43 protein-coding genes and 2 pseudogenes are annotated in these 46,998 nt (G+C 39.3%); 23 read left to right on the top strand and 22 right to left on the bottom strand.

What is annotated here, in order from left to right:
* Nucleotides 1-285: 285 nt before the first annotated feature.
* From H4J63_RS09770 to H4J63_RS09760, 3 genes are all read right to left on the bottom strand, one after another.
* Nucleotides 286-1,215: a hypothetical protein gene (locus H4J63_RS09770; RefSeq protein ID WP_182196239.1), complete on the bottom strand. Its 930-nt coding sequence runs from the start codon at nt 1,213-1,215 to the stop codon at nt 286-288.
* Nucleotides 1,216-1,677: 462 nt separating this feature from the next.
* Complete coding sequence (locus tag H4J63_RS09765; protein WP_182196237.1) at nt 1,678-3,054, bottom strand: NAD-dependent succinate-semialdehyde dehydrogenase; 1,377 nt, start codon at nt 3,052-3,054, stop codon at nt 1,678-1,680.
* Between the two features lie 217 nt (nt 3,055-3,271).
* Complete coding sequence (locus H4J63_RS09760) at nt 3,272-3,787, bottom strand: NUDIX hydrolase (protein ID WP_002958085.1); 516 nt, start codon at nt 3,785-3,787, stop codon at nt 3,272-3,274.
* A gap of 234 nt (nt 3,788-4,021) precedes the next feature.
* Between H4J63_RS09760 and H4J63_RS09755 the strand changes: the two genes are divergently transcribed.
* The 6 genes from H4J63_RS09755 to H4J63_RS09730 all read left to right on the top strand — a co-directional run bounded on the left by H4J63_RS09755 (nt 4,022) and on the right by H4J63_RS09730 (nt 10,368).
* Nucleotides 4,022-5,362 (top strand): sigma-54 dependent transcriptional regulator, encoded by a 1,341-nt coding sequence (locus H4J63_RS09755; RefSeq protein WP_182196234.1) that lies wholly within the window; start codon nt 4,022-4,024, stop codon nt 5,360-5,362.
* A gap of 14 nt (nt 5,363-5,376) precedes the next feature.
* A complete protein-coding gene (locus H4J63_RS09750) occupies nt 5,377-5,586 on the top strand; it encodes a histidine kinase dimerization/phospho-acceptor domain-containing protein (RefSeq protein WP_002958087.1) in 210 nt (69 codons plus the stop codon).
* A gap of 38 nt (nt 5,587-5,624) precedes the next feature.
* Nucleotides 5,625-7,109, top strand: a complete 1,485-nt coding sequence (locus H4J63_RS09745) for an ATP-binding protein (RefSeq protein ID WP_024604346.1) — start codon at nt 5,625-5,627, stop codon at nt 7,107-7,109.
* A complete protein-coding gene (locus H4J63_RS09740; RefSeq protein ID WP_039485075.1) occupies nt 7,110-7,571 on the top strand; it encodes a response regulator in 462 nt (153 codons plus the stop codon).
* 10 nt (nt 7,572-7,581) lie between these two features.
* Nucleotides 7,582-9,549, top strand: coding sequence for a hybrid sensor histidine kinase/response regulator (locus H4J63_RS09735; RefSeq protein ID WP_182196231.1), 1,968 nt, complete (start codon nt 7,582-7,584; stop codon nt 9,547-9,549).
* A gap of 198 nt (nt 9,550-9,747) precedes the next feature.
* Complete coding sequence (locus H4J63_RS09730) at nt 9,748-10,368, top strand: fumarylacetoacetate hydrolase family protein (RefSeq protein ID WP_010553134.1); 621 nt, start codon at nt 9,748-9,750, stop codon at nt 10,366-10,368.
* Here the strand turns inward: H4J63_RS09730 and H4J63_RS09725 are convergent.
* From H4J63_RS09725 to H4J63_RS09715, 3 genes are all read right to left on the bottom strand, one after another.
* Nucleotides 10,319-11,242: an ABC transporter substrate-binding protein gene (locus H4J63_RS09725; RefSeq protein WP_024604347.1), complete on the bottom strand. Its 924-nt coding sequence runs from the start codon at nt 11,240-11,242 to the stop codon at nt 10,319-10,321. The two genes, H4J63_RS09730 and H4J63_RS09725, sit on opposite strands and share 50 nt — an antisense overlap.
* A gap of 116 nt (nt 11,243-11,358) precedes the next feature.
* Nucleotides 11,359-12,411 (bottom strand): aldo/keto reductase, encoded by a 1,053-nt coding sequence (locus H4J63_RS09720; protein ID WP_024604348.1) that lies wholly within the window; start codon nt 12,409-12,411, stop codon nt 11,359-11,361.
* 9 nt (nt 12,412-12,420) lie between these two features.
* Complete coding sequence (locus H4J63_RS09715) at nt 12,421-12,855, bottom strand: thioesterase family protein (protein ID WP_010553137.1); 435 nt, start codon at nt 12,853-12,855, stop codon at nt 12,421-12,423.
* A gap of 679 nt (nt 12,856-13,534) precedes the next feature.
* Between H4J63_RS09715 and dinB the strand changes: the two genes are divergently transcribed.
* Both dinB and H4J63_RS09705 read left to right on the top strand, forming a co-directional pair.
* Nucleotides 13,535-14,587: a DNA polymerase IV gene (gene dinB / locus H4J63_RS09710; RefSeq protein WP_033011491.1), complete on the top strand. Its 1,053-nt coding sequence runs from the start codon at nt 13,535-13,537 to the stop codon at nt 14,585-14,587.
* A gap of 129 nt (nt 14,588-14,716) precedes the next feature.
* Entirely contained in the window at nt 14,717-16,237 is a 1,521-nt protein-coding gene (locus H4J63_RS09705) for a leucyl aminopeptidase family protein (protein ID WP_182196229.1), read from the top strand.
* A gap of 72 nt (nt 16,238-16,309) precedes the next feature.
* Here the strand turns inward: H4J63_RS09705 and H4J63_RS09700 are convergent, their stop codons facing one another.
* Complete coding sequence (locus H4J63_RS09700; protein ID WP_182196226.1) at nt 16,310-17,947, bottom strand: methyl-accepting chemotaxis protein; 1,638 nt, start codon at nt 17,945-17,947, stop codon at nt 16,310-16,312.
* 142 nt (nt 17,948-18,089) lie between these two features.
* Nucleotides 18,090-20,315, bottom strand: coding sequence for a S9 family peptidase (locus H4J63_RS09695; RefSeq protein WP_182196222.1), 2,226 nt, complete (start codon nt 20,313-20,315; stop codon nt 18,090-18,092).
* A gap of 111 nt (nt 20,316-20,426) precedes the next feature.
* Here H4J63_RS09695 and H4J63_RS09690 point away from each other — a divergent pair, with 111 nt between their 5' ends.
* Nucleotides 20,427-20,825: an HIT domain-containing protein gene (locus H4J63_RS09690; protein ID WP_024604352.1), complete on the top strand. Its 399-nt coding sequence runs from the start codon at nt 20,427-20,429 to the stop codon at nt 20,823-20,825.
* Between the two features lie 203 nt (nt 20,826-21,028).
* Nucleotides 21,029-21,562, top strand: coding sequence for a fused DSP-PTPase phosphatase/NAD kinase-like protein (locus H4J63_RS09685; protein WP_024604353.1), 534 nt, complete (start codon nt 21,029-21,031; stop codon nt 21,560-21,562).
* 55 nt (nt 21,563-21,617) lie between these two features.
* On the opposite strand, the gene H4J63_RS09680 is transcribed toward H4J63_RS09685, so the two are convergent.
* A complete protein-coding gene (locus H4J63_RS09680) occupies nt 21,618-23,318 on the bottom strand; it encodes a dipeptidyl-peptidase 3 family protein (RefSeq protein ID WP_024604354.1) in 1,701 nt (566 codons plus the stop codon).
* Between the two features lie 294 nt (nt 23,319-23,612).
* Here H4J63_RS09680 and H4J63_RS09675 point away from each other — a divergent pair, with 294 nt between their 5' ends.
* Nucleotides 23,613-24,452 carry an HDOD domain-containing protein gene (locus tag H4J63_RS09675; RefSeq protein WP_024604355.1) on the top strand — a complete coding sequence of 280 codons (840 nt, stop codon included), beginning with the start codon at nt 23,613-23,615 and terminating at the stop codon, nt 24,450-24,452.
* Between the two features lie 54 nt (nt 24,453-24,506).
* On the opposite strand, the gene H4J63_RS09670 is transcribed toward H4J63_RS09675, so the two are convergent.
* From H4J63_RS09670 to H4J63_RS09645, 6 genes are all read right to left on the bottom strand, one after another.
* A complete protein-coding gene (locus tag H4J63_RS09670; protein WP_024604356.1) occupies nt 24,507-25,184 on the bottom strand; it encodes a FlgO family outer membrane protein in 678 nt (225 codons plus the stop codon).
* A 103-nt stretch (nt 25,185-25,287) separates the two neighbouring features.
* Nucleotides 25,288-26,964, bottom strand: coding sequence for an amidohydrolase (locus H4J63_RS09665; protein ID WP_024604357.1), 1,677 nt, complete (start codon nt 26,962-26,964; stop codon nt 25,288-25,290).
* A 132-nt stretch (nt 26,965-27,096) separates the two neighbouring features.
* Complete coding sequence (locus H4J63_RS09660) at nt 27,097-27,333, bottom strand: EF-hand domain-containing protein (RefSeq protein WP_182196219.1); 237 nt, start codon at nt 27,331-27,333, stop codon at nt 27,097-27,099.
* A gap of 9 nt (nt 27,334-27,342) precedes the next feature.
* The gene (locus H4J63_RS09655; RefSeq protein WP_024598658.1) at nt 27,343-27,579 is read right to left on the bottom strand and encodes a calcium dependent protein; all 237 of its coding nucleotides are present in this window, start codon (nt 27,577-27,579) and stop codon (nt 27,343-27,345) included.
* Between the two features lie 186 nt (nt 27,580-27,765).
* Nucleotides 27,766-27,993: a hypothetical protein gene (locus H4J63_RS09650; protein ID WP_182196216.1), complete on the bottom strand. Its 228-nt coding sequence runs from the start codon at nt 27,991-27,993 to the stop codon at nt 27,766-27,768.
* Nucleotides 27,994-28,017: 24 nt separating this feature from the next.
* Complete coding sequence (locus H4J63_RS09645) at nt 28,018-28,251, bottom strand: EF-hand domain-containing protein (RefSeq protein WP_002961641.1); 234 nt, start codon at nt 28,249-28,251, stop codon at nt 28,018-28,020.
* A 329-nt stretch (nt 28,252-28,580) separates the two neighbouring features.
* Between H4J63_RS09645 and H4J63_RS09640 the strand changes: the two genes are divergently transcribed.
* From H4J63_RS09640 to H4J63_RS09625, 4 genes are read left to right on the top strand one after another with little or no spacing between them, the layout of a single operon-like run.
* On the top strand, nt 28,581-30,038 hold the full coding sequence (locus H4J63_RS09640) for a sensor histidine kinase KdpD (protein ID WP_182196214.1): 1,458 nt from the start codon (nt 28,581-28,583) through the stop codon (nt 30,036-30,038).
* A 1-nt stretch (nt 30,039) separates the two neighbouring features.
* Nucleotides 30,040-30,585, top strand: a complete 546-nt coding sequence (locus tag H4J63_RS09635) for a hypothetical protein (protein WP_024598655.1) — start codon at nt 30,040-30,042, stop codon at nt 30,583-30,585.
* A gap of 2 nt (nt 30,586-30,587) precedes the next feature.
* Nucleotides 30,588-31,937, top strand: coding sequence for a sigma 54-interacting transcriptional regulator (locus tag H4J63_RS09630; RefSeq protein WP_182196211.1), 1,350 nt, complete (start codon nt 30,588-30,590; stop codon nt 31,935-31,937).
* A gap of 8 nt (nt 31,938-31,945) precedes the next feature.
* Nucleotides 31,946-32,446: a DUF1543 domain-containing protein gene (locus H4J63_RS09625; protein WP_182196208.1), complete on the top strand. Its 501-nt coding sequence runs from the start codon at nt 31,946-31,948 to the stop codon at nt 32,444-32,446.
* A gap of 30 nt (nt 32,447-32,476) precedes the next feature.
* Here the strand turns inward: H4J63_RS09625 and H4J63_RS09620 are convergent, their stop codons facing one another.
* The gene (locus H4J63_RS09620) at nt 32,477-32,704 is read right to left on the bottom strand and encodes a hypothetical protein (RefSeq protein ID WP_182196206.1); all 228 of its coding nucleotides are present in this window, start codon (nt 32,702-32,704) and stop codon (nt 32,477-32,479) included.
* 132 nt (nt 32,705-32,836) lie between these two features.
* On the opposite strand from H4J63_RS09620, the gene H4J63_RS09615 reads away from it, so the two are divergent.
* Nucleotides 32,837-34,087 (top strand): multifunctional CCA addition/repair protein, encoded by a 1,251-nt coding sequence (locus H4J63_RS09615; RefSeq protein WP_182196203.1) that lies wholly within the window; start codon nt 32,837-32,839, stop codon nt 34,085-34,087.
* Nucleotides 34,088-34,092: 5 nt separating this feature from the next.
* Here H4J63_RS09615 and H4J63_RS09610 read toward each other — a convergent pair whose 3' ends face one another.
* The 3 genes from H4J63_RS09610 to pdsR form a co-directional block, all read right to left on the bottom strand.
* Entirely contained in the window at nt 34,093-34,257 is a 165-nt protein-coding gene (locus H4J63_RS09610; RefSeq protein WP_182196201.1) for a hypothetical protein, read from the bottom strand.
* Nucleotides 34,258-34,538: 281 nt separating this feature from the next.
* Nucleotides 34,539-36,677, bottom strand: a complete 2,139-nt coding sequence (gene pdsS, locus H4J63_RS09605) for a proteobacterial dedicated sortase system histidine kinase (RefSeq protein WP_182196198.1) — start codon at nt 36,675-36,677, stop codon at nt 34,539-34,541.
* On the bottom strand, nt 36,677-37,366 hold the full coding sequence (pdsR, locus tag H4J63_RS09600) for a proteobacterial dedicated sortase system response regulator (RefSeq protein ID WP_182196195.1): 690 nt from the start codon (nt 37,364-37,366) through the stop codon (nt 36,677-36,679). The genes pdsS and pdsR overlap by 1 nt, the downstream gene beginning before the upstream one ends.
* A gap of 204 nt (nt 37,367-37,570) precedes the next feature.
* Here pdsR and pdsO point away from each other — a divergent pair, with 204 nt between their 5' ends.
* The 3 genes from pdsO to H4J63_RS09585 are packed head-to-tail and all read left to right on the top strand — an operon-like array spanning nt 37,571 to nt 40,963.
* On the top strand, nt 37,571-38,302 hold the full coding sequence (gene pdsO, locus H4J63_RS09595) for a sortase-associated OmpA-like protein PdsO (RefSeq protein WP_182196193.1): 732 nt from the start codon (nt 37,571-37,573) through the stop codon (nt 38,300-38,302).
* A gap of 46 nt (nt 38,303-38,348) precedes the next feature.
* A complete protein-coding gene (locus H4J63_RS09590; protein ID WP_182196190.1) occupies nt 38,349-40,361 on the top strand; it encodes a marine proteobacterial sortase target protein in 2,013 nt (670 codons plus the stop codon).
* Nucleotides 40,358-40,963, top strand: a complete 606-nt coding sequence (locus H4J63_RS09585; RefSeq protein ID WP_182196187.1) for a class GN sortase — start codon at nt 40,358-40,360, stop codon at nt 40,961-40,963. Before H4J63_RS09590 ends, H4J63_RS09585 begins: the two co-directional genes overlap by 4 nt.
* Here the strand turns inward: H4J63_RS09585 and H4J63_RS09580 are convergent.
* A complete protein-coding gene (locus H4J63_RS09580; RefSeq protein ID WP_024598646.1) occupies nt 40,858-41,817 on the bottom strand; it encodes a DMT family transporter in 960 nt (319 codons plus the stop codon). The two genes, H4J63_RS09585 and H4J63_RS09580, sit on opposite strands and share 106 nt — an antisense overlap.
* A 119-nt stretch (nt 41,818-41,936) precedes the next feature.
* Between H4J63_RS09580 and proB the strand changes: the two genes are divergently transcribed.
* From proB to gltX, 4 genes are all read left to right on the top strand, one after another.
* Nucleotides 41,937-43,040 carry a glutamate 5-kinase gene (proB, locus tag H4J63_RS09575; protein WP_182196185.1) on the top strand — a complete coding sequence of 368 codons (1,104 nt, stop codon included), beginning with the start codon at nt 41,937-41,939 and terminating at the stop codon, nt 43,038-43,040.
* Nucleotides 43,041-43,142: 102 nt separating this feature from the next.
* On the top strand, nt 43,143-44,102 hold the full coding sequence (locus tag H4J63_RS09570; protein ID WP_182196183.1) for a GGDEF domain-containing protein: 960 nt from the start codon (nt 43,143-43,145) through the stop codon (nt 44,100-44,102).
* A 72-nt stretch (nt 44,103-44,174) separates the two neighbouring features.
* On the top strand, nt 44,175-44,534 hold the full coding sequence (locus H4J63_RS09565; protein WP_182196181.1) for a glutaredoxin domain-containing protein: 360 nt from the start codon (nt 44,175-44,177) through the stop codon (nt 44,532-44,534).
* 39 nt (nt 44,535-44,573) lie between these two features.
* Nucleotides 44,574-46,058: a glutamate--tRNA ligase gene (gene gltX / locus H4J63_RS09560; protein WP_138585877.1), complete on the top strand. Its 1,485-nt coding sequence runs from the start codon at nt 44,574-44,576 to the stop codon at nt 46,056-46,058.
* A gap of 67 nt (nt 46,059-46,125) precedes the next feature.
* Here the strand turns inward: gltX and H4J63_RS09555 are convergent.
* A pseudogene (locus tag H4J63_RS09555) lies at nt 46,126-46,425 on the bottom strand (tyrosine-type recombinase/integrase); the annotation flags it as partial.
* A gap of 163 nt (nt 46,426-46,588) precedes the next feature.
* Nucleotides 46,589-46,998, bottom strand: a pseudogene (locus tag H4J63_RS09550) (tyrosine-type recombinase/integrase); the annotation flags it as partial.

The following is a 46,998-nucleotide window of genomic DNA, read 5'->3' as shown; positions in this document are numbered from 1 at the left end:
ATGTCCCGTCTGTTAACATTAATCTTGGCATGTAGGTTCGGTGTAAAGTTTTCTGGCGAATTCAATTATACCTTATCTTCATGCTGTTTGTTTTTCATACCACAAAGATCAACACGCCCTAGTCAAACACTTAATTAATATTTTCTTCTTTTAAGTTATAGAAACGTCTGCTAGTTCTATTTAAGGAGAGCGTGGCTAGTAGTAATTGGAAAAACAAAATAAATCGCTTTGTTTTCTTGAATATTTAGAAAGTAATTTAGTAAAAGCGCCCTGAGAACATTAAATTTAGCTCTTTTTGGCTGAAAATGAATCAAACGTAACGTTTGAATGGTTAATGTTAAAGCAATTCTTCTTTTGAAGATAATTCACAACATCAAACCACTCAGTATCTACATTATGCTTTACTATTCCCTTGGAAATAATTTGGCCATAGCATTTATTGAATCCACTAAAATTAAAGTAGTTATTAGTAAGCGCATTAATATTATTTCTAGCTAGCTCTACCGCATCGCTAATTAGTTTTCTATTAAGTGTATGTTTCTGCCCAATAGCATAAACATAACCATCTATAATTTCTTTTAAATCAATAGTATCGCTTTCATTTAATATCTCTTTTGGAACACCGAAATTTATTAATTCATCATATTCATAGAATATTTCAAAACATATAAAAAAGCCTTCGGCGTTATTAATGTTATTAGTTCTAAATTTGTTAATTGGCAATGCACTGTGTTGGCTATAACCCCTTAATTTACAAGCGATACGGTAAAGGTTGTTATTTTCAAAAATACTCTTACGCTGTTCTCTAACTTTTTGAATTACTGCTTCATCTTTAGTGATGTCGTAAGCAAGTGTTTTGGGAGGGTTATTGTTTTTACTCTTTTTTTTATTTTTGTTAGGCTCTTCAAAGTAATGCCAATCCAAATATAATTTACCCAAGTTTAGAAGGTTAAATGCTAGGCGGTTCAATGAGCTTCTTATTTCGTGGTTTACATTATAGTCTAGTAGCATGCTTGTTGCTGTTCTCATATTCCAATAGTTTAGCTTATTTTTAAAATCCCAATGAGCTTCTATTACCTGGTCGTAGAGTGTTTCAACTTTCAAAGTGTTAGAAAGAACTTTTCTGGACTTTAAAAAATCTTCAACAATATTTTCAGAGAGCTTGTAGACTTTCTCCTCATAGTTTTCAATATTTGTAACAATAAACTGATTCAATTTTACACCATGCAAAGCAACAACAATCTAAGGTTTCATTTTGCACGTGGAAACCAACTTTATCAACGACCGTTGTTCGCTCATTGTTACATGTCAGGTTAAGTCTATCCGTTTAAACTCTAAGTTCAGGTATTAATTCTATATATCAATTATTAGCTCTGTGCATTCAAACTGTTTAGAGATCATACTTATGATATTTTCTTTAATAGCCCTCACTATATTTATACCTCTGAAACACTGCTAAATAGGTCTGTTAGAGCAATTTTAAACAACTATAAAAGCAGTATGCTTACGTTTTTAATAAGTAGGCTGAGTTCAATTTTGAAGAGCATAAAACTGAGCGACTATAGCTCATAAAAAAAGCCTAAAAGCGGTTACCCACTTTTAGGCTTAGTAGTTTTTGTATTTAAACAGGTATTAAAAATATCTATTTAAAACACTTATTTCATTTATGCAGCTAAATTAGCTAGCGATCATAATGCTTTTAACATTCACAAATTCGCGCATACCAAAGCCGCCGTGCTCTCGGCCGTAGCCACTTTCTTTAACACCACCAAACGGTAGGTTAGGTTGTGCTAAACCGTAGCCGTTAATATTGATCATGCCTGTGTCGAAGTACTTTTTAGCTAGTTCAATGGCTTTTTTCTCATCTTTAGAGAAAATACCGCCGCCTAAACCGTAGCGAGAGTCGTTAGCGATGCGTATTGCATCATCGTTGTCTTTCGCTTTAATAAGCGAAGCTACTGGGCCAAATAATTCGTCGTCATAGGCTGGCATACCAGGTGATAGGTTATCAAGTAGCGTTGGTGGGTAGTAGTAACCTGTTTGCGAAGGTATTTCGCCGCCCGTTACTATGTTTGCACCTGCTTTAACTGATTCCATTACTTGGTCGTGAATGCCGTCGCGTAAATCTTCACGAGCCATTGGGCCTAAATCTGTATCGTCAGCCATTGGGTCGCCCATTTTCATGGCTTCAAATTGCTCTTTAATTTGCGCTTTAAAGTCATCGTAAAGTGACTCTACAACCACAAAGCGTTTAGCTGAAACACACGTTTCACCGTTATTGATCATGCGACCTGTTACACAGGTTTTAACTGCAAGCTCTAAATCGGCATCATCGAGTACTAAGTAAGCGTCATTACTACCAAGTTCTAACACTGTCTTTTTAACGTGTTTACCCGCTTCTTCAGCTACTTTTTTACCTGTCGCATCACTACCCGTAAAGGTTACGCCGCTAATTGCTTTGTGTGCAATTAGAGAACTGGCGGTTTTGCCGTCGATAAGTAAATTGTTAAAGCAATACTCTGGGAAACCAGCTTGTTTAAATAGCTCTTCAATTTTTTCAGCCATGCCAAAGACGTTACCAGCATGTTTTAATACGGTTGTGTTACCCGCCATGATGTTGGCAGCACTGTAACGAATTACTTGATAAAGCGGGAAGTTCCACGGTTGAATACCTAATAATACGCCCGTTGGTTGGTAGCTAATGATTGCGCGGCCGCCGTCCATATCACGTTCTTCGTCAGCAAGTACTTGTGGGCCGTTTTCGGCGGTGTAACGACAAATAGCTGCACATAGTTCAACTTCTTGAAAGCCTTGCTCGTATACTTTACCCATTTCTTCGGTCATGAGTTTTGCAATAGATTCTTTTTGCTCTTCGAAAAGTGAGGCTAACTTATTAAGATATCTCGCACGTTCAGTGAACGACGTTAAGCGCCATTTTAAGTATGTTTCGTGAGATTTTTCGATTACCTGTTCAGCTTCTTTTTGAGAAAGTAGCGTATAGGTTTCAATGGTTTGCTCAGTTGCCGGATTAATCGTTTTAACTGTGTTACTCATTTCTATCTCCTTACAAATTAATTATCTATAAGGGTGCAAAACAAAAGCCAAAATCAAAAAAGCAATGTTAATTAAATTTAAGTCATTGAAATATAGAGTTCATTTCTTGTTTTTATTCTGCTAATAACTTTTTACTACTGTAAATATATTATCCAAGGCAGTAAAAAGTTCTGATTTATGCAAAAGTTACAAGGGTGATTGCTCATGTTTATTTAACTTATAGAAGTTCTCTAGCAATACGTTTTAATAGGTAGGTTTCTCGTAAAATGGAGAGTCCTTGTTTTTCACTATTAGCAAGTGTGCGCTCGTTATGTGCAATTGCGTCGTTAATATCAACCCATTTAGCGGTCATGCCATTTTGCTGCTCATAATGCTCTAACTGTGCTTTGCCAAACTCGTCGGCAATATTACATACAAAGCAATACGATTTAATATGAATAATATCAAAGTCGTCTTTATACCAAGGGCGATATTCTTCATAGAGTCCAAAGGCTTTAACAACACTTATTTTTTGTGCACCGGTTTCCTCGCTTAGTTCACGCATCAAACCTTGCTCAATACTTTCGCCTTCATCTACTCCACCACCAGGTAAACTGTAGTCTTCATAGCGGTTTGTATACATTAAAAGTATTTTATTATTTTTAATAACAATGGCGCGAGCCGTTAAACGGGTAAATTGACTGCCTTGGTCAATATTAATACCTGAATGTATTAAGGTTTTTAATTGCTGCATTTCGTCTCCTTTTTTAGGTTTTTAATAATAATAGTTGCTACCATTCTATAAATAGAAACGATTTTAATTATTAATCATAATTTATGATCGATTTTTTTCAGCATACGTAAATATTAGGTTGGTAACATTAATAGCATTTAATCGCTTAAGTTTATTTTAAAAATTAGATTCTGGGCGCACCTTTAAATTAATATCTAGGTTGCGTAGAATAAGGAAAAAGCATAGGGATTTATCATGTTAGACATACTTTTAGTAGATGACGACGTTGAATTTAGTGACGTTGTTTGCCACATAGTCGAATTCCTCGGCCACAATATAAGCACAGCTACCAGTTTAAAAGAAGCACATCAATGGTTTGAAAATAATGCCTTTGATCATGTGCTGCTTGATTTTATGCTGCCTGATGGTAGCGGTTTGCACTTACTTGATCACTTAAAAACGATTGGGCAATCTCCAAAAATTACACTTATTTCGGGCCATCCTTCAGTTAAAGGTATTTTAGCTGATATGTGTGAGCCAAATGTAGGGCATTTATTAAAACCATTACAACGTGAAGATTTAGAACTCGTTTTAAATGGCCCTAAAAAAGCAGTTAAAAAAGCAAAGTCGAGCGGTATTGTACGCCACTTTGGCGGTTTAATTGGTGAATCTGAGCCAATGCAAAAGCTTTACAACATGATTGAACGCGTAGCTAAAACAAATGCTAACGTGATGCTTATGGGTGAAAGTGGTGCAGGTAAAGAAGTAGTGGCTCAAGCTATTCATAACGCAAGCCAGTGCGAAGGGCCATTAGTTGCTAGCAACTGTGGTGCGCTTTCAAAAGAATTAATAGGTAGTGAATTATTTGGCCATGAAAAAGGCGCCTTTACCGGTGCTATAGCCCGCAAAGAAGGTGTATTTGAGCAATCAAATAACGGTACTTTGTTTTTAGATGAAGTGACCGAAATGCCAATTGATATGCAGCCAAATTTACTGCGAGTACTTGAAACTAAAAAAGTAACACGCGTAGGTGGTAACAGAGAAATACCAACCAATTGTCGTGTTATTTCAGCCACTAACCGCTCGCTTACCGATTTAGCGCAAAATAATATTATTCGTGAAGATATTTACTTTAGGTTGGCTGTTTTCCCTATTGATATACCGCCACTTCGCGATAGAAAAGAAGATATTCCTTTATTAGCTAAAGCCTTTTTAGATCAACTTAATGATGAAAACGGTACCGCATTTAGCTGGACACCCGCGCAGCTTAAAGAGTTACAGAGCTATGAATGGCCAGGTAATGTGCGCGAGCTTCGCCACGCTATACACCGTGCATTTATTATGAGCGATCCGCAAACCAGCGACATTACTCTACCTGATAACTTAGAGTCGCCTTTTTCGCGCGTTAATAATCAAGCGGCCGAAAAGCCAGTATCAGCAGGACAAACCATTGAAGAAGTTGAAAAAGAACTTATTCATGCAACGCTCGATAAGGTGCAAGGTAATAAAACGCTTGCTGCACAAATGCTGGGTATTAGTACTAAAACACTTTATAACCGCCTTAATGCATATGGCGGTATTGGTGAATACAAATAGATTTGAGGAAGGGCATGACATCCGATAACCAAACAGAGCAGCTAAACAAGTTAGTTCACGATGCAAGAGCGCCGCTTAATCGTATATCGATGAATGCAGAGCTTATTAAGTTGGTACTCGAAAACGATATGCCAAAAGATAAAGCGCTAGATGCACTTGATAAGATTATTAACAACTGTCAACAATGCAGTGAAAGTTTACAAAAAATAACTGACTCTCAATAAATATTAAGTGTTGTATAAACGCTAATTCGGGAAGCTAAATGAGCAAACAAGAACATCAAGGGAAAGCGAATATTACTTGGGCAGCTTTTATAGTTGTTGTGTTGAGTATTATTGTGGGTAACGCATTTTTAGCATTGAATACGATTCAAGGTTTAACACAAACCCAAAAAAGTTTAGACAACACTAATATGCTGACAACAGCAATTGAGCAACTACATTTGTCAATAGTGCAGGCTGAATCAGGCCAGCGTGGCTATTTATTAACAGAAGAGACTGACTATTTAACGCCTTACTACGATGCTATTGGACAAATTGAGGCGCAGACAGATCATGTTAAGTCGTTGCACTCTGAAATTGACGGTCAGGCTGAGCGTATTGCTCAGTTGCTTGTACTTGTCGATAGCAAAATTAAAGAGCTGAAGCAAACTGTAAACCTGGCACTTGATGATAGAGAAAGGCGTGCATTGTATGTGTTAAATACACATAAAGGCAGGGAGCTTTATAAGCAAATTAGAGAGTATGTTAATGAAATTCAAGACCGTGAATTACTCTTTAAAGTGAGCCATTTTTCAAAGTTAGCGCAAATTAAGAATGAAGCTAAAATCACGTTTGCTATTACAGCAGTCACAAGCATATTACTTATTATAGGTATGTTTGTAATGACGCGGCTTAATTTAAGAAATGCGGCACGGTATCGCTTTGAGCTTGAAAAACAAAACGAAACATTAGCAACTAAAGTGTCTGAGCGTACACAAGAGCTAACGTTGTATTCTGATGAACTGAGCCGAAGTAACCGAGAGCTTGAGGAGTTTGCTTTTGTTGCAAGTCATGATTTACAAGAGCCTCTTAGGAAAATTCAGGCATTTAGTGACCGTCTCGAAACCATGTTTAAAGATGAGCTTGGTGAAAAGGGTATTGATTATATTGGACGCATGAAAAATGCGGCGCAACGCATGTCTAATTTAATAAACGACTTACTAGAGTTTTCACGTATTACCACCCGCGGTAAAGATTTTGATGATACAAATTTAAACGACGTTGTAACCGATATACTCAGTGATTTAGAAATTGCCATAGGCGAGTCTAATACACAAGTTGATGTAGAGGATTTACCAGTTATTCAGGCTGATAAAAGCCAAATGCAGCAGTTGTTTTTAAACTTGTTGTCGAATGCTGTTAAATTTAGACGCCCAGATGTAAGTCCACATATAAAAATCAGTTACCAGCATGAAGACATTTTTAGCGAGGATCATAATGCTAATTTAAGCTTTCAAGTTATTACTATAGAAGATAACGGTATTGGTTTTTCACAAGACTATGCCGATAAAATATTTGTACCGTTTCAACGTTTACATGGCCGCTCACAATATAAAGGTACGGGTATAGGCCTTTCTGTATGTAGGCGTATTGTGGAACGCCATGGCGGAACAATTACAGCCCAAAGTAAAGACGGTGAAGGTGCAACCTTCATTATAAAACTACCTGTGGAAGCTGAGCTTTTCACATTGCAAGGAGAGGCTTAAATGCCCTATTCAAAAGTAAAACCGATTACTATTTTAATGGCAGACGATGATGAAGATGATCGTTTGTTAACACAAGATGCCCTTGCCGAAAGCCGTGTACTTAACGAGCTTCATTTTGTAGAAGACGGCGTTGAGTTACTTGAATATTTAGAACGTAAAGGTAAGTTTGAAGACAAAGCAGTTTCGCCGCGTCCTGGACTTATATTACTTGATTTAAATATGCCTAGAATGGATGGCCGTGAAGCACTTGAAGCTATAAAAGGAAACCCTAACTTAAAGGGAATTCCGGTTGTTATATTAACTACGTCTAAACAAGAAGAAGACATGGTTAAAGGGTATAACTTAGGTGCTGCATCTTACATTACAAAACCAGTAACGTTTGATGGTTTGGTTGATTTGATGAAAACGCTAGGAAAATACTGGGTAGAATTTGTAGAGCTACCGACAACATTTAACGATTAATGGAGATTGTATGTTAGATAAAGTGACTCAGTTGCTGCTTGTAGAAGACGATGAAGATGATTACATACTCACCTGCGACTATCTGGACCAATTGGATTCACACACGTTTAACATTCAATGGATAAGCTCCCCAGAGCAGGCAATTGCAACGCTTAGTAAAAATGAGCACGACATTTGCCTGCTTGATTACCGCTTGGGTGCATCTAATGGTTTAGATGTATTAAAAGAGGCCATTGCGAATGGCTTTAGCGGCCCAATTATTATGCTTACCGGGCAGTCAAACGATGAGTTAGACTCGGCAGCGCTTGACGCCGGTGCAGTAGATTACTTAATAAAAACAGAAATGAGTTCGAGCCGTTTTGCACGTGCTATTCGTTATGCACTTGCTCGTAAAGATGTTGAAGGCGAGCGAGTTGAACGTTTAAAAGCCGAAGCTGAAAATCGTTCAAAAGACCGCTTTTTAGCTCATTTGAGCCATGAATTAAGAACCCCTCTATCATCTATTTTAGGTTACACCGAATTATTAATGCAGAGCGATTTTAGTCAGCAAGCAGAAAATGAATTGGGTGTTATTTATCGAAATGGTAAACATTTATTGAGCTTGTTAAACGACGTGCTCGATTTATCTAAAATAGCGGCCGATAAACTCGAACTGACCTTAAGCGAAGTTAACCTTGATAGCATGCTTGCCGATGTATACACCTTAATGCGTGTATCGGTGCTTGATAAAGGCCTTACACTGCGTTTTGAATCTCAACAGCCATTGCCCTTAGTTGCACGACTGGATGCAACAAGAGTTCGCCAAATTTTAATAAACTTAATAAACAATGCGGTTAAATTTACCGATAAAGGCGAAATTGTTGTTAATGCGTGGACGCAGTGGGTTGATGATCGTGAAATGCTATTTTTTAGCATTAAAGATTCAGGCATGGGCATTGCCCCTGAAAAACAAGAACTAATATTTAAGCCATTTGAGCAGATAGCCGATGTGGAATCACGCTCTGTAGGTGGTGCAGGCCTTGGCTTGGCAATATGTGCTGAGTTGTTAGCGCGTATGCACGGTAATATTAGTTTGCACTCTGAAATTGGCAAGGGTGCTACATTTACGATTTCGGTGTATCCAGGTGATATTAGCGAAGTAGAACGACAAGTACTTAATTTTAGCAGCGTTCCACAACTACAAAGTAAATCGGCCCCATGCAAAGTGCATGGGCGAGTATTAGTAGTTGATGATTTACGTGATTTACGCATGTTAGTAGGGCATATGATCAGTACCTGTGGTGCGCGCGTAGATTACGCCGAACATGGGCAGCAAGCACTTGAAAAAGTGCGTATTGCAGATGCGTATAAAGCGCCTTACGATATTATTTTTATTGATATTCATATGCCTGTAATGGGCGGCAAGGAAGCTACCATAGAGCTTAGAAAAATGGGTTACAAAGGCCCAATAATCGCGCTCACTGCCGCTACTATGAAAGGCATACATGAGGAGCTTGCTGCACTTGGCTTTAACGATGTAATACCAAAACCTGTTGATAGCGCGGCTTTATATCAATGTTTACAAGATTACTTGGTAGCGCCAGAGCATGCACCGCAAGCTAAAGATATAAGCTGTGGCAAGGACTTAACTGAGAAGAAACAACGTTTTTTACTGGTTGAAGATGACCACGATGCAGCACAAATTACGCAGCTACTTTTAGAAAGCTTAGGTGTTGAAACCGTCATTGCGTCTAGCTGCGCACAATGTTTGCAAATACTTAATCACGACCAGCAATTTAATAAGGTATTGTTAGATATGCATTTACCTGATGGTCGTGGCGTTGACTTAGGCCAGCAAATTAATGAGCGATACCCTGAATTACGCTTAGTGATTGTAAGTGGAGCAGAGCCAGATCCAAGAGAAATAAAAGATTTAAATATTGACCGAGTTTTACTTAAACCTATTAATTTGAGCTTACTTGAAACGCTTATTAGCTAAGGACTGTTTCTCTTTTTAGGTTGAATTCATCAGTATGTTTGGTGTTTAGGCAAGGCTGAGCCTGTGTAGTGTGGTTATTTCCTATAAATAGGCGATAGCGAAGCAAAAATGCCGAACATGCGTTGCCCGATAACTCCTAGATTGAACAAATTTTAATTCTGAAAGGTCAACAGGCCCAATAACTGAGACATTACTTATATGCATTCAATAAAGTTAGTATCTGAAGAGTTAACACCATCAAAAGTAGTGTGTGTTGGGCGTAATTATACCGCACACATTGCAGAGCTAAATAACGAAACGCCAGATCAAATGGTCTTATTTAATAAGCCAAATAGTGCAATTACTAATACGTTATTTGCGGCTCATAACGGCGATACGCTGCATTATGAAACCGAGCTATGTTTTGTAGTTAAAAATAAAAAATTTGTAGGGGTTGGACTCGGCCTTGATTTAACTAAGCGTACTGTGCAAAGTAAATTAAAAAATAAAGGACTTCCATGGGAGCGCGCAAAAGCGTTCGACGGCTCTGTTATTTTAACTGATTTTGTAGCGCTAACAGAGACAATGAAGCACTTTACTTTTGAACTTAAAATTAATAATGAAGTAATTCAGCGAGGCGATACTCATTTTATGCTGCATAATCCGGACTCAATTTTACAAGAAATTAGTGAATTTATGAGCTTAGAAGATGGTGATGTAGTAATGACAGGCACACCGTCGGGCGTAGGCGAGGTAACACCTAAAAGTATTTTTGCTGTGGCACTTTATGCTAATGATCAGTGCTTGCTTGAGCATCAGTGGCAAGTAAGTAAAAATTAATAACTTGCTGTTGGTAGTGTTTATCAAAGTCGGCAAAGGTAGTTTTAAGCCAATTATGCTGACTTTGTTGATACTCAGGCGATTGTAGTACATTATTTTTTAGCGCGCGGTTAATTTTTTTAAGCGCTTGCTGTGCAAAATTATTAGGTGCGTTAGCCGCACAACCTATTGCTCCTCGTATAAATTGAATGTCATTTTCTGCAATTGGTACACTCTCTATATTCGTATATTCTCCTTGTTTATTAAAGTAATCGGCCATAAACGGGTAATCAATTGAGTAGTCTAAAAAGCCGTGACTCAAGCGTGCTATAACAGCCTGACTTTCATTTTCGCTACTCCAACTTAACGACGACTCTTTATCTCGTTTTGTGTTTTCAATAATTGTATTAATTTTAGTTGTAAATTTACGTGCAGCAGCTTGCCCGTATACGTATTGCGGGTCGGTTAATAAATTAATAAGGTGAATAGGCGAGCCGTGCTTTTCTTCTAATTTGGGCTTTAGCTCTTTAGTCGTGATAATTGAAAATGGGGGATATACCGTTGTTGGATTTGAGTAGTTAAGTAGTTGGTTATTATGTTTTTTATAAATAACACACGGGAAGCATACGTTTTTTCCTTCACTTAAATATTTATTTATACGCTGCTGAGGGACAATTAAGCGGGTATGTTTTACACCTGTTATTGTTCTAATGAGTTGCTCGGTTAGGTTGTCGCAAATACCGCCTTGTGGTGCACTTTCGCTTTTAGCTATATGAAAAGGGGGCGTGTAACTTTGCAGCCAAATAATTTCTTCTAGAGGCTGTAATTTTTGTTCAACAGCATGCGCGTTAAATACAATTAATAGACAAAATGCATAGTATCCGTTTCTCAGCATTGATAAGTGTTCGTTGAATTAAGAAAACTTAATTAAAGTATAGTGTTGGTTGTAGTAGGGTCAAATATTTTAGTTAAAAGCAGCCTTGTTCAAGGCTGCTTTTAACTGGTACATGCTTAATAAGGCATAGGATAGTTTTTAAATATAGTGTTAATCTCACTAAGAATTTCGTCGCTTAACGTGATGTTAAATGCATCAATATCTTCTTTTAATTGGGCTATGCTTGTTGCACCAATAATTGAAGAGGTTACGCCATCTACTTGGTTACACCATGCGAGTGCTAGTTGTGCTGGAGTAATATTGTTTGCATGAGCCAGCTCAACATACTGCTTAGTGGCTTGCTCTGCATTGGGTGTATCTCTAAAAATACCGTTGCGCTGCATGAAGGTCCAACGAGATCCTTCTGGGCGAGCACCGTTTAGGTATTTACCCGTTAATAAACCGGCTGCTAAGGGCGACCACGGTAAGTAGGCAATATCTTCGTGTACACATTGTTCTATTAAATACGGCCAGTCTTTAGCGTGCGCTAAACTAAACTCATTTTGAATAGATACCATACGCGGTAAGTTATGCTCTTTGGCCAAACTTAAAAACTGGCTTATACCCCATGGCGTATCGTCAGATAAACCGCAGTGCTTAATTTTACCTGCTTTAACACATTCATTAAGGCCCTCTAGAATATCAAGCATACTAGCTTGCTGCTCTTGTGTATTTACGTCGGTAAATTTAAGAGTGCCGGGCCATTGTCTGCCAAAGTGCGGGGTAGAGCGGTTTGGCCAATGCAGCTGATATAAATCAATGTAGTCGGTTTTAAGGCGCTTAAGTGAATCGTCTACGGCTTCTATTACCGTTTGGCGCGTAATATTGCCACCATCACGTACCCACGATAATCCATTGCCTGCAATTTTTGTAGCAAGTACCACATCGCTGCGCTTTTGCTGATTACGCGATAGCCAATCGCCAATAATTTCCTCAGTTTTTCCATATGTCTCTGGAGAGGGCGGTACTGCATACATTTCGGCTGTATCAATAAAGTTTACGCCTTGCTCTAGCGCGTAGGCTATTTGTTCATCAGCATCGCTTTGAGTATTTTGTTTACCCCAAGTCATACTGCCTAAACATACTCTTGAAACTTTAATACCACTGCTGCCAAGTGGGCTGTATTGCATGAGAATTCCTTATTGCTCGTCTTGAGAGTAGCTAACTAACGCCGATAAAAGAGGCTCTGCAATGAGGGCTTTTTGGCCTGTTTCAAAATCAAACATAACCACTTTTGAAGTGCCTGTTGTTGTTATAGCGTTTTGTGCGTGACTAAATACGGTGTAATTCATAACAAATCGGTCTGTTTTTATATCAGAAATAGTAACACCGACTGTAAGCGTATCTGGGAATGTAACTGGGCGTTTATAACGAATGTTATTTTCGCTTATTACCGGGCCCACGCCATTAGGGCTTATTGTATCGAACAGATTTATTTTATTTAAGAAGTCGATTCGGGCTATTTCAAAGTAACGTAAATACACTACATTATTTACGTGTTGTAGTGCATCCATATCAGCCCACGCTACGGTGATGTCAGTATGGATAGGGTGCTGATCTTTAAACGTTTGCATTATTTATTGGCCCTTAATTTTAAAGTACTTAGATTATCAACATGGGGTTACGAGCTCAAGGTAATTAATGGCAAGTTTTTTTATAAGATGATTGTACCTATTTAATTTTAGGTCTACAGTTAAATTGCACAGACAAACACAAAAACACACAGAGGTAGAAATATGCAGAACATAATTAACTGGTCCTTAGCTTGTTTGGTTTTTATAGCCTCTTTTACCTGTTACGCAATGGGTAACGAATCAGGCGCTATTATTTTGATGTTGGCGGGGTTTTTTTTCGAGGTTATGTTTTGGTTGCGCGGTTATAAAGAGCAAGAAGGTAATAAGCGCTTTTTTTAATCGCTAACTAGGGCCTGTTGACCTTTCAGGATTAAAATTTGTTCAATCTAGGGGCTATTTAATCGCGGCGCGAGGTTTGTGACCTAGTGGGCTAAGTAAAAACCGAGCAACAAAGAGTAAATTGCCCCTAGGCAGAACCCTTCGGGCAGCGTATGTTTGGCATTTGTGCTACGTTATCGCCTATTTATGGGGAATAACCACACTACATAGGCTCTGCCTTGCCTAAATACCAAACATACTGCTGCAAATTTAACCTCGAAAGATAAACAGGCCCTAGGCTTGCTTATCACATTTGATTATATAATAATAACTGTATAAATAACCAGTTATTGTTGTGGTGATGAAGAAGTTTATTCACATAGACATGGATTGCTTTTATGCAGCAGTAGAAATGCGAGATAATCCAAAACTTGCATGTGTACCGCTTGCTATTGGAGGCAATAGCCGACGAGGCGTGCTCTCAACCGCTAACTATATAGCTAGAGAATATGGCGTGCGATCGGCTATGTCGAACTATCATGCTAAACAATTATGCCCCGATTTAGTTATTGTCCCTGGGCGCATGGCTGTATACAAAGAAGCTTCAAATCAAATACGTGAAGTATTTAGCCGCTACACAGATTTAGTTGAACCTCTTTCTTTAGACGAAGCCTACCTAGATGTAACAGACAGCACCGCTTGTAAAGGCAGTGCCACACTTATTGCACAGCAAATAAGAGCCGATATTTACAATGCCACCGGGCTCACTGCATCAGCAGGCATTGCACCGATTAAATTTATTGCCAAAATAGCCAGCGACGAAAAAAAACCGAATGGTCAATTTGTCGTTTTGCCTCATGAGATCGATGACTTTTTAGCGCAATTACCGCTGGGGAAAATCCCGGGGGTGGGTAAAGTAACGCTCGAAAAGCTAAATTTAAAAGGCTTATATACCGGCAAGGATGTACGCGAAAAAGGCGTTAACTGGATGCAGCAACATGTGGGTAACTTTGGTGTGTCGCTTTATCAAAAATGTGCAGGTGAATATGTTGGTAAAGTATCAACAGATCGCATCAGAAAGTCGCTGAGTGTTGAGCATACCTACGAATACAACAAAACAAGTTTGCAAGAGTGCTTAGATGAGCTGCCAAAATTGTTAGACGAATTAGTTTTAAGACTTAATAAACAGCAATTACAAAACCGTATTAATAAGCTGAGTGTTAAAGTGAAGTTTGCAAATTTTGTAGTGACCTCAGCCGATCAGGCATACCACGAGCTAAACACAGAAATATTTATTCAACTCCTTACTAAGGCCTATCAACGAGGGCTACAACAACCTGTAAGATTACTTGGCATAGGCGTTGGCATTAAAAGCGAGCCAGAGCAAAACTTTCAACTGAGTATTCTCGATTAAGCTGTAAAGCCTGTAACCCCAAGTTGCCATTTATTGGCAACTTGTATAATTAGCTGATCTCACCTTGCTGGTCTTCAATATTTAAATCGACGATAATAGGGGCTTATGTTTTCTAACAGGACTTTATTTATGGCATACCCTCAAGCGGTTAGTGCAAGCCTTGAATGCACATCTCATGATGCGCTTATTATTATTAGTGATGACTTTTCTCTATTACCAAATAACTCATTACGTAATGCTATTTTAGACCAAGCAAAAGTTGATTCTCGTATTGGTAAACAAGTTACTTTATTAGTGATTGAAAACAAACGCGTTGTACTTGCGCCAACGGGTCCGATAAATAGAGATTACGACGATGTACGCCGTTATTTTGATGCTGCTAAATTAGCAATTAACGAAGCAAAAGCGTCGGGTAGTGTTAACCCTGCATTATTTTTACCAAATTTAAATGGCGATAGCCGTTATCAGCATGCTTTAGAAGTTGCTTATTTAGGCGCTTGCCAAGCCTTATGGCAGCCATTAGAAGCGCGTGAATATCACGGTGAAAGTATTGAACCTATTACTCAAATTGGTTTAGTTGGCGCAAGCGAGCAAACAATTAAAGCAGTTAATGCAATTGCTGCGGGCCAATATGCCGCGCGTGACTTATGTGGCACCGAACCTGAGCGTATGGCTCCACCACGTTTTGCTGATTACTGCGTTGATTTATTTAAAGGCTCAAACATTGCAGTTGACGTAATTGATGATATTGCAGCTATTGATAAAAACTACCCAATGCTAAGCACTGTTGCTCGTGCATCGTATGCAGTTGAGCGCCATCACCCACGTGTTGTTAAGCTTGAATATGTACCAGAGGGCGAAATTACTCGTACACTTATGTTTGTAGGTAAGGGTCTTGTATACGATACAGGCGGCGCCGATTTAAAAGTAGGTGGCCATATGGCAGGCATGAGCCGTGATAAAGGTGGCGCAGCTTCTGTTGCGGGCTTTATGAAAGCTGTTGCGGATTATCAGCCTAAAGGCGTTAAAGTAGTATCGTACTTGGCTGTTGTTCGTAACTCTATTGGCTCGGATTGTTTTGTGCCAGATGAAATTATTACTAGCCGCGAAGGTATCCGTGTACGCATTGGTAATACCGATGCAGAAGGGCGCTTAGCAATGGGCGACCTGCTTAGCGAAATGAAAGATTTAGCTAAAGGCGAAATAAACCCAACGTTGTTTACTGTTGCTACATTAACGGGTCACGCGGCACGTGCAATGGGTCCTTACGGTGCGTATGTTGAAAACGGTCCAGCTCGTAGCGCAGGTGTTTCACGTCAAATAGCTGACCTTGGAGATTTGTGGGCCGATGGCGCAGAAGTATCGCGTTCTCGCCGTGAAGATTACGACTTTATTAAACCACGCACGCTAGCTGACGATGTACTCTCTAGTAATAATGCGGCATCTGCAGTTACTGCTCGTGGACATCAGTTCCCTATGGCGTTTATGGCTATTGTTGGTGGGCTTGATAAGCACGGTAACGACTCTGCGCAACCTTTGCCTTATGTGCATATGGACATTGCAGGAAGCGGTGTTGAAGGCGGTGATTGGCAGCATGGCAAGCCAACGGCTGCATCAGTAACGAGCTTGTTTGCACGTTACTGTTTGTAAGCTAAAAACTTACATGCAATAAAAAAGCCCTGTTAATTCAGGGCTTTTTGCATTTTATGAGAACGGTATCGATTAATCTAATTTAAAACGATTAACTACGCTCGAAAGCTCTTGGCTACTTTGTTTAAGATTATCACTGGCATCGGTAAGCTGTTTAGTATTATTTAATGATTGCTCAGTTGATTGAGATAGCTCATTAATACGCAAATTAACCTCGTCGGCAGCTTGAGTTTGCTGCTCTGTGGCGCGTGCGATTTGGCTGTTCATTTCGGTAATAATTGAAACAAGTCGTTCTATTTCATTAAGTGAAGTATTGGCTGATGACGCCTGATCTACGGTAGAAACTGAAAGTGCTTGGCTTGATTTAACTGCTTCTACTGCTGCTTTTGCACCTTCTTGAAGTTTAGTGATCATGGTTTGAATTTCGTCGGTACTTTGCCCTGTACGACTGGCCAGTGTTCTTACTTCATCTGCAACAACAGCAAATCCTCGGCCATGCTCTCCTGCGCGAGCAGCCTCAATGGCAGCATTTAATGCCAGTAAGTTTGTTTGCTCCGATATGCTTCTTATTACATCAAGTACAGAGCCTATATTATGGCTCTCGTTGGCTAAATCTTCTGTTACGCGGCTGACTGTTTCTATGTTGCTTGAGAGTGTTTCTATTGCTGTAATTGTTTGCGCAACTACATTTTTACCCGTTGATGCGTTTTGTGCTGCATCCTTAGCTGCTTGCTCTGCGGCTTCGGCGTTACGGCTTACATCATGTATTTGGTGAGTCATTTGCTCCATGGCAGCTGCAACTTGGGTTGAGCTGTCGTTTTGAAGCTCAATAAACGAGTGGCTTGTTCTACTTGAATCATCAACTGTATGCGCATGTTCGCTTACGTCGTTTGCACTTTGTGCTACATGAGCAAGTGACTCTCGCATTTTTAGAGCAAATAAATTAAATGAACGTGATAGTTCAGATATTTCATCATTCCCGGATTCATTTAATTTACGGGTTAAATCGCCTTCGCCTTGTGAAATATCTTTCATCATATCGGCCGCTAAGCGAGTCGGTATTAAAATACTCTTACCTATAAAGTAACTAAGTAAAATAACAGCAATAATCATAATTATTGCACTGACGACTATAAGATTACGTTGCTCACTAAATGCTTCGTCAATTGAATCAAGATAAACACCTGAGCCAATAATCCATTGCCATTGATTAAAACCTTTAACAAATGCGATTTTTTCAACCGGTTTTTCTTTACCTGGTTTTGGCCATTTATAAGGAATAAATCCCTCGCCAGAGCGTTTAACTATATTAACCATATCAACAAACAGTGCTTTGCCGTCAGGGTCTTTATTATTGGTTAAATCTTTTCCTTCAAGCGCAGGTTTTATAGGATGCATAACCATTTTTGGCTGGTAATTGTTAATCCAAAAGTAATTGGTTTTGTCGTAGCGCAGAGCTCTTATTGCATTAAGTGCTTGCGATTGAGCTTGTTGTTGAGTGAGAGTATTATTTTGCTCAAGGTCATAAAAGTGCTCGATTATACTGTACGCAGTTTCTACTACATTTTGTGTTTTTATGTATTGCTCGTCTTTTAGCGAACTATATTGATGAGTTAGGCTCGATATACTAAGTATTATTAGTCCAAATACAACTATGGCTATTAACAGTGAAAAACGCTGGGATATACTAAAACTTCGTAGATTAGGCATACATTTATCCTCAAAAGGTGTGCGCTTTAGCGCATAGGATAAGCGTAGCTAAAAAGAAAGTTTAATCTAGGTCCGACGAGTAATAATGCAAAAAAAAGGCTGATTTATCAATCAGCCTTTGTCTATTTTTAAAATAGTTTAATTATTTAACATCAAAATGACGATTAAAAAAGTTTGTAATTGTTTGATGTAAGTGTGTTTGCACCTGTTTACCACGTAGGCTGTGCTTAGAGCCTGGGTAGGTCATCATTTCAAACTGTTTTTCGTTATCTTGTAGTTGCTTAAATAATTTAGTTGAATGCGTAAACAACACGTTATCGTCGGCCATTCCATGATAAATCATTAATGGACCTTTTAAGCCATCTGCGTAGGGGAATACTGCGCTGTCCTCATAGCCTTTAGCATTGGTATCAGGATGACCTAAATAGCGCTCAGTGTAATGGGTATCGTATAGAGCCCAATCGGTTACTGGAGCACCCGATACGCCCGCTTGAAAGTAATCGCCCGCTTTAAACATAGTCATAAGTGCCATGTAGCCACCGTAGCTGTGGCCATAAACACCAATACGCTGTGGATCTACGTAATCAAGTGTACGTAAAAACTCTACGCCTTTAATTTGATCGGCAACTTCTACTACACCTAAGTGTTTATAAATTGCATCTTCAAACTTTTTGCCACGGTTATACGAACCACGGTTATCGAGTTGAAAAATTACGTAACCTTGTTGCGCCATGTACTGAAAGTACAAGTTTTTACTGCGCCAGCTATTCGTTACTCGCTGAGCATGCGGGCCGCCGTATACGTTAACAATAACAGGATGCTTTTTACCATCGGTTACGTTACTTGGCTTAAATAAACGGTAGTGCATAACTTGACCATCTTCAGCTTTGATTGTGCCGTATTCTGGTTTTGTTAAATCGCTTAAATAAGGGGTAAGCGGGTGATTACTATCTAGCTTATTTTCTTCAAGCCATGTAATAAATTCGCCGTTTACTTTGCGAAGCGCAGCTGAGTTTGGTTTATTATCAGATGAACTATTATCGATAAAGGTTTTGCTGTCTTTTGCTAGCACAACATTATGGTACTGACCTTTTTCGGTGATACGTTTGGCGTCGCCTTTTTTAAATAAAGGCGCGCTGTATAAATGGCTTTCAAGCGGTGTATCTTTTCGACCGGCAAAGTAAACAATGCCTTTTTTCTCATCAATACCTTTTAAGCTATCAACAGCCCAATCACCAGAGGTGATTTGACGTACAAGTTGACCGTTTGTGCGATACAGATATAAGTGTTTAAAACCGTCGCGCTCAGATGCCCATACAAAATGTTTTTTGTCTTTTAAAAACTCAAGATCAAAATGTAAGTTAATCCACGTTTCGCTGTCTTCGGTTAATGCTACTTTTTGGACTTTAGTTTCGCTGTTATAAAAACGAAGCTCTAATTTATGTTGCGAGCGATTTTGCCATTGGTAAGAAAGTGTATTGCCGTCTTTTAGCCACTTAGCACGCGCGATATAAATGTCTTCATTTTTACCTAAATCAATCCAATCTACTTTTTGGTCGTTTAGTTTAACCACACCGAGTTGAATTTTAACATTGTCGGTACCTGTAAACGGGTAGCGTTGGTTAAATAATTTAACTTCATCAGCGTAAATTTCGTTACGGATAGCTTCTTTTACTGGAGTTTCGTCAACGCGGGTATAAGCAATTTTAGTTTCATCACCTGACCACCAGTAACCCGTCATGCGGCTCATCTCTTCTTGAGCAACAAACTCAGCCATACCATTTTTAATTACGCCACCGCCATCTTTACTAAGCTGAATTTCTTTTCCTGAATCAAGCTCTAAAGCATAAAGATTTTGTTCACGAATGAATGATACATAATTACCTTTAGGTGAAAAGCGTGCATCGGTTTCAAATGTTTCAGTATTGGTTAGCTTTTTACTTTTACCTGAGGCTAAATCGTAATAGTAAAGGTCGCCGTTAAGTGGGAATAAAAGTGCTTTACCGTCTTTCGACCATTTGTACTCAAGTATGCCTTTACCAAAAATACGTTGGCGTTCGCGGCGGGCTTTTTCTTCATCTGATAGGTTTTCTGGGCCTGAAAATAATTTTGCCGAATCAACTAGCACACGATTGGTGTTATCTTTTAAATTATATTCCCATAAATCGTAGCGGTTGTAGTCATCGCTTTTACCTTGCAGGTAAGTTACACGGCTGCCGTCAGGCGAAAATTTAAGTTGTACAGGTGATTTACCTGAAAGGCTCGGATCGTCAAAAATACGCTCCAACGATAAAGGTTTTGCTTGAACACTAATAGCGCCAACCATTAATGGTAGGGCTAGTGAGAGGTGTTTTATTTTTTTTAGCACAAGGTTGCCTTAGCTTATTATAAATATTGCTTTGATGGTAAAGCCAAGCGTGTGCAACTGCAACTAAATGCTATAAAGTGGCGATTATTAAAGACAAAGTAGGACATAACAATGACGAACCTTAAATTTGAACTTGCACCAGAGCTTAAACGCGACTGTATAGAACTTGCCGATTGGCCGCTGTGTAAAGTACTTTTATTAAACGATAGTCAGTATCCGTGGTTTGTATTAGTGCCAAGGCAGGTTAACTTAAGAGAAATAATTGATTTATCTGAGGATGATCAAATAGTTTATTTAAAAGAGTCAGCCAAGTTAAGTAAGTTATTAATGGATGTGTTTAGTCCGGATAAGTTAAACGTAGCGGCTTTAGGTAATATGGTACCACAATTACATATTCATCATATTGCGCGCTTTACGAGTGATGCTGCTTGGCCTGCGCCAATTTGGGGTAAATTTCCTGCAGTCCCTTATAGTGATGAGCAAATAGTAAAATTAAAAACCCATTTTTAATAGCTATTCGGGTTTATTTATCTTTCGGGGTTAAATTTTTAGTAGCCTGTTTAGTTTTTAGGTAAGGCCGAGTTTATGCTTATATTGTGCGTCTGCTTCGCATAAATAGGCGATAACGTAGTATAAATGCCAAATATACGCTGCCCTAGGTAGAAAAAATTTTAATACTGAAGGTCAACAGACTCTAATCAATAAGGAATAAAATGAAACTAATCAATCAACTTTGTACGGGTTTATTTATTGTCGCATTATCAGGTGGGCACTTTGCTGTTGCAGCTGAGCGGGCAGTTAACACTGAAATTATTAAAAAGACAGATATAGAAAATTTAGTTGAACATAGTAATCATGTTTACTCGGGCGCACAGCCCAATGCTGAGCAGATCAAGTTATTATCACAAGCGGGTGTAAAGCATGTCATAAACCTGCGCGCTTTCAGTGAACAAACGTGGGATGAAGGTGAGTTTGTGCGATCTTTAGGGATGAGCTATCACGCATTACCTATTGCAGGTGCGAAGGATGTTACTGTTGAAAATGCGCGTAATTTAACAAACTTACTTAATGAGTTTGAGGGAGAATCGATTTTAGTGCATTGTGCAAGTAGCAATCGAGTTGGAGCGTTGATTGCAATTTCTGCACATGTGCAGGGTCTTGATTTAGAGGCCGCGCTTGATAAAGGAAAACGCTGGGGTATGAAAAGTCTAGAGCCTGTAGTGCGTGAAGTGGTAAACGATAAATAATAAAAAAGCGCTGCAATTATAAACTACAGCGCCCTTAAATTATCACCGTGCTAGGTTATTTTAAACCTAGTACTTCTTTACCTTGTTTAAACGTTACATCTACAGGGATATTTGCTTTACTTAGTTTTTCTAAGTCTTTAGCTAGTTCTTCTTTAATATCGCCATGCGTTGCGATTAGTTGATCTACTTTTTCGTAATCGCCATCACCTTGTAAGGTTAAAATTAAGCGAGATAGGTCTGCAATAGCAGTGCTCATTTTTTCCATGTTTATACTATATAAGCCCGCTTCATTTTTAGAAAACGCGCCTTCTTGTGCAAAAAAGTTAAAGCGGATCATATTCGCTTGACCATGCGCACTTGATGCACCAAAACGTACTGAGCGGAATATGCCAGCCATAAACGTCGTGTAGTAATCTTCAAGCGTACCTTCAGTAATTTCGCCTTTTTTAAGCAATTGCTCAACCATGTACAAACCTAAAATATCGGCTTTACCTTCTTCAAGTGCACTCGCGTGCTCTTGTAATGATTGACGAACAGTTCCTTTACCAGTGATTGTATTTTTAATACCTAAACCGTGAGCGACTTCATGGAACATCGTATTGGCAAAAAAGGCATCAAAAGTAATGTGTTTACGCTGCTCAGGTACAATTAACTGCTCTGAAATTGGCACTAAAATTTTATCAAACTTAGCGCGCATCGCATTTTTAAGTTGCAGACGACGTGTGCCTTTTTCTAACTGTACTTGCTCATCGTTTGGTAAGTTAATTGCAATTGTTTTGCTGCCAGCGTTTGAATGCCCTGCGTAGTAAACAACATCATAGGCATTTAGATCGGCGTCAGAGCCTGGTACTTCTTGTTTGTACTTGGCATCAACAGGTAAGTCTTTTTGAAGTTCAGGTAAAAATGCTGCAAATTTAGCTAAACGTTCGCTCCATTTTAAATCTTTAATAAGTACGTAAGATTCATAAGCAGCACGGTAACCAAATAATTGGTCTTCATAAGTTTCAATTGGGCCAATAACCACATCTACGGGGTTGTTTTTCATGTCCATCCAAGCAAAGTCAGAAACTTGGAAGTCATCTTTTTGTAGAGCGTCAGCACGCAGGTTTAGGTAATTAGCAAACTCTTTATCATCAGCAAGTTTACTTGCTTCGCGTAAAAGGTCAGCGGCTTGTGCAAGCTCAGCAGCATACTCTTTTGAATATGGCACGCTATAAAGCTTACCTTGCTCATCACGCTTAATTACAGAGTAAAGCCCTGTTTTGTCTTCAACGTCTGCGTTGTTTAACTCTTCTTTGGTTATATCTGCAGGGTAAAACTGTGCGCCAAGAGGCTTTTCTTTATAGCTAGATAAAAACGCTTCATCGCCATTTAAACGATCCCATGGACCGTAGTTAATATCGGCAAATTTACGTACTTTTTCGTCACCTAACTTTGTTAAAAAAGCATCTTTATTCTCACCAAAAGATTGCTTCCAAAATAATTCGTCCATTATTTTTGAGGCATCAATAAGCTTTCCAACCATCGCTCTTTGGTTGTCGCTCAAGTGTGATAAATCACTTTTCAAGCTAAAGTCGGTGTAAATATCTAAACGTTGTTTATCTGCATTAATAAGCTTAGGACCTGATTGTGCACTGCTTTTTTGAGCAAGCTCTACGGCTGTGTTGTCGGTAGAAGACGGTGCTTGTTCAGAACATGCACTAAGAAAAACAACACCAGAGAGCATAATTGCTTGGCTAATTTTATTTAAGATCATTATATTGCCTGTTAAAAAGTAAGTTTAATAATTGTACTGTTTTAGTTAAAAGGCTAAATACGTACAAACGCTTCCTTATTGTGAGTGCATTAAAGCAAAACTAAATGGTAAATAGCAAGTATTTGGCGTTGTAAGGCAAGCATGAGCGGTAAAACATTATAAATAAAATAAACTTCTATAATTTTCTTAACTTTATCGGTAAGTTAGACAATACTAATTATATTACTAATACAAAAATTAACTGCCTGAGTTCGCAGTTACTTTACAGGCTGAACACAAAAGGACGGCAGCTTTATGTCTACAGAAAACGCTTTATTAACGATTCTAGTCGATAGAATAAATAACGATACGTTGGTTTTACCAACGCTACCTGAAGTAGCGATTAAGGTTCGCCAAGCTGCAGATAACCCTGATGTTAATTTAATGCAAATGTCAGATGTAATCTCACAAGATCCAGCGCTTTCAGCTCGTATGATAAAAGTAGCTAATAGTGCAATTATGGGACGCTCTGTAAAAGTATCTAATTTACAACAAGCGGTGACTCGCATTGGGTTGCGCCAAATTAAAAATATTGCAACGGCTATGGCGATGGAGCAATTATTTGTATCAAACAATGAGCTGATTAAAGGCTACATGGGTAAGGCTTGGCAAAAAACATTAACCGTTGCTAGCCATTCAATAACACTCATGGAGTTTTACTTAAAAAACAATAAACACACTTCATTAAATCGTGATTCAATTACATTAGCAGCACTTGTTTATAATATTGGTGTATTACCAATTTTAACTGAAGCTGAGCGCCACCCTGAAGTGTTTGCTAATCCAAGCTTTTTAGCTCACGCAATTCAAAAACTGAGTGGAAAAATTGGCTCATCCATCATGCAAGCGTGGGAGTTTCCTAAAGAGTTTGTTGATGTAGCTCTAAGCTGGGCAGATCCAAGTTACAAACCTGATAAAGTTAGTTACGTCGACTTTATTCGAGTAGGCGCTATTTTAGAGGGGACGTTACAAGTTTCTGATAAATCGGCAGCGCTGCAAACATATATAGATAAAGGTGTAATACCATCTATGCAATTATTCACAAGTGATGAATACAACGATATGCTAACTGATGTGAAAAACATGTTTAGCTAAACATTTTTTATTACACAAACAAAAAGGGTTAACTTGCGTTAACCCTTTTTGTTTTTATTGGATAGCGTCTAGTACTATCCCATCGGTTCTACGAGTTGGGTATAGCGATTCAACTACAAAGCTTGGTATAAAGCCTTTAGCTGATGACACCACTACTTTAGATTTAGCACCAATAATACGTGCATTAACAATAACGCCACGATTAGTGTACGTAAGTGTGCCAGTTAAAGTGTATTCAATATGTGGATAGCCTTTAATGTCTTTACCATTTCGGCTAAACGAAAAATCACCCAAAGGCGTCACGTGCACTGTACCTGTATGTTTGTAATCAACAACAGACAAACCAAACTCTTGTAATTCAGTAATAAAGCTTTCAGCTAAATGATTACCAAAAATATTAGTGGTTTGCAGGTTATCGTCTAAATTTACAAACGAAGTGATAGCGATAGGCGTACTACTATTTATGTAATTCATATTTTCAATCAGCTTCATTGCTAATTGCTCTGTATAATTACTTAGTAACTTACTGCTGTTAATTGGGCGGTAATTATTTTCAGGAAATTGCCAGTTACTCACGCGAGGCTGATTATTCTCAGCATAGCGATTATGGGCGTTATTATAGCCAATATTGTTATGTGGTGCATGCCCATTATAAACAGGGTGAGTAGAACAAGCGGATAGTGATAGTGTAAAAAGTGCCGATAAAGTAAGAGATATCTTTTTTGATAACATGTTTTCTTCCTGAAACATAAGGGAATTTTATAAATACCCCTCTTTATCGACACACTTTTTGATTACTTTAACTAAATTTAATAATTACTTTGTTTATTTTTGATTATGGTGTTTTTTTAATCTCTTCTTTTTTATAGCGAAGTTTACCTGCAACCCAGGTTTGTAGTACGTTCGTCTTGTATATCTCGTCAACAGGTACTTTAAAGTAGTCTTTATCAAGTAAAATAAAGTCTGCCCATTTACCTTTTTCTAAACTACCCACCTTAAATTCTTGATGGGCTGAATAAGCGCCACCGAGAGTAAATGCACGTAATGCATCTTCGCGGCTTAGTACTTCACTTGCGCGCCAGCCGTTTTCAGGTAGTTTGTTATGATCCATGCGTGTAATGGCTGAATACAAACCATCAAATGGATTTGCAAGCTCTACAGGGTAATCAGAGCCTGCTGCAACCACCGATCCTTGCTTTAAAAATGTTTGCCAAGCATAGGCACCGCTTAATTGTTTTTCAGTTAAGCGTTGCTCTGCCATATGCATATCAGAAGTGGCATGTACTGGCTGCATTGAAGGGATTATTTTTAACGCTTTAAAGCGAGGGATATCCTCAGGCGTTACAATTTGTGCGTGCTCTATTCGGTTACGTAGTAATATACCGCCCGTTTTTTTAAACACATTTTGATAAGCATCAAGTACTACTTTATTTGCTTTATCGCCAATTGCGTGGGTATTTGCGCTAAAGCCGCTTTTAAAGCTTTGTGTAAAGAGCGCTTCGAGTTTTTCTTGTGTTTCAAGCATTAAACCATGGTGACCAGGTCTGTCTGCGTATTCTTCAATCAGAGCGGCTCCGCGAGAGCCAAGTGCGCCATCGGCGTAAACTTTAACACTGCGAATTTCCATAAAGTCATTTTTGTCGTGGTATCGGCCTGCCTTTAACATTGTGCCTAAATCAGGACTTGCACCACTTAGCATTGCCACAATACGTAATGGTAAATTACCAAGGTCGCCGCGCTCTTTGTAAACCTCCCATGTGGTTTTATCAATACCTGCATCGTGAGTAGAGGTAATGCCTAAACTTAATAAATGCTTACCTGCTGCATCAAGTGAGTCACTTATATCTTGTTTTGAGGGGGCTGGCATATGCTGGGTAATTAGCGATTCTGCTTTATCTACAAAAATACCTGTAGGATTACCAAATTCGTCTTTAATTATTTCACCGCCTTCAGGCGCTTTTGTTTTGGCTGTAATACCAGCAAGTTCGAGCGCTTTTGAATTAACCAAAATGGCGTGGCTGTCAACCCGCGAAAGAACCACAGGTCGATCGCTAACTATTTTGTCTAAATCTTTAGCTGTAGGAAAGCGTGTATCAGCCCAAAGCTCTTGGTTCCAACCTCGCCCTATAATCCAACCTTGTTTATTATCGGCAAATACTTTTAGTTTATTTGTTACTTCATCAACCGATTTTGCGCCGCGTACGTCAAGTTGCGATAAATTATCTCCTAGGCCAATAACGTGCCCATGAGCATCAATTAAGCCAGGTAATAAGGTATTACCGTGCGCGTCAATTAGCTTAGCATCTGGGTAGCTATCTTTAAGTGTTTCGCTACCTAGTTTTACTACCTTGCCATTTTTAATAACGAGGGTAGAAAACTGCTGTACTTCACCTTTGTATAAAGGGGTATAACCATTGGCGTTATAAATTACTTTTGTTTGTGCGAGAGTGTAACTAGAACTAGCGCAAAGGCTGGCTAGTATGAGTGGTTTGATTATTTTTTTGAGCGACATAAGGCATTATTTTTTATTGTTAGTGCGTTAACACTAGCAAACCCAACTTTATAATACCAATATGTGAGACAAATTATGATGAAGAAAAAAGCAGTAAAGCTAGAACATAAAATATCTAGCTTTTGAAAGGGTTTATTTACTAGCGTATAAACTGTATTCACTTAGCGTTAGCTTGCCGTCTTTGTCTTGATCGTAGCTTGAAAACCGAGACCACAAAGCGGGGTCTACAGCGGTTTCTGAACGTGTTAAAAAACCATCCTGGTTTCTATCTAGCTTTTTAAATTGCTTTGCAATGTCGTTACTTGCGGCAAAACTAAATGCGCTAAAAATACTAAACGCCAGCAGCGTTATATAGCTAATACTTTTCATACAAATCACTTAGTAAAGGTTGTTAGTTAGATAACTTTTAAATTCGACTAGCGAAATTTGGTTATCTTGGTTTTTGTCCCATTTTACAAAGGTGTTTAAAAGTTGTGGTTGGGGATCAAGTTCGTCGTGTGTTAAATAGCCACTTTTGTCGCTATCTAAGTGATCAAAGCGTTGCTTTACATCAAGTGCCGCGGCATCAAAGCTTAATAGCATTAAAATGCTTATAACAAGGGGAAGTATCTTCATGGTGTTCCTTCCAAAAGATGTATTTAAAGTTTGTGGCTAAAATAAAGTGAAAAGGAAAAAGCACTTGCCGTAATTTAACTCCCAACATTAAATCCTTTTACACACTCCCTCAGGGATTATGGCAAATGCTTTTAATTCCAGTTTACCTATAACAAGCTTAAGTAAAGCTTAATCAGTAATTACTCATTAAGGTTTAAAGCTTTCAAATTCTTTTTTTGAGACTTTTCCATCACCGTCTTCATCTAAGTCGGCAAATTGTCTCATTACTTCCTTATCTTCCTTTGCTTCTGCAATTGATATTTGTCCGTCCATGTCTTTATCTAAGTGGGCAAAACGCACATTTGTTGGCGATGCAATTACAGTGGCACTAATTGCTAAAAACATTAATGAAAAAGCGGCTATAAGTTGTTTCATAATCACGTTCCTTATTAAATGAGTTTATTGAATAAATTTTTTGAATTCATCTAGCGACAATTGCCCATCTTGATTAGTATCAATTTGAGAAAAATTCTCGTGTAACACAGCATCTTCACCTGCTTCGGCTTCACTTAATGTGCCGTTACTGTCTTTATCAAGTTCGTTAAAAGTCGCGTGAACGTCCATTGCGTGTGCATTAGCGCCTAAAAAGCCTAAAGCCAGTAATGATGAAATTACTAAAATGCGTTTGTTCATAATTATTTCCTTATTGATTAAAGTTATTACACCTATTACAAAAATGGTGCCAATAATAATTATTGATATTTTTCAATTGGTTATTATTTTTTCTTTAAGCCAGTGAGAAGTTTTTACTGGGTTTATTGTAATTTTTGTGCGCCTTTTGCAACATTATGCAGTGAGATTAAAGGTAGGGTTTAAGAATCAATGGTTTACGTTGTCTCTATTTGGCGACACATTGTTTTATAGTGCTGGCTGTTAATCGTATTAAATATAATTGCTGGTTCAGCTAGTGTATAAGGTAAGCACTTAATAATAGAGCGCTTAACTTAAAAGGACTAAACGAAATGCCAGCAACCATAGCTAAAAAATACCAAGCAATGCTTAACTGGCGGCCTAATTTAATTGGGCAATTTGCAATGAGTATGCTGCTTTCGCTACTTCCGCTTTCTATAGTGGTGATCGTATTTTTAAATTCGCTTAATAAGCAATTAGCGGTTACTCAAAGTATTGTGAGTAACAACTACCAAGTTACTAAATCGTTTAACACTTTAAAGCAAGAACTCAACAGTCTTGAACGCGCCACTAGGCAAAACTGGGTATTAAAAAGTGAATCGCTAGATAAGCTTATTGTCGATAAATGGCAATCATCCCTACAAAGCATTGATGAACTCAAATTTGTAAACACGAATAAAGAGTATATCAACCAATGGCAACGCTTATATACCACCTTACAAACCGCGCATGTAAAACTCGTTGAGCAAAAACAACAACAAGCTGAGCTATTTGTGCCAGTGAGCGATTTAATTGCTGAACTTACTTTATGGTTACGTGATAAAAACGAAGCGCAAATTACCAATAACCAAAATGAGCTTACAAGCCTGCAAGCGTCATTTATAAACTGGTTGGTGGCACTTATTCCACTGACTTTAATTGTTGGGGGAGGCTTTTTATGGCGTATAAGTGGGCGACTAAAAGGGTTAACTACGGTTATTGATAAGCTTGGGCAGGGGCATTGGCAGCAAAAAATATCTGTGAAAGGTTCAGCTGAGCTTGTTGAGCTAGGAGAAAAGCTCCAATGGGTGCAAGAGCAACTACATATGCTTGAGCAGCAAAAAGATACTTTTTTACGCCATGTCACCCATGAGCTAAAAACGCCGTTAGCTTCAATGGTCGAAGGTACTGACTTACTAACTGATGAAATAGTAGGCCCAATTACAGGTGAGCAAAAAGCGGTACTTGAGCTTATTAGCCAATCTATGGTGCGCCTTCGCACAATGATTGACAGTTTATTGAGTTATAATGCGATTCGTACCAGTAAAGACAGTCTAAGCGAAGTTGAATTTAGCCTCCTTATTAATAAAATAAATAGCCATTTTGAGCATCGCTTAAGTGCGCGTGAGCAGGCTCTGCAATGGAAAAATGACTTACCAAATAAACCGCTTGCTTTACCTAGTGAGCTTATTGAGATGATTTTAATTCAGCTTATCTCAAATGGCTTAAAATTTTCAGAAGATAAGCAAAGCGTTACTATTAATTTAGCGCTTGAGCAAAATCAACTTTGTATCGCTGTGCTCGATAGAGGGTGCGGTATTAAAGAGCAAGAAAAAACTCAAATTTTCAGCGCATTTTATCAAGGTAAACACAGTAAAAATGTTACGCTGCAAGGCAGTGGGCTGGGCTTAACTATTGTAAAAGAGTCTGTTGAACAGCTAAGAGGTACACTTACTGTTGAACATAATGAGCCACATGGTTGCCGGTTTTCAATTAAAATTCCCATAACAAAAAATCTAGGAGTTAATTAACATGCGCTTGCGTTTAATCGCTATTTTATGTGTGCTCAGTAGCAGCATGGTTATATCTGGTTGTGAAATTAATAATGGGCAAGAAGAGCGTGTGTCAATTACACCAGCACCTGTGGTCGATACTAAAATAAAAAACGACAAAAACAGCAAACCAAGCCCAAAACCCAGACCAAAAATAGAACCTAGCTACCCTCCAGCAGAGCAAGTTATTGCATGGCACGCTAATCAGTGTGGCGGATTTAAATTGGTGCCAAAAAAAGATATTTTTACAGGCGAAAACGATCTTAAACGCTTTTTTAAATTTATGTGCTTAAACATAAATGATGATCCAAATACAGTAATGACTAAGTTGCTAAAACTCGATCTTGCTTACTTTTGGCCAGATGATATAAAGCAATATTTATGGCTTCAAAAGCAACAAGTGACTATGCAAATAAATGCTAAAAAAGAGCAACAAGCACTTAACAATAAAATGCAAGAAACCCTCTCATCGTTAGCAACAATTGAGCAGCAGCTTTTACTACGAGAAGAAACTAAGGAGCAGTAACTATGGCAGCAACTAAAGTGCAAGGTGCAAAAGTATTACTCGTTGACGACGACGCTAGCTTATTAAAACTGCTCGCTATTCGTATCGAATCAAAAGGGTACGAAGTAACGACCTGTGAAAGCGGCTTAACCGCACTACAAATACTTAAAAGCCAAGTGTTTGACGCCGTAATAACCGACTTGCGTATGGATGAAATGGATGGCATGGCGCTGCATCGTCAGTTGCAAAGCCGCTACCCTGCATTACCTGTCATTATGATGACAGCGCACGGTTCAATTCCTGATGCAGTAGAGGCAACTAAGCAGGGCATTTTTGCATTTATAACTAAACCTGTAGATAAAGATGAGCTATTTGACAGCCTTGCTAAAGCGATAGAAATTCACGGTGTTAACGCTGATGAAGCCGCACCTAAAAGTAATATAGTTACGCGTAGCGGCACAATGCTTCACTTGCTTGAGCAAGTAAAACTACTTGGGCCAACACAAGTTAATGTATTGATTTCGGGGGCTAGTGGTACAGGTAAAGAGCTACTCGCACAGGCGATTCATCAACATAGCCATGTAAGTAACGGACCTTTTGTTGCAATTAACTGCGGCGCTGTACCAGGGGAGCTTTTAGAGTCCGAATTATTTGGTCATAAAAAAGGCTCTTTTACAGGCGCAATTAAAGATCACCAAGGGTTGTTTCAACAAGCTGAGGGCGGCACGTTATTTTTAGACGAGATAGGTGATATGCCACTTAACTTGCAGGTTAAGTTACTGCGCGTATTACAAGAAAAAACAATTCGCCCGGTGGGCTTTCAAGAAGAAATAGCAATTGATGTACGCATAGTGTCGGCTACACATAAAAATCTTCCTGAAGCTATTTTAAACCAACACTTTAGAGAAGATTTATACTACCGTTTAAACGTAGTTAATTTAAAATTACCGCCACTGTGTGAGCGCCGCGAAGATATAAGCTTATTAGCACAGCACTTTAGTGCAAGCATTGCTAAGCGCATGAAGCAAACTGAAAAACACTTTGCAAGCGATGCTATGCATGCGCTTGTGCGTTACGACTGGCCAGGTAATATCCGCCAACTACAAAACGTAGTAGAGCAGGTTGTAGCATTAACGCCAAGCGATGTTATTTCAGAGCACTTAGTGTTAGCAGCGCTAAATAGTAACGAAACAAATGTAGAACCATTATCACTAAACGACGCTAAAAAAGAGTTTGAGCGCGACTATGTAATTAACACTTTAAAAATGGCAGGTGGTAACGTAGCCGAAGGCGCTAAGCTTGCTAAACGTAACCGCTCAGATTTTTATAAGTTGATTAAAAAGCATAATATTGATGTTGATAATTTAGGTTAAGGAAAAGCATGCAGTTATTTATGGTTTATTTAGGTGGCCGGATTCGAGGTTGCCACATTGAAATGCATGATATTCGTTTTGTTGTAGGGGAGAATATAGAGCAAACCTACTCAAAGTTAAAAAGCCAGTGGGTAGGCGACAGAAGTAGTGTTCACATGGATAGTTACATGGCAATTAATCATATTGATGGCTTTAAAGTAGAAGTAGTCGATAGCTATGTGGAGCAAAATAAACAACTCTATTTTGTAAATTTAGGCGCTTACAGAAGTGATTCTATGGCTGAGCAACACGACTTTGCGTTGTATGTTGCAAGTAGTAGCCATGAAGCTAAAGAGCGTGCTAAAAACGATTTACTTGCAGGCCTTAGCCATATTCATAAAGATGATTTACATGATGTGGACGATTGCTTTGCCATTGATTTACTCGACAGCCAGCTAAACATTAAGCTCACGCCCAGCGGTATATCGCAGCCGATAAAGCCAGACTGGTTTGGCTATCACATACTTTAAATTATAATAAGTAGCTAAAACAGAGTAGGATTAAGAGTCCTGCTCGTTTTGCTCATCTTTTTCGCTTTTAGCCGCCATTTTAAACGCCACAATAACCAACCCAAACATAGCAAACGGCAGTGCTGCCAACATGTATTCAACCACATTACTGTCTTGAAAATTTGCTTGTAGTAAAAAGTGACCCGCCACACACATTAAAATAACCACTAATAAAATGGGTAGTAATATGAGTTCTTTTTTTGATGAATGGTTTTTCATTAATTGTGAGGCTATAGCTAAAAATAATGCGCCATTGTAATGAGCTTACTTAAGCTTGGCAAATACCGCAGAATTTTTTAATTAATGATATGATTAGCGTCAAACAATTGGGCAAGTGTTATTGGGAATAAAGTGAAAAGTAACTTAAAACAAGTTTACCTCGTTGGTGGTGCAGTGCGCGACAAACTGCTAAATATAAAATCAAAAGATAACGACTATGTAGTGATTGGGGAAACACCAAAAACGATGGAATCGCTTGGTTTTGTGCCAATAGGTAGTGACTTTCCGGTTTACTTACACCCAAAAACAAAAGAAGAATACGCACTGGGGCGCACAGAGCGTAAAAGTGGCAAAGGCTATACTGGCTTTGTGGTTGATGCCAGCCCAACCGTTACGCTAGAAGAAGATTTAGCAAGGCGTGATTTGACCATAAATTCAATGGCGCTTGATGAACACGGTAATATTATTGACCCGTTTAATGGCCAAACTGACTTACAAAATAAAACACTGCGCCACACCACTGAGGCATTTGTAGAAGATCCTGTTCGAGTACTGCGTATTGCCCGTTTTTTAGCGCGCTATGGCAGCGATTGGCGTATTCACCCAAGTACCTATGCATTAATGCGCGAGCTTAAAAATAAAGGTGAGCTAAATCATTTAGTACCTGAGCGCGTGTGGCTTGAAACTGAAAAAGCACTGGGTGAAAAGCACCCTGAGCTTTATTTTGAAGCACTGCAAGGTTTAGGTATTTTTCCAGAACTTGAGCGCATGGTTAATGTACCGCAACCGGCAAACCATCATCCTGAAGGGGATGTATTTGTGCATACTATGTTGGTACTTAGGCGTGCAGCCGATTTGAATTTTAACTTAGAAGCACGCTTTGCTGCACTTACCCATGATTTTGGAAAAGCGCTGAGTTTTAAAAAGTATGGAAACCTACGAGGGCACGAACGCGAAGGCGTTGCAGTTATTGAGGCGTTTTGTGAGCGCTTAAAAGTGCCAAACCGTTTTCGCGATGTTGGTGTACTCACCAGTGATAATCACACCCTTTGCCACACGATTGATCAGTTAAGGCCGCAAACCATTCACAAGCTAATAGTGACTAACCTAAATGCGTTGGTACACCCAGAACGTTTTATAGCATTTACCCAAGCATGCCAATGCGATGCACAAGGGCGTGGTGAAACACTGGTAGATAAGCCATACCCGCAAGCAGCTAAACTGCGAGCAATTCATACTGAGCTGCAAAAAATGGATAAGAAACAAGTAGTGCAAGATGCACTTAAAAATGGCAAAAAAGGCCCTGAAATAGGCGAAGAAGTAAAACTTGCAGAAATAAACTGCATTAAAGCATTTTTAGAACATGAGAAGCCCCAAGCGTAATAAAATTAGACTAAGTAGTGCGATACGCCTTGGTTTTTAGTCGCGTCGTGCTTTCTTAGCTCTTTGTAATTGGTGTTTTTTGGTTTTACCTCTTCAGACTTGGGTTTTTTAGAGGGCCTGTATAAGTCAAAAATAAAGTCTAGTTCTTCACGCTCTAGTGATGGTTTCATGAGTATTCCTTCAATTTAATACTTTAATATGATGTAGGGTATGGTCATTCGACTGAATTAAAAGTGAATAGTTACATTTGAAGTTGTACTAAATTGTAACTGGCAGGTTTTGAGGGGTGAGAGGGGTTTATTTGTTAATTTATATGGAGTTAAGGTAAATTAAAGTAACTATTTTTAACTAAAAATATACAGCTGAATTTAATTTATTGCGTAATTACTATTTGCATATAATGCTGTAGCTATAAATATAACGGTACAAATATAATGGTAAAAATACAGCCTTAGCCAGTAACTAACGGCAGCGTTACGGTAAATACGACACCATCACCTTGCTCGTTATTTTGCGCTGTTACACTGCCTTTATGGTAGTCGCACACCAGCCTTACAATATAAAGACCTAACCCCAAATGTGGCTGTTGCTGCATTTGCTGACTACGTACCGACACCATAGAGTCAAAAATATGTTCAGTTAATCCTTCGGGTAACGCGGGCCCTGTGTTACTCACTGTTAATATTGCTTTATTTTCGCTCTGCTTAAGGCCTACATTAATAGCCGTATTGGCTTCACTAAACTCCAGCGCGTTATTAATAAGCTTATCAAGTAGCTGAGCTATAAACTCCGGTGCACCTTGCATAGGTAATTTGTTTTGGCATACATCAAGCGTAAATAGCTGGTGTGGGTAAGTAAGCTGATAGCCCTGCATGCAGCCATTTATTACTTTTTGTAAATCAAAAGGCTCAGGTTCGTTGCTTTGAATACTTTGTTCAAGGCGGGTGGCTTCGCTCATGGTGGTTATTATTTTACCTAAGCGTTCAACTCCTTCGCTGGCGCGATCGAGATATTTTTGGCTCAGCTCGTTTTGCGGCAAGCTTTGTAAGTTCTCGAGTGACGAGCGTACTACGGCAACCGGCGTGCGCAGCTCGTGTGATAATCGCGACGACATATTTTCTAAGTAATCGGTATAGCCACCAAGTCGACTAACAATGTTTGAAAAACTACGAGACAGATCGCCAATTTCATCGTTAGCATCGCTGTAATTAATACTGCCGGTAACACGCCCTTGTGCATCAATTGCTTGTTCAGCAGTATCGCGCAGTCGCCTAATTCGGTTCGATATACGCGAGGCAAAAAAGAACAAGGTGACAGTACCAATTAGCATTACGGCTAAAATAACGTTGAACAGTTTTTCGAGCGATTTATTACGTAGCGTACGTACGCCGTTAGTGGTTTCCTCTGCTATTACTGCACCAATTACTTGGTCTTGGATCCAAATAGGGTAAGCGGCCGATAAAATAACAGCTTTGCTGTCGGGAGTTAAGCGCCAAGACGATGCTGGTTGCCCTTTTAATGCTTTAGCTAAATGTGTGCCCTGCATAGAAGCTACATCGTGCAGGGTATCTAAAAACTCATTTTCGGGGCGCGTTAATATTTTATAGTAAATTGGGTGCAAGTAATTTTGCTCAAAGCGCTGCCACCAAGTTTTAGGTGCTTGGTTAGCAAGCCCATCAGCCCATACGCCATCTGCATTTTGAATAGTACCCGATTGTGCAAGTACGCGATGATGGTTATCAACTACCCAAATGCGGCTACCACTGTGGCCCATGCCTTTTAAAATACGGCTAATTTCTGGGGAAGGTACGAGTACCGAGCCTAAATCGTTTGGGTTATTTAAGTTTGAGGTCGACATTATTTTAGGCTCTAACAACGCCTCTTTATTATCAACATCAACAATGGCAAAGCCAAGTTTGTTGCCCAGCATGTTAATAGGAAAACGCAGCTCTACGTTATAACCAGATTCGGTACTTTCAAAATAGCCCTGGATTTTAGTAAAAGGGGCTTTGGTTTTTGCATCAAACGCATTAACCCAGCCGTTTTGGCGTGGCGCAATAATGTAAGTATTAAACTGGCCGTCAGGCGTTTTTAGGCCAATTTGTAAATAATCGTTATTAGTAATGCTTAAGCTATTTTTAGCGCGATAAATAAGGGTATTGTCGGTGACTTTAAATGCGGCGTATAAGTAGTTATCAAACTTTCCCACCATATGATCAAACGATAAGTCACTGGCTTGATGTTTGTTATCTGTTTTTTGTAAGTAGCGCTTGTCGTAATGCCAAAATAGCGGTTGGTAGTTGTCCCAATCGTTAAGTTTACCGTCGAGCTGAATAGGATTTTTAAGATTATAAGCGTATAAATCGCGGCCTTTTACTACTTGGTCTAAAAAGTTGGTTTGCTCGTCAAATAATGCGGGGCGCTCATGTAGTGCAGTAGCAAGTGCGCGAGTAGTGCCTACGAGGGTTTTTTCTTGGCCTTGGCGTAAAAACTTTTCCATTTCCCATACGTACTCGTAGCCAAGCCACGGCAGCAAAAACAAAAAACATGAAAGTAATATAAATTTACTGCGCAGACCAAATCGTAGCATTAGTGTTGTTCCCACCGATAGCCCATGCCATACATGGTATCTATGCAATCAAAGGCGCTGTCGAGTGCTATAAACTTTTTACGGATACGTTTTACGTGTGAAGTAATGGTGCTGTCGTCTACATAAATTTTAGCATCGCTCATTAATTCGTTACGGCTTTTAACATGGCCTGGTCGCTGGGCGAGTGAATGCAGCATCCAAAATTCGGTTACGGTTAAATCAACTAATTGTTGTTGCCAAAATACCTGCATACGTTGTGTGTCGAGCGTTAATTGCCCGCGTGTTATGAGTGCGTTTGCATCAGCGGGTTGCTCAAGTGCTTCCATTCGGCGAAACAGCGCACCAATACGTGCAGCCAAGTGAGCCAAGCTTATGTCTTTTGTTAGGTAGTCGTCGGCGCCCATGCGCAGGCCGCATACGGTATCTATTTCGCTATCGCGGGCGGTTAAAAAAATAATAGGCAGTGTTTTAGAAAGCGATCGCAATGTTTGGCACAGTAAAAAACCACCATCTATTTCATGGCCTAGGCCAATATCAACAATGGCTAAATCGGGCAGGGCATTTTTAAATTCAGCTTCTGCGCAAGCGCGATCGGCAAAGCCACTTACTTGGTAGCCCTGTCCGCTCAGCATTTCTATGTAGTTTTCGCGGATTGCGGGTTCATCTTCAACGATGGCTATTTTTTTCATCTTAATCATTATCCTATCGGCTCTGCTGTGCACTATATCGAAGTTTTTAAGCTAAGTACGCTTAAAAAGGCAATTGCCATTTTTTTGCCACAATTGCTCAGCAGTTTGCCATTTTTGATCCCCTTTATTGCCACTTGAGCTTGTTTTAATACACCCATCAAAACAAAACATCACAAATTAAAAAGTAAGTTTAAGGATTAAATCATGAAGAAGACATTAATTGCGTTAACACTCGTTGCTAGTTTTTGTACTCCAGCAATTGCCTCAACATCTAACACGCCATCAAAAGAAGCCCATAAAGAAACGGCTATTGGGCTAGGTGCAGGCGCTATTATTGGCGGCGTAGTGGGCGGGCCAATTGGTGCGTTTATTGGGGCATTTGCCGGTGGTTTAATAGGTGATTCAAAAGTAGCTGATAACAAAATTGCAGAGCAAGAGCGTGCCATTACGGTCATGAAAGAAAAAACCAGCGATTACCAACACGTGCTTAACCACAACAATATGTTAGAGCAGCAGTTAGAAGTACTTGCCAATCAAAATGAGCAGTTAACTCAAGTTCAAATTAATAACTTATTAGCCATGACGGTGCAATTTAAAACAGGCTCAAGCGTTATTGCCCCGCATTTTGCACTGCAGCTAGACCAACTAGTTACCTTGTTAAACAACCAACCACAACTCGCACTTGATTTAAGCGGCTTTGCCGATCAGCGCGGCGATGAGCAAGCCAACCTTTTACTCTCTAAAGCACGTGTAAATGCCGTGCAAAGCTATTTAATAAAACACGGTGTGAGCCACAAGCGCTTAAGCACGCAGGCATTTGGCGAGCAGCAAACATTGGCAAATAGCAACACGGTGGAAGATAACTTTTTTGATAGACGCGTAACGCTTACCACTCGCTCAATAAATAGTGTAAATGGCCAAACGGCGAGTAACTAAACCTAACTGAATCTAAGTAAAGCTAAGCGTTCGATGGAGTGATTTTATGTTGAGTAAACCAACCAAAATGCTTACTAAAGTAAGCATTTTTATATTCATAGCGATTGTGCTGTTAGCGAGCTTCAAAAGCCATGCGCAATCACCCAAGTTAGAGCTTTTTGATAGCAATGGTGCGCCAGCAGGCCCAGCAATAATATTAAAAAGCGACGCCAATATGACCTTAACCGGCCTAATTAATCATGTTGTCGTAACGCAAACCTATCAAAACGAAAACCCGTTTGCAGTTAATGCGCGCTACGTTTTTCCATTGCCAGATGAAAGCGCCGTACATGCCATGACGATGCGTATAGGTGAGCGAGTTATTAAAGGCCAAATTGATAAAAAAGTGGAGGCTGAAAAAAAATACGAAGAGGCTAAAAAATCAGGCAAGCAAGCGGCACTCGTACGCCAGCAACGCGCCAATATGTTTATTACGAATGTGGCGAATATTGGCCCTGGTGAGCAGGTAATTATTGAGCTTGAGTATCAAGAAATAATTGATTACAACAGCGGTACATTCGCTATTAGATTTCCTACTACCATTACACCGCGTTATCACGCGATTAGTGGTGAGGTTAATACTCAACATCAAGCGCATACAAATCCACTCCCAACTGGGTGGTTAAGCCCTGTTTACAGCACTCAAAACATCACTCAAACTGATAACGTACCAAGTAGTAAATTTAGCTTAAACATTGATATAGACGTTGGCTTAGAGCTGGTGGATATCAATTCTAAATTTCATAATATTGATGTGAAAAACACTGCGTTTGGGCAATATAAAATAGCGTTAAATGAAGTAAATGCAGTTAATCGCGACTTTGTACTTGAGTTTAAACCGCTGCAAAAAGAGCAGGCCCAAGCTGCATTTTTCACTCAGCAGTTTGAAAATGGCGATCGATACGGGCTTGCTATGCTAATGCCACCGGGGGATCACTTTACACAAACTCAGCGATTACCTCGCGAAATGGTATTTGTCGTTGATACGTCGGGCTCTATGCACGGGCAATCTATGGAGCAAGCTAAAAAAGCGTTGTTTTATGCGCTTTCATTACTTGATAGCGACGACAGCTTTAATATTATTGGTTTTGATAACATAGTGACTCCAATGAGCGATAAACCACTTATAGCCAGCGACTTTAACTTACGCCGCGCAGAGCGATTTATTTATAGCCTAGAAGCCGACGGCGGCACAGAAATACAAGGTGCGCTTAATGCCGTACTTGATGGCAGCGAGTTTGATGGTTTTGTACGCCAAGTTGTATTTTTAACTGATGGCAGCGTAAGCAACGAAGACGTATTGTTTAAAAACATTCAAAGTAAATTAGGCGATAGCCGCTTATTTACAGTGGGTATTGGCAGTGCACCCAACAGCTTTTTTATGCGCCGAGCGGCAGATATAGGCAAAGGCTCATTTACCTTTATAGGCAGCACAAGCGAGGTGCAACCTAAAATGCAGCAGTTGTTTGATAAGCTTGCACATCCTGCGATTACTAATTTGGCGCTAAGCGATGAAAGCGGTAACAGCTTAGATTTTTGGCCATCACCACTACCTGATTTATATTTTGGCGAACCTATCATGGTCGCTATAAAGCTTAATAATGCCAAAAGTGTGATACTTGCTGGGCAAACAGCACAAGGGCCTTTAAGTATTAAATTAAGTACACAAAATAGTTCAAGCGCTCAAGGTATTGCAAAGCTATGGGCGCGCCAAAAAATTAAGTCATTACTTTTATACAACGAGCAAAGTACCGTTAAAGATGAAGTACTGGAGCTTGCACTTACTCATCAATTACTTAGCCCCTTTACTGCTTTTATAGCGATTGAACAAACTCAAACAAAAGAAGTGGCAGAGCAAACGGCGCAAGCTACTAATGCAGTACCGCAAGGTATGGCAATGCGTTTACCACAAACCGATGGGCAAAGTAGGCTCCACATATTGTTAGGCTGTATTTTATTATTGGGATTTGGCGCGCTTAAAATAAACCGAGGGCCTAAATTAAGTAGGGAACATAAATGAAAAAGTGGCTAAGCGCGGGCTTACTAATCGCTGGGCTTGGATTATTTGGGCACGGCGCTTATATGCAGGCAAAAGCATGGCTTGCTCAAATATTAATTGAGCAAGCATGGCAAGAGGCGCTTAAATCATCTGGCACTAAAGTAAAACCCTGGTATTACGCCGACAGCTACGTGACTGCAAAGCTTAATTGGCCAAGCCATAATAAAACATTAAGTGTATTGGCTGGAGCGAGTGGTCGTAATTTAGCGTTTGCGCCTAGCCAATTTTTACCCGCAGGGGAGCTCGGCGGCAAAGAATTTGGAAACAAAAAAGGGGCGCTAATAGCTGGGCATAACGACACCCACTTTGCATTTTTACAAAACGCAAAAGTGGGGGAAGCATTTACTTTGCAACTGCAAAATGGGGTGATACAAAATTATAAGGTAACGGGAATTGAGGTTATTCATCAATCTCAATATGACTTTTTACAAACACCTGGGTTGTATTTACTTACCTGTTACCCTTTTGATTCGCTTGCCTCAGGTACTGATTTGAGATTGCTTGTATCTGCGCAAATGTCTTCGCCCGATTCACTAAGCGGTATATCAACCACAAGTTCTTGATGGCGCTGGCTTACCATTACACCAATAAATACCACAAATATGCTCAACCATTGCCACACGTTGAGTACTTCGCCCAAAATAATCGCTGACAAAATAAGTGTAAAAATAGGAATTAAATTAGAGTACGCCGCAGCGGTTAATACCGATACCTTGCTAATAGCATAGTTGTACATGCCATAGCCGCCAAGGGTTACACACGAGCCTAAATATAAAATGCTCATTAGCGCGGTTAAGTCGTGTTGGTTTTCGCTTGGCAGGTCGATAAAAAATAAAAACGGCGCAAAAAATAAGCTTCCGCTAATACCTTGCAGTGCAATTAAAGTCAGGGGAGAATAGCGATTAGCTAAATGCTTAATACTTACGGTATAAAATGCAGCGCACACCATAGCCATCAACTCTAAAAAGTTACCCAGTAACGGATTTGGTGCTTGCTCAGAATTTGGGGATAGAAGCGTAAGTAAAATACTGCCGCCAATACACAGCGTAAAACCCACCACAATGGATTTACTTATGTATTCTTTAAGTAATACAAAGGCAAGTAGGGCAATAATTATAGGTAAGCACGACACAATAACACCCGCCTGTGAGGCTGACGTATATTCCATTGCATGGCCTTCAAATAAAAAGTACAAGCAAGGCTCAGCAAGCGACATACCCACTAAATACTTCCAGTCACCTTTTAAATACTCAAACCGAATAACGTAGCGCCATAAACAAAGCGATAAAACTAATGTGGTGAGCATGCGTAAAAATATCACCAATGCAGGGTCGTAAATGGCAATGGCGTATTTGAGCGCAATAAAAGAGCTGCCCCATAAAAAGGTGGCAATAATTAAACATAAACTGGCAGGCATAAAGAGTAATTTACATAATTTAATAAAATCAGATCCTAGCATGAATATTTTTAACTTGTTCAAAAATACCGAGCTGGTATAAATTAATTCATCTTTAATTAATCAGTAGTAAAAAGCACATGCAAAGGGAACAGGTAATAGTTGTAAAGCTTGGTACAAGCGTACTTACCGGCGGCACTGATAAACTAGATAAAGCACACATGGTTGAATTAGTACGCCAATGCTGCGAGCTTAAAAAGCAGGGTCATCACGTTATTTTGGTATCGAGCGGCGCGGTAGCCGCTGGGCGCGAGCAACTATTAAAACCCTGTGGCAGAAGCTTAATTGATAAACAAATGCTTGCTGCAATTGGACAAGGTCAACTTATTCATATTTGGCAGAGCTTGTTTGCTTTATATGGTGTAAATGTAGGGCAAATGCTGCTTACGCGTGCTGATGTAGACGACAGAGAGCGCTACCTTAATGCCCGCGATACACTCACCGCACTGCTCAATTACGACGTTGTGCCCATCATTAACGAAAATGACGCAGTCGCTACCAGTGAAATAAAAGTTGGCGATAACGATAACTTATCGGCACTTGTCGCTATTTTGGCTAATGCTAATAAGTTACTGCTACTTACCGATCAAGAAGGCTTATTTACCAGCGATCCGCGCACAAACGCCGATGCAACCCTCATTGGTGAAGTAACACATATAAACGATGAGCTGCGCCAACTTGCTGGTGGCAGTGGCACAAGTTTAGGCACTGGCGGCATGGCAACCAAATTACAAGCAGCCGATATTGCAAGGCGTGCAGGCGTTGAAGTTATTATTGCTAAAGGCGCAGATAAAAACGTTATTTTAAGATGTATGAGTGACGAGTTACCAGGCACGCGTTTTATAAAGCTTGCCGCCCCAAAAGATGGTCGTAAAAAATGGCTACTAGCGGGGCCTAAAAGTACAGGGCAAATTGTTATTGATTCAGGTGCTATTACAGCGCTGCAAAATAAAGGCGCAAGCTTACTCGCAAAAGGTGTTACTAATGTATTTGGTCGCTTTGAGCGCGGTGATTTAATCGATTTAATTGATAAAAAAAATCAAGTGATTGCAAGAGGCCTAACACGCTTTAGTAGTATTGAGGTCACAAAAATAAAAGGGGCGCACTCTAATCAAATAGGCCAGTTACTTGATTACGATAGCGGTGCAGAAGTATTACATCGCGATGACTTAGTACTACTTTAGATATTAACCAAAAAAGATTAGCCTACAAGTATTGCCTCATAATTTAGTAAAATCGTAAATGTTGACTAAACTGGTTGCAGATTAACCAGTTTAGGCATGGAAATGCAAGCAAATAAATGTGGTCATGAGTGGATTATTTCACTTACCCAACAAGAGGAAGAAGGAGATTTAGACGTTGCACTTATCCAAGTAATTAGCGATTTACTGGAAGTCGATAATTTTGCTATTTATATAAATAAGTACTTTTGTGTGCCGGTCCCTCCTAAATTAATTAACACCCCAAGCGATATTGAGCATGTAAAACCGGCTAAAATACAGCAGTTACTAAGTAAAGCTACGCCAAATAAAGTTAGAGTCAGCCATGCAGGTGGGCGCACAATAAGCTATGTACCTGTTTATCATTTAGAAGATGTGATTGGTGTGTTGATCATAGAAACACCACAAAAATTACCAGAGCGCATCGGTGTTATGGCTCTACATATTTTAAATATTTATGCCAATCAGCTATGGCTTTTACACAAGTCTCGATTAGATCCGCTAACCGAGCTACTAAACAGGCAAACATTTGATAAAAAAGTAATGGAAATAGTGTCTGGCAATGGTTTTTTATTACCAAGGCAGAACGTTAACAAAGATCGAAGTTGGTATTTAGCGATTGCTGATATCGACTTATTTAAAAATGTGAATGATAATTTTGGCCATGTAGTGGGCGACGGTGTTATTGCCCAAGTGGCTAAATTATTAAAATATAATTTTAGAGTTGAGGACTATGTATTTAGGTATGGAGGAGAAGAGTTTGCTATTTTATTTCAATCAAGAAGCCAAGCAGCAGCTTACACTGCATTAAATAGACTTAGAGTTAATGTGGCCGATCATTCTTTTGCGCAAATTGAGCGGCTAACAATCAGCATTGGTTTTTTAGCATTACAAAGCATTGATACCGTATCGAGTATTGTTAATCAGGCTGATTTAGCGCTTTACCATTCTAAAAAAACAGGCCGAAACAAAGTAACAGCGTGCAGTGAATTAGCGCTTTATGACGAAGTGGCAACAACTCAATAGTATTGAGCTTTTTTGATTGTAAATTTGTGCTAAAATCTGGCTCCTTAAATTGTTGTAAACAGAGCGCAGAACATGAAATTAGTTCGTTGGTTTTTAGGTTGTATAATTTTATTCTTTAATTTTGTATTTACTCCCCGCAGTAAAAAGCGTGCAAGCGACGAGCAAGCACAGCTTGATCAGCAAACCTCACAATTTAAACTATATCAATTTAAAGCATGCCCGTTTTGTGTAAAAGTACGTCGCGCTATTAAACGCGAAGGCTTAAACATAGAAACGCGTGATGCAAAAAATAATGAACAATATCGTCAAGAGCTACTAGAGCAAGGCGGCAAAGTTAAAGTGCCTTGCCTGCGTATAGAGCAAAACGGCCAAGTACAATGGTTGTATGAATCAAACGATATTATTACTTACTTAAACAAAGTAGCTGCATAAACCACTTTTACTATCTCACTTATTTAAAGAGAATATACCATGACAATTCGCACCCGTGTTGCCCCGTCGCCAACTGGTGACCCGCATCTTGGCACCGCTTATATCGCCTTATTTAACTACTGTTTTGCTAAACAACAAGGCGGTGAATTTGTACTTCGTATTGAAGATACAGACCAAGTACGTAGCACGCCAGAATCTGAACTTGCGATTATGGATAGCCTACGCTGGTTAGGGCTTGAGTGGGATCATGGTCCTGATGTGGGTGGCGAATTTGGTCCTTATCGTCAGTCTGAGCGAAGCGATTTATATAAGAAATACGCGCATCAGTTAGTTGACGATGGCAAAGCGTTTTACTGTTTTGCAACAAGCGAAGAGCTTGATCAAATGCGTGAAGAGCAAATGGCAGAAGGTTTACGCCCTAAATACGACGGTCGTGGTTTAAACCACACAGATGAAGAAATTAAAGCAAACCTAGCTGAGGGTAAACCTTACGTTATACGTATGAAAATCCCAAGCGAAGGCACATTTAAGTTTAACGATTACCTACGTGACGAAATTGAGATCCCGTGGGAAAACGTAGACATGCAAGTGTTATTAAAAGCAGATGGTTTCCCAACATACTTTTTAGCAAACGTAGTTGACGACCACCACATGCAAATTAGCCATATTTTCCGTGGTGAAGAATGGATTAACTCAGCACCTAAGTTATTAAAACTGTATGAAGACTTTGGTTGGGAAGCGCCAGTGCTTGGTCACTTACCATTATTGCGTAACCCAGATAAATCAAAGCTGTCTAAGCGTAAAAACCCAACCTCTATTAATTACTATAAAGAAATGGGTTACCTGCCAGAAGCCGTGCTTAACTACTTAGGCCGCATGGGCTGGTCAATGCCAGATGAGCGCGAAAAGTTCACACTTAATGAAATGATTGAAAACTTTGACATGAAGCGCGTATCACTTGGTGGTCCAGTATTCGACGTAGATAAATTAAGCTGGTTAAACGGTACTTGGATCCGTGAAAACCTAACCGATGAAGAGCTAATGCAGCGCTTCGTTGATTGGAAATTTAACGGTAAAATGCTTGCTAAAGTATTGCCAGAAGCTAAAGCTCGCATCAACACGCTTTCTGATATGGTTGAGCTAGCAGGGCATTTTGTAGGGGGCATTCCAACTTACGATCCAGCGTTACTAACTGCCGGTAAAGCAGACGAAAACGTGATTCGCCAAGCACTACAATTTTTTGTATGGCAGCTTGAAGGCTTACGTAGCTTTGACAAACCCGCTATTTTTGCAATAGCAAAAGAAGTTGCAACATTCCACGAGCTTAAGATTAAAGATTTTTTAGAGCCAATATTTGTCGCCATTACTGGCAAAACGTCAAGTACGTCAGTGCTTGATGCAATGGAAATATTAGGGTCTGACCTATCACGTGCTCGCTTACGTGTAGCCCTTGCTCATTTAGGTATTTCTAAAAAGCAGGCTAAAAATATAGAGCGTGCGTACCGCGAATACCCAAGTGCATAATTGCTAAATAATGCATTTTTAAAAGCCGAGCTTAGTAAAATAAGTTCGGCTTTTTTAATCGGGTCACTTATAATTTTGAAAAAGGGCTAATAACACCATTAGCACCTTGTTGTAGTACGTGGGTATATATTTGTGTAGTTTTAACGTCAGAATGGCCAAGCTGAGCTTGAACGGTTCTTATATCGGCGCCATTTTGCAGTAAATGAGTAGCAAAAGAGTGCCTTAATGTATGGGGTGTTATTATTTTTGTTAACCCTGATTTTTGAACGGCTTTTTTCACTTCTTTTCTGATACAAGAGTGATGAAAATGATGTCGCCTTATTTCACCACTTTGAGGATCTGAACTTAATATATGAGAGGGAAATAATACCAATTGCATTAAATTAGTGAGCTATTATAGCGATAAGAAAATAGCTAAATAACAAGGCTAAAATTATGATACATAGTTGTTCTATATAAATAATTTTTAACGTAGTTAGTGAGTTATTTAATACGCTAGAATGATCATGTTTTTAATAAAGTTGGTATGAATACTGCCATGCTAGTGTTTTTGCGGCTGAAGGATATTTTTTAGTTAAGGCATATGGCATCCATACGCCAGAATATTCCGTATTATTTAAATCAAGTTTTAAATAGTCATCAACGTTCAAAATTTGATTTCTCAGCATAGGAATTAGCTCGATGGCCAGCGTTACAATGCGGTGTTTATTACCTTTTCCATTCCATACTTGAATACATTTATAATCAAAATCAATATCTTTCACCCTTAATTGCGCCGCTTCCATCACTCTTAAACCACTTCCATACATAAGAGCTGCAATTAAATAATAGCGCTTATTTAAATGAGCCATCAACATTTTAACTTCCTCTGGGGTCATCACTACAGGGAGCTTTGCTTGTTTTTTACTACGGGCAAAATTTAAATTTAATGAGAGTTCTT

This window comes from Pseudoalteromonas sp. 5Ae-yellow (genome assembly GCF_014077565.1).
Classification (GTDB): domain Bacteria; phylum Pseudomonadota; class Gammaproteobacteria; order Enterobacterales; family Alteromonadaceae; genus Pseudoalteromonas.
This window is presented reverse-complemented; position numbering and strand designations above follow the sequence as displayed.

Coding starts and splice junctions, on each gene's coding strand:
- H4J63_RS09580 (WP_024598646.1), bottom strand. CDS start 41,817: ATGCCTGCCAGTTTATGTTTAATTATTGCCACCTTTTTATGGGGCAGC.
- H4J63_RS09570 (WP_182196183.1), top strand. CDS start 43,143: ATGCAAGCAAATAAATGTGGTCATGAGTGGATTATTTCACTTACCCAA.
- H4J63_RS09650 (WP_182196216.1), bottom strand. CDS start 27,993: ATGAAACAACTTATAGCCGCTTTTTCATTAATGTTTTTAGCAATTAGT.
- H4J63_RS09590 (WP_182196190.1), top strand. CDS start 38,349: ATGTTGAGTAAACCAACCAAAATGCTTACTAAAGTAAGCATTTTTATA.
- H4J63_RS09705 (WP_182196229.1), top strand. CDS start 14,717: ATGGCATACCCTCAAGCGGTTAGTGCAAGCCTTGAATGCACATCTCAT.
- H4J63_RS09745 (WP_024604346.1), top strand. CDS start 5,625: ATGAGCAAACAAGAACATCAAGGGAAAGCGAATATTACTTGGGCAGCT.
- H4J63_RS09620 (WP_182196206.1), bottom strand. CDS start 32,704: ATGAAAAACCATTCATCAAAAAAAGAACTCATATTACTACCCATTTTA.
- H4J63_RS09635 (WP_024598655.1), top strand. CDS start 30,040: ATGCGCTTGCGTTTAATCGCTATTTTATGTGTGCTCAGTAGCAGCATG.
- H4J63_RS09740 (WP_039485075.1), top strand. CDS start 7,110: ATGCCCTATTCAAAAGTAAAACCGATTACTATTTTAATGGCAGACGAT.
- pdsO (WP_182196193.1), top strand. CDS start 37,571: ATGAAGAAGACATTAATTGCGTTAACACTCGTTGCTAGTTTTTGTACT.
- H4J63_RS09720 (WP_024604348.1), bottom strand. CDS start 12,411: ATGCAATACAGCCCACTTGGCAGCAGTGGTATTAAAGTTTCAAGAGTA.
- gltX (WP_138585877.1), top strand. CDS start 44,574: ATGACAATTCGCACCCGTGTTGCCCCGTCGCCAACTGGTGACCCGCAT.
- H4J63_RS09630 (WP_182196211.1), top strand. CDS start 30,588: ATGGCAGCAACTAAAGTGCAAGGTGCAAAAGTATTACTCGTTGACGAC.
- H4J63_RS09755 (WP_182196234.1), top strand. CDS start 4,022: ATGTTAGACATACTTTTAGTAGATGACGACGTTGAATTTAGTGACGTT.
- H4J63_RS09645 (WP_002961641.1), bottom strand. CDS start 28,251: ATGAACAAACGCATTTTAGTAATTTCATCATTACTGGCTTTAGGCTTT.
- H4J63_RS09700 (WP_182196226.1), bottom strand. CDS start 17,947: ATGCCTAATCTACGAAGTTTTAGTATATCCCAGCGTTTTTCACTGTTA.
- H4J63_RS09765 (WP_182196237.1), bottom strand. CDS start 3,054: ATGAGTAACACAGTTAAAACGATTAATCCGGCAACTGAGCAAACCATT.
- H4J63_RS09690 (WP_024604352.1), top strand. CDS start 20,427: ATGACGAACCTTAAATTTGAACTTGCACCAGAGCTTAAACGCGACTGT.
- H4J63_RS09660 (WP_182196219.1), bottom strand. CDS start 27,333: ATGAAAAGTATTAGCTATATAACGCTGCTGGCGTTTAGTATTTTTAGC.
- H4J63_RS09725 (WP_024604347.1), bottom strand. CDS start 11,242: ATGCTGAGAAACGGATACTATGCATTTTGTCTATTAATTGTATTTAAC.
- H4J63_RS09625 (WP_182196208.1), top strand. CDS start 31,946: ATGCAGTTATTTATGGTTTATTTAGGTGGCCGGATTCGAGGTTGCCAC.
- pdsS (WP_182196198.1), bottom strand. CDS start 36,677: ATGCTACGATTTGGTCTGCGCAGTAAATTTATATTACTTTCATGTTTT.
- H4J63_RS09715 (WP_010553137.1), bottom strand. CDS start 12,855: ATGCAAACGTTTAAAGATCAGCACCCTATCCATACTGACATCACCGTA.
- H4J63_RS09640 (WP_182196214.1), top strand. CDS start 28,581: ATGCCAGCAACCATAGCTAAAAAATACCAAGCAATGCTTAACTGGCGG.
- H4J63_RS09670 (WP_024604356.1), bottom strand. CDS start 25,184: ATGTTATCAAAAAAGATATCTCTTACTTTATCGGCACTTTTTACACTA.
- H4J63_RS09655 (WP_024598658.1), bottom strand. CDS start 27,579: ATGAAGATACTTCCCCTTGTTATAAGCATTTTAATGCTATTAAGCTTT.
- H4J63_RS09760 (WP_002958085.1), bottom strand. CDS start 3,787: ATGCAGCAATTAAAAACCTTAATACATTCAGGTATTAATATTGACCAA.
- H4J63_RS09665 (WP_024604357.1), bottom strand. CDS start 26,964: ATGTCGCTCAAAAAAATAATCAAACCACTCATACTAGCCAGCCTTTGC.
- pdsR (WP_182196195.1), bottom strand. CDS start 37,366: ATGAAAAAAATAGCCATCGTTGAAGATGAACCCGCAATCCGCGAAAAC.
- H4J63_RS09675 (WP_024604355.1), top strand. CDS start 23,613: ATGTCTACAGAAAACGCTTTATTAACGATTCTAGTCGATAGAATAAAT.
- H4J63_RS09565 (WP_182196181.1), top strand. CDS start 44,175: ATGAAATTAGTTCGTTGGTTTTTAGGTTGTATAATTTTATTCTTTAAT.
- H4J63_RS09735 (WP_182196231.1), top strand. CDS start 7,582: ATGTTAGATAAAGTGACTCAGTTGCTGCTTGTAGAAGACGATGAAGAT.
- H4J63_RS09685 (WP_024604353.1), top strand. CDS start 21,029: ATGAAACTAATCAATCAACTTTGTACGGGTTTATTTATTGTCGCATTA.
- H4J63_RS09730 (WP_010553134.1), top strand. CDS start 9,748: ATGCATTCAATAAAGTTAGTATCTGAAGAGTTAACACCATCAAAAGTA.
- proB (WP_182196185.1), top strand. CDS start 41,937: ATGCAAAGGGAACAGGTAATAGTTGTAAAGCTTGGTACAAGCGTACTT.
- H4J63_RS09610 (WP_182196201.1), bottom strand. CDS start 34,257: ATGAAACCATCACTAGAGCGTGAAGAACTAGACTTTATTTTTGACTTA.
- H4J63_RS09585 (WP_182196187.1), top strand. CDS start 40,358: ATGAAAAAGTGGCTAAGCGCGGGCTTACTAATCGCTGGGCTTGGATTA.
- H4J63_RS09680 (WP_024604354.1), bottom strand. CDS start 23,318: ATGATCTTAAATAAAATTAGCCAAGCAATTATGCTCTCTGGTGTTGTT.
- dinB (WP_033011491.1), top strand. CDS start 13,535: ATGAAGAAGTTTATTCACATAGACATGGATTGCTTTTATGCAGCAGTA.
- H4J63_RS09750 (WP_002958087.1), top strand. CDS start 5,377: ATGACATCCGATAACCAAACAGAGCAGCTAAACAAGTTAGTTCACGAT.